The organism is Amycolatopsis sp. lyj-84, assembly GCF_046549075.1.
Classification (GTDB): domain Bacteria; phylum Actinomycetota; class Actinomycetes; order Mycobacteriales; family Pseudonocardiaceae; genus Amycolatopsis.
Map to the genome: position 1 here is coordinate 172,039 of NZ_JAJPWO010000012.1, position 57,671 is coordinate 229,709.

General features: G+C 69.5%; 44 protein-coding genes and 1 pseudogene (2 of these 45 only partly in view). 21 read left to right on the top strand and 24 right to left on the bottom strand.

The features are described from left to right. Nucleotides 1-2,164, bottom strand: partial view of an MMPL family transporter gene (locus ACLJRM_RS31915; RefSeq protein WP_410665168.1) — the 5' portion only. Its footprint begins 530 nt before the window's first position; only the first 2,164 of its 2,694 coding nucleotides appear in the window; its start codon is at nucleotides 2,162-2,164; the stop codon falls past the left edge of the window. 116 nt (nucleotides 2,165-2,280) lie between these two features. Between ACLJRM_RS31915 and ACLJRM_RS31920 the strand changes: the two genes are divergently transcribed. Then, nucleotides 2,281-2,934, top strand: coding sequence for a TetR/AcrR family transcriptional regulator (locus tag ACLJRM_RS31920; protein WP_101608667.1), 654 nt, complete (start codon nucleotides 2,281-2,283; stop codon nucleotides 2,932-2,934). Between the two features lie 4 nt (nucleotides 2,935-2,938). On the opposite strand, the gene ACLJRM_RS31925 is transcribed toward ACLJRM_RS31920, so the two are convergent. Next, entirely contained in the window at nucleotides 2,939-3,430 is a 492-nt protein-coding gene (locus tag ACLJRM_RS31925) for a hypothetical protein (protein WP_410665169.1), read from the bottom strand. 241 nt (nucleotides 3,431-3,671) lie between these two features. On the opposite strand from ACLJRM_RS31925, the gene ACLJRM_RS31930 reads away from it, so the two are divergent. Next, nucleotides 3,672-4,409: a carbonic anhydrase family protein gene (locus ACLJRM_RS31930; protein ID WP_101608669.1), complete on the top strand. Its 738-nt coding sequence runs from the start codon at nucleotides 3,672-3,674 to the stop codon at nucleotides 4,407-4,409. A gap of 96 nt (nucleotides 4,410-4,505) precedes the next feature. After that, entirely contained in the window at nucleotides 4,506-4,946 is a 441-nt protein-coding gene (locus tag ACLJRM_RS31935) for a hypothetical protein (RefSeq protein WP_410665170.1), read from the top strand. Here the strand turns inward: ACLJRM_RS31935 and ACLJRM_RS31940 are convergent. From ACLJRM_RS31940 to ACLJRM_RS31955, 4 genes are all read right to left on the bottom strand, one after another. Next, nucleotides 4,918-7,824: an AfsR/SARP family transcriptional regulator gene (locus ACLJRM_RS31940; protein ID WP_101608671.1), complete on the bottom strand. Its 2,907-nt coding sequence runs from the start codon at nucleotides 7,822-7,824 to the stop codon at nucleotides 4,918-4,920. The two genes, ACLJRM_RS31935 and ACLJRM_RS31940, sit on opposite strands and share 29 nt — an antisense overlap. Before the next feature lie 2 nt (nucleotides 7,825-7,826). After that, the gene (locus tag ACLJRM_RS31945) at nucleotides 7,827-8,489 is read right to left on the bottom strand and encodes a response regulator (RefSeq protein ID WP_101608672.1); all 663 of its coding nucleotides are present in this window, start codon (nucleotides 8,487-8,489) and stop codon (nucleotides 7,827-7,829) included. Then, nucleotides 8,486-9,652 carry a sensor histidine kinase gene (locus tag ACLJRM_RS31950; RefSeq protein WP_410665171.1) on the bottom strand — a complete coding sequence of 389 codons (1,167 nt, stop codon included), beginning with the start codon at nucleotides 9,650-9,652 and terminating at the stop codon, nucleotides 8,486-8,488. The genes ACLJRM_RS31945 and ACLJRM_RS31950 overlap by 4 nt, the downstream gene beginning before the upstream one ends. Nucleotides 9,653-9,772: 120 nt before the next feature. Continuing rightward, a complete protein-coding gene (locus ACLJRM_RS31955; protein WP_101608673.1) occupies nucleotides 9,773-10,144 on the bottom strand; it encodes an MmcQ/YjbR family DNA-binding protein in 372 nt (123 codons plus the stop codon). 113 nt (nucleotides 10,145-10,257) lie between these two features. On the opposite strand from ACLJRM_RS31955, the gene ACLJRM_RS31960 reads away from it, so the two are divergent. Genes ACLJRM_RS31960 through ACLJRM_RS31970 form a run of 3 tightly spaced genes read left to right on the top strand, consistent with a single transcriptional unit; the run spans nucleotide 10,258 to nucleotide 14,225 of the window. Continuing rightward, complete coding sequence (locus ACLJRM_RS31960; RefSeq protein WP_410665215.1) at nucleotides 10,258-11,490, top strand: SGNH/GDSL hydrolase family protein; 1,233 nt, start codon at nucleotides 10,258-10,260, stop codon at nucleotides 11,488-11,490. 59 nt (nucleotides 11,491-11,549) lie between these two features. Continuing rightward, nucleotides 11,550-12,935 carry an FAD-binding oxidoreductase gene (locus ACLJRM_RS31965; RefSeq protein WP_101608674.1) on the top strand — a complete coding sequence of 462 codons (1,386 nt, stop codon included), beginning with the start codon at nucleotides 11,550-11,552 and terminating at the stop codon, nucleotides 12,933-12,935. A gap of 27 nt (nucleotides 12,936-12,962) precedes the next feature. Beyond that, nucleotides 12,963-14,225 carry a class I SAM-dependent methyltransferase gene (locus ACLJRM_RS31970; protein ID WP_101608675.1) on the top strand — a complete coding sequence of 421 codons (1,263 nt, stop codon included), beginning with the start codon at nucleotides 12,963-12,965 and terminating at the stop codon, nucleotides 14,223-14,225. A 3-nt stretch (nucleotides 14,226-14,228) separates the two neighbouring features. On the opposite strand, the gene ACLJRM_RS31975 is transcribed toward ACLJRM_RS31970, so the two are convergent. Together ACLJRM_RS31975 and ACLJRM_RS31980 are read right to left on the bottom strand one after the other, a co-directional pair. After that, nucleotides 14,229-15,839, bottom strand: coding sequence for a thiamine pyrophosphate-binding protein (locus ACLJRM_RS31975; RefSeq protein ID WP_410665172.1), 1,611 nt, complete (start codon nucleotides 15,837-15,839; stop codon nucleotides 14,229-14,231). Next, nucleotides 15,836-16,612 carry a cyclase family protein gene (locus ACLJRM_RS31980; protein WP_101608677.1) on the bottom strand — a complete coding sequence of 259 codons (777 nt, stop codon included), beginning with the start codon at nucleotides 16,610-16,612 and terminating at the stop codon, nucleotides 15,836-15,838. Before ACLJRM_RS31980 ends, ACLJRM_RS31975 begins: the two co-directional genes overlap by 4 nt. Nucleotides 16,613-16,845: 233 nt before the next feature. Between ACLJRM_RS31980 and ACLJRM_RS31985 the strand changes: the two genes are divergently transcribed. Next, nucleotides 16,846-18,072: a DUF222 domain-containing protein gene (locus ACLJRM_RS31985; RefSeq protein ID WP_410665173.1), complete on the top strand. Its 1,227-nt coding sequence runs from the start codon at nucleotides 16,846-16,848 to the stop codon at nucleotides 18,070-18,072. A 54-nt stretch (nucleotides 18,073-18,126) separates the two neighbouring features. Here ACLJRM_RS31985 and ACLJRM_RS31990 read toward each other — a convergent pair whose 3' ends face one another. The 3 genes and pseudogenes from ACLJRM_RS31990 to ACLJRM_RS32000 form a co-directional block, all read right to left on the bottom strand. Beyond that, a complete protein-coding gene (locus tag ACLJRM_RS31990; RefSeq protein ID WP_410665174.1) occupies nucleotides 18,127-19,482 on the bottom strand; it encodes a deoxyguanosinetriphosphate triphosphohydrolase family protein in 1,356 nt (451 codons plus the stop codon). Nucleotides 19,483-19,594: 112 nt separating this feature from the next. Next, nucleotides 19,595-20,206 (bottom strand): annotated as a pseudogene (locus tag ACLJRM_RS31995) (sigma factor-like helix-turn-helix DNA-binding protein); the annotation flags it as partial. A 37-nt stretch (nucleotides 20,207-20,243) separates the two neighbouring features. Then, nucleotides 20,244-21,164: a glycoside hydrolase family 16 protein gene (locus tag ACLJRM_RS32000; protein ID WP_410665175.1), complete on the bottom strand. Its 921-nt coding sequence runs from the start codon at nucleotides 21,162-21,164 to the stop codon at nucleotides 20,244-20,246. Between the two features lie 121 nt (nucleotides 21,165-21,285). Between ACLJRM_RS32000 and ACLJRM_RS32005 the strand changes: the two genes are divergently transcribed. The 3 genes from ACLJRM_RS32005 to ACLJRM_RS32015 are packed head-to-tail and all read left to right on the top strand — an operon-like array spanning nucleotide 21,286 to nucleotide 25,736. Then, the gene (locus ACLJRM_RS32005; RefSeq protein ID WP_101608679.1) at nucleotides 21,286-21,996 is read left to right on the top strand and encodes a GntR family transcriptional regulator; all 711 of its coding nucleotides are present in this window, start codon (nucleotides 21,286-21,288) and stop codon (nucleotides 21,994-21,996) included. Nucleotides 21,997-22,048: 52 nt separating this feature from the next. After that, a complete protein-coding gene (locus ACLJRM_RS32010; protein ID WP_410665216.1) occupies nucleotides 22,049-25,447 on the top strand; it encodes a TM0106 family RecB-like putative nuclease in 3,399 nt (1,132 codons plus the stop codon). Further along, a complete protein-coding gene (locus tag ACLJRM_RS32015; RefSeq protein ID WP_101608681.1) occupies nucleotides 25,440-25,736 on the top strand; it encodes a hypothetical protein in 297 nt (98 codons plus the stop codon). Before ACLJRM_RS32010 ends, ACLJRM_RS32015 begins: the two co-directional genes overlap by 8 nt. 1 nt (nucleotide 25,737) lies before the next feature. On the opposite strand, the gene ACLJRM_RS32020 is transcribed toward ACLJRM_RS32015, so the two are convergent. Further along, nucleotides 25,738-28,821 (bottom strand): BTAD domain-containing putative transcriptional regulator, encoded by a 3,084-nt coding sequence (locus tag ACLJRM_RS32020; RefSeq protein WP_410665217.1) that lies wholly within the window; start codon nucleotides 28,819-28,821, stop codon nucleotides 25,738-25,740. A 119-nt stretch (nucleotides 28,822-28,940) separates the two neighbouring features. Between ACLJRM_RS32020 and ACLJRM_RS32025 the strand changes: the two genes are divergently transcribed. Beyond that, nucleotides 28,941-29,810 (top strand): alpha/beta fold hydrolase, encoded by an 870-nt coding sequence (locus ACLJRM_RS32025; RefSeq protein WP_410665176.1) that lies wholly within the window; start codon nucleotides 28,941-28,943, stop codon nucleotides 29,808-29,810. Here the strand turns inward: ACLJRM_RS32025 and ACLJRM_RS32030 are convergent. Further along, nucleotides 29,807-30,838 carry a hypothetical protein gene (locus tag ACLJRM_RS32030; protein ID WP_101608685.1) on the bottom strand — a complete coding sequence of 344 codons (1,032 nt, stop codon included), beginning with the start codon at nucleotides 30,836-30,838 and terminating at the stop codon, nucleotides 29,807-29,809. The two genes, ACLJRM_RS32025 and ACLJRM_RS32030, sit on opposite strands and share 4 nt — an antisense overlap. A 199-nt stretch (nucleotides 30,839-31,037) precedes the next feature. Between ACLJRM_RS32030 and ACLJRM_RS32035 the strand changes: the two genes are divergently transcribed. The 4 genes from ACLJRM_RS32035 (at nucleotide 31,038) to ACLJRM_RS32050 (ending at nucleotide 34,558) form a co-directional block, all read left to right on the top strand. Then, nucleotides 31,038-31,535, top strand: a complete 498-nt coding sequence (locus ACLJRM_RS32035; RefSeq protein ID WP_410665177.1) for a hypothetical protein — start codon at nucleotides 31,038-31,040, stop codon at nucleotides 31,533-31,535. Nucleotides 31,536-31,679: 144 nt separating this feature from the next. Beyond that, entirely contained in the window at nucleotides 31,680-32,369 is a 690-nt protein-coding gene (locus ACLJRM_RS32040; protein ID WP_101608687.1) for a sigma-70 family RNA polymerase sigma factor, read from the top strand. A gap of 94 nt (nucleotides 32,370-32,463) precedes the next feature. After that, nucleotides 32,464-33,234, top strand: a complete 771-nt coding sequence (locus tag ACLJRM_RS32045) for a hypothetical protein (RefSeq protein ID WP_101608688.1) — start codon at nucleotides 32,464-32,466, stop codon at nucleotides 33,232-33,234. Between the two features lie 145 nt (nucleotides 33,235-33,379). Continuing rightward, the gene (locus ACLJRM_RS32050) at nucleotides 33,380-34,558 is read left to right on the top strand and encodes a PucR family transcriptional regulator (protein ID WP_101608689.1); all 1,179 of its coding nucleotides are present in this window, start codon (nucleotides 33,380-33,382) and stop codon (nucleotides 34,556-34,558) included. On the opposite strand, the gene ACLJRM_RS32055 is transcribed toward ACLJRM_RS32050, so the two are convergent. Continuing rightward, nucleotides 34,555-34,935, bottom strand: a complete 381-nt coding sequence (locus tag ACLJRM_RS32055) for a hypothetical protein (protein ID WP_101608690.1) — start codon at nucleotides 34,933-34,935, stop codon at nucleotides 34,555-34,557. The genes ACLJRM_RS32050 and ACLJRM_RS32055 overlap by 4 nt on opposite strands. A 236-nt stretch (nucleotides 34,936-35,171) precedes the next feature. Between ACLJRM_RS32055 and ACLJRM_RS32060 the strand changes: the two genes are divergently transcribed. Next, nucleotides 35,172-36,206 carry a DUF3068 domain-containing protein gene (locus tag ACLJRM_RS32060; RefSeq protein ID WP_158255821.1) on the top strand — a complete coding sequence of 345 codons (1,035 nt, stop codon included), beginning with the start codon at nucleotides 35,172-35,174 and terminating at the stop codon, nucleotides 36,204-36,206. 12 nt (nucleotides 36,207-36,218) lie between these two features. Here ACLJRM_RS32060 and ACLJRM_RS32065 read toward each other — a convergent pair whose 3' ends face one another. After that, nucleotides 36,219-36,914, bottom strand: a complete 696-nt coding sequence (locus ACLJRM_RS32065; protein WP_101608692.1) for a class I SAM-dependent methyltransferase — start codon at nucleotides 36,912-36,914, stop codon at nucleotides 36,219-36,221. Between the two features lie 163 nt (nucleotides 36,915-37,077). Between ACLJRM_RS32065 and ACLJRM_RS32070 the strand changes: the two genes are divergently transcribed. Next, entirely contained in the window at nucleotides 37,078-38,310 is a 1,233-nt protein-coding gene (locus ACLJRM_RS32070; protein WP_101613281.1) for a glycosyltransferase family 4 protein, read from the top strand. A gap of 925 nt (nucleotides 38,311-39,235) precedes the next feature. On the opposite strand, the gene ACLJRM_RS32075 is transcribed toward ACLJRM_RS32070, so the two are convergent. Both ACLJRM_RS32075 and ACLJRM_RS32080 read right to left on the bottom strand, forming a co-directional pair. Continuing rightward, nucleotides 39,236-39,415, bottom strand: a complete 180-nt coding sequence (locus tag ACLJRM_RS32075) for a hypothetical protein (RefSeq protein ID WP_101608693.1) — start codon at nucleotides 39,413-39,415, stop codon at nucleotides 39,236-39,238. Nucleotides 39,416-39,418: 3 nt separating this feature from the next. Then, entirely contained in the window at nucleotides 39,419-41,110 is a 1,692-nt protein-coding gene (locus tag ACLJRM_RS32080) for a hypothetical protein (protein WP_410665178.1), read from the bottom strand. Between the two features lie 69 nt (nucleotides 41,111-41,179). Here ACLJRM_RS32080 and ACLJRM_RS32085 point away from each other — a divergent pair, with 69 nt between their 5' ends. Continuing rightward, on the top strand, nucleotides 41,180-42,388 hold the full coding sequence (locus ACLJRM_RS32085) for a lipopolysaccharide biosynthesis protein (RefSeq protein ID WP_410665179.1): 1,209 nt from the start codon (nucleotides 41,180-41,182) through the stop codon (nucleotides 42,386-42,388). Nucleotides 42,389-42,502: 114 nt separating this feature from the next. Continuing rightward, nucleotides 42,503-43,441, top strand: a complete 939-nt coding sequence (locus ACLJRM_RS32090) for a hypothetical protein (protein WP_410665180.1) — start codon at nucleotides 42,503-42,505, stop codon at nucleotides 43,439-43,441. On the opposite strand, the gene ACLJRM_RS32095 is transcribed toward ACLJRM_RS32090, so the two are convergent. Further along, the gene (locus ACLJRM_RS32095) at nucleotides 43,406-47,356 is read right to left on the bottom strand and encodes an alpha-(1->3)-arabinofuranosyltransferase (protein ID WP_410665181.1); all 3,951 of its coding nucleotides are present in this window, start codon (nucleotides 47,354-47,356) and stop codon (nucleotides 43,406-43,408) included. The genes ACLJRM_RS32090 and ACLJRM_RS32095 overlap by 36 nt on opposite strands. Nucleotides 47,357-47,395: 39 nt before the next feature. On the opposite strand from ACLJRM_RS32095, the gene ACLJRM_RS32100 reads away from it, so the two are divergent. Continuing rightward, a complete protein-coding gene (locus ACLJRM_RS32100) occupies nucleotides 47,396-48,100 on the top strand; it encodes a class I SAM-dependent methyltransferase (RefSeq protein ID WP_410665182.1) in 705 nt (234 codons plus the stop codon). Here the strand turns inward: ACLJRM_RS32100 and ACLJRM_RS32105 are convergent. The 5 genes from ACLJRM_RS32105 to ACLJRM_RS32125 form a co-directional block, all read right to left on the bottom strand. After that, nucleotides 48,094-49,839 carry a hypothetical protein gene (locus ACLJRM_RS32105; protein WP_410665183.1) on the bottom strand — a complete coding sequence of 582 codons (1,746 nt, stop codon included), beginning with the start codon at nucleotides 49,837-49,839 and terminating at the stop codon, nucleotides 48,094-48,096. The genes ACLJRM_RS32100 and ACLJRM_RS32105 overlap by 7 nt on opposite strands. An 8-nt stretch (nucleotides 49,840-49,847) precedes the next feature. Then, nucleotides 49,848-51,431: a substrate-binding and VWA domain-containing protein gene (locus ACLJRM_RS32110; RefSeq protein WP_410665184.1), complete on the bottom strand. Its 1,584-nt coding sequence runs from the start codon at nucleotides 51,429-51,431 to the stop codon at nucleotides 49,848-49,850. A 104-nt stretch (nucleotides 51,432-51,535) separates the two neighbouring features. Next, on the bottom strand, nucleotides 51,536-53,650 hold the full coding sequence (locus ACLJRM_RS32115) for a putative bifunctional diguanylate cyclase/phosphodiesterase (protein WP_410665185.1): 2,115 nt from the start codon (nucleotides 53,648-53,650) through the stop codon (nucleotides 51,536-51,538). 105 nt (nucleotides 53,651-53,755) lie between these two features. Then, nucleotides 53,756-54,805: an alpha/beta hydrolase gene (locus ACLJRM_RS32120; protein WP_410665186.1), complete on the bottom strand. Its 1,050-nt coding sequence runs from the start codon at nucleotides 54,803-54,805 to the stop codon at nucleotides 53,756-53,758. 76 nt (nucleotides 54,806-54,881) lie between these two features. Beyond that, on the bottom strand, nucleotides 54,882-56,225 hold the full coding sequence (locus ACLJRM_RS32125; RefSeq protein WP_410665187.1) for a cytochrome P450: 1,344 nt from the start codon (nucleotides 56,223-56,225) through the stop codon (nucleotides 54,882-54,884). 173 nt (nucleotides 56,226-56,398) lie between these two features. Here ACLJRM_RS32125 and ACLJRM_RS32130 point away from each other — a divergent pair, with 173 nt between their 5' ends. Then, the gene (locus ACLJRM_RS32130) at nucleotides 56,399-57,211 is read left to right on the top strand and encodes an SAM-dependent methyltransferase (RefSeq protein WP_410665188.1); all 813 of its coding nucleotides are present in this window, start codon (nucleotides 56,399-56,401) and stop codon (nucleotides 57,209-57,211) included. 35 nt (nucleotides 57,212-57,246) lie between these two features. Here the strand turns inward: ACLJRM_RS32130 and ACLJRM_RS32135 are convergent, their stop codons facing one another. Further along, nucleotides 57,247-57,671, bottom strand: partial view of a hypothetical protein gene (locus ACLJRM_RS32135; protein ID WP_101608705.1) — the 3' portion only. The gene runs 64 nt beyond the window's last position; only the last 425 of its 489 coding nucleotides appear in the window; the start codon falls outside the window, past its right edge; the stop codon is at nucleotides 57,247-57,249.

Consider the following 57,671-nt stretch of genomic DNA (forward strand, 5'->3'; position numbering starts at 1 on the left):
GCCGGAGTTCGTGGACGAGGCCGTCGCCCTCGGCGTCGAACACCGGGAGTTTGCGGTCCAGCCACGGCGGCAGGCCCCAGGCGCGCGGCCCCAGCAGCGCGAGGATCGCCGGGACGAGGGTCATCCGCACGAGGAAGGCGTCCACGAACACGCCGACCGCCAGGCTGAACGCGATCGGTTTGATCGTGGCGCTGCCGTCGGGCACGAACGCGGCGAACACGCCCAGCATGATCACCGCCGCCGCGGTCACGACCCTCGACGCGGACACGAAACCCGTCTCGATCGCCGTGTGCGCGTCCCCGTGATGGACGTAGTCCTCCCGGATCCGGGAGACGAGGAACACCTCGTAGTCCATGGCGAGTCCGAAAAGGACACCCATCAGGATGATCGGCAGGAAGCTGATCACGCTGCCGGTGCGGGTCACGCCCAGCGCCTCGGCCAGATGCCCCTGCCCGAACACGAACGACGTGGCACCGAACGCGGCGCCGATCGAGAGCAGATAGCCGAAGGTGGCCTTGAGCGGCACCAGCACCGAACGGAACACCATCGCCAGCAGTACCAGCGAAAGCCCGACGACCAGGATGCCGAACGGCAGCAGCGCGCTGCCGAGCTGCGTGGACACGTCGATGCCGACGGCGGTGAATCCGGTGACCGCGGTCTGGACGCCGTACCGGTCTTTGAACTGCCCTTCCATCGACCGCAGCCGCTCGACGAGGTCGCCGGTCGCCTCGTCGGAGGCACCGGTCGTGGGCACGACCTGGATGATCGCGGTGTCGCCCTTGGGGTTCGGCGTGGCGAGCGGGACGACGGCGACGCCGCGCACCCGGCGGATGTCGTCGGCGATGCCGTTCGTGATCCCGACCGGGTCGGTGGTCGACAGGATGTCCGCGGTGACGATCAGCGGGCCGTTGAACCCAGGTCCGAAATGCTCGGCGACGACGTCGTAGGCGACGCGGGCCGGGGTGCCGTCCTCGTCGGTCCCGTTGTCCGGCAAGGCGAGCCGGAGATCCAGCGCGGGCGCCGACGCCACCGCGAGCACCCCGACGATCAGCGCGATCGTCACCCACGGCGACTTCGTGGCGAGCCGGACCCACCGCAGGCTGAACCGGGCCTTCTTCTTGCGCTTGCTCTTCTTCGGCTTCTTGGGCCGTAGCCGCTCACCGGCGAAACCCAGCAGCGCGGGGATGAGGGTGATGGCCACGATCACCGCGACGGCGACCCCGCCCGCCGCGGCGACGCCCATCGTGGTCAGGAACGGGATCCCGGCGACGAACAGGCCCAGCAGGGCGATCACCACGGTGAGGCCGGCGAAGATGACGGCGGATCCCGCGGTCGCGGTCGCCCTGGCGATGGACTCCTCGACTTCGAGTCCCTCGGCGAGCTGATCGCGGTGCCGGGAAAGCAGGAAGAGCGCGTAGTCGATGCCGACGGCCAGCCCGAGCATGACCGCGAGCATCGGTGCCGTCGAGGACACGGTCGCCACCGACGTCGCCGCGTAGACCAGCGCCACCGACACTCCGACGCCGAGGATCGCCGTCAGCAACGGCATTCCCGCCGCGATGAACGAACCGAACACCATCAGCAGCACCACGAGCGCGATGACGAGGCCGATCCCCTCGGTGGGGCTGAGCTTCGGCACCTTGTCCGAGAACGCGTCGCCGCCGGTGAGCACCTCGGTGCCCTGGCCGATCCGGTTCTCCAGATCTTGCGCGACCCCGGCGAGCGCGGTCCGCGTCGACGGCTGGATGTCCGCCAGCCCGACGTCGAGTTGCACGGTGACCAAGGCGGCACGGCCGTCCTTCGACACCGCGTCGTGCACTGCCGCGTCGAAGGGATTCACCACCGTCGAGACCTGCGGCGCCTTGGTCAGTTCGGGTACCAGGGCGCCGACCGCGTCGCGAACGGCGGCGGCGTCGGCCCGCTGTCCCTCGGGGACTAGCACCACCAGCTGCGCCGAAGTCCCGCTCACCTGCGGGAAAACCCGGCCGAGATGGTCGAGCGCCTCCTGGGATTCGGAGCCGGGGATCGCGAACGTGTCGTCGGTGCCCTGGCCGAACAGCAGCGCCGCCCCGCCCGCGACGCACAGCACCACCAGCCACAACGCGGTGACCAGCACGCGTCCGCGGGCGGCCAGCCTGCCGAGGCGGTAGAGGAATGACGACACGATCGGCTCCCGGCACTCGTTGGATACAGGGCGTATCGTAATACACTCTGTATCCGATTCACGATGTATCCTGTCCCACAGCCGGGTGAACCGGGCGCATACGGGAGAATGGCGAGATGACCGAGGAGCGGGGCGCCACCATGACCAGGCGCCGGGCGGACACCCGCCGACGGCTGATCGACGCGGCGTACGAGGCTTTCTCCGAACGCGGCATCCGGGACACCCCGGTCGAACTGATCTGCGAGCGCGCCGGCTTCACCCGCGGCGCCTTCTACTCGAACTTCAGCTCGAAGGAAGATCTCTTCCTGACCCTGTTCCAGGAAGAGACCGCGGTCCGGCTCGAGCGTTTCCACGACGCCACGGAAAGCGTGCTCGGCGAGACCGTCGTCCACGCGCACGACGACCTCTCCCCCGCGCTCGGGCGGATCGCCGAGCTGTTCATGGTCGCGCTCAGCGCGGACAAGAACTGGTACCTGCTGTGCGCGGAATTCCGCACCCAGGGCCTGCGGCAACCGGAGATCCGCGATCGGATCGGCGCCGCGTTCCGGTACTTCCACACCGAACTGGCCAAGGTGCTGGTCGGCGCGCTCGACCGGATCGAGCGGAAACTGACGATCTCACCGGACGACGCGGTCCTCGTCCTGGTCGCGCTTTACGAGCAAGGGCTGCAGAACTACCTGCTGGAAGGCACCGAACTGCCCGGTGACGGGCGGTTCGTGAGCGAACTGATCCCGAAGGTGATGGCCTCCCTCATCGTCCCGGCGACCTGAGTCGTCAGCACGGCGGCGGGAGCCAGCCGGGCGCGGTGACGATCCGCTCGGGCGCCACGGTCATCTGCGAAGTCTTCGGCCCGAAGCTGAACCCCACGAGCCCGCCCGCGCAGACCCGGACAGCGCCGGGCCCGCCCTGCGTCCGGGATTCCCGCCAGGCGACGGGATCCAGCCCGACCCGCCATATCTTCCAGAACGGCGCGCCGTCCCGATGACCGGTACAGGGATCGTTGGCGGGTAAGCCTTCGACGCGGCAGACGTAACGGGAATCCCCGTACGGCCCGGTTCCGCTCCCCTGTCGCACCGCGAGCCCGGAGCGCTCGAGCGCGGTCCGCGCGTCACCGGGTGAGCCGGGCACGCAGCGCACGAGCGCCCCGGCCTCCATGTCCACCGCGACGGTCACGCCCTCCGTTCCGGCGCAGGCACCGGTTCGCGGAACCGGGTCCACGACGGGAAAGAGGGCCACCAGGCTGAGGAGCACGGACAAGATCGGCACGCCCGGATACTACGGGTGCCCTCCTGGCTGCGCACAGTGAACCTTTCGCGGAGGTCCGGTACAAATCACGCTCCCTTTCGCACGAAAGGAGGGAATATGTCGGAAATCGCCCTACTCAGGGGACTTGCGCATTATTCGGCACAGGAAAAAGATATGTGCTTCTCGCGCGCACCACTCATGAGGTGCGGCCGGCTTTTGTCCGGATGATCACAGTTCATCCGGTCCACGAAAGGTTCAAAGCGTGACACGCAGGCGCCTTGTCGCATTCGTCGTTCCCCTCGCCCTCGCCGGATTCCTGCTCACCGCGGGCGGAACCGCCCAGTCTCGGCAGCCTTCACAGAGCCCGGTCGACATCTCACCCGGCGCGATCCGGTTCGACCCCGCCTCGCCGAGACTGAACGTCTTCTACGGCCATTCGGATCTGGACCTGGAATACGTCCGAAAGGACGCATCGGACACCAACGGATGCAGTACGAGAAATCACGAAGAAACCGAGGAGGCCGTGGTCAGGCCCGGCACCGGGCACGTCACCCTCGCCGGGGTCCGGTACGAGCTCGAACAGTTCCATTTCCACACCCCGTCCGAACACCGCTTCCAGGGCAGGACGGATCCGCTGGAAATGCATTTCGTGCACCGCAGCGCCGCCGGAAAGCTGCTGGTGATCGGCGTGCCCCTGCGCGCGGGTGCCGCGTCGCCGGTGGACCGTGTCCTGGCGAACCTCGCGCCGGAGTGCGGCGAAACGGTGGCGCTCGCGGACTTCGACCTCGACACGCTCCTCCCCCGCAACCGCGGCACGCTCCGGTACACGGGCTCCCTCACCACGGCCCCGTTCACCGAAGGCGTGCAGTGGTTCCTGATGTCCGAGCGGACCGTCTCCCCGGCGACCATCGCGCGGTTCCAGGGCCTGTTCGGTGACGGCAACGCCCGCGCGCCCCAGCCGCTCAACGGACGGCACCTGACCGCGGTACCGCACATTTAGGCCGACACAAGCGTTTCATCCGGATTTCATGGCGCCGCCTTACGGTTCCGGGCACGGATCCGCACCGGCGGACCGGAGGTCCTCGAGGAGACGTGCATGAGCCCGGCGAGCCGGACCCCGTACAACATGGTGATGCCCCGGGACGACCGGCCGAGCCCCGGGGAACGGGAAGGCGTCTTCGGACCGGGCTGGAGCTGGGCGGCGTTCTTCACGCCGTGGGCCGACGGACGCCCGTCGCCCCGGTACCGGTGGACGCTGTTCGAGACCGCCGCCCAGGCCGTCGACGACCTCGGCCGCTGTCTCGACGACGGCAACGTCGGAAGACGCGGCGCCCTGTGCTCGTCCGTGCTCCGGAAGCGCGGGGCGCCGCGGGAACTGGTGCTGTGCGACGCCGCGGACTGGGCGTGCGTCGTCCACGAGGTCCGTGCCGGGATCCACGTGACCGAGGCCGCCGACGCCTACTTCACCCGGTGGCGGACGAGCATGGCGGGACACCGCTTCACGATCATCAACGCCGGTGTACCGACTGTCTGGTGAGGTCCAGACCTTCCAGGGCGAGCGCCCGTTGCTCGGAATCACCGTCGGGTCCGATGGTGGTGAGCACCCATTCGAAATGCTCGCGGGCGGCCGCCGGGTCGCCCGCGGCGAGATGGGTGCGGCCGAGCCGGTTGCGGATCTCGGACTCCATCCCGACGATGGTCTCCTCGGTGACCGCCGCCAGCGCCCGCCGCTGCAGTTCGAACGCCTCGCCGAGATTCCCGAGTTCCAGTTCCGCCGCGCCGAGGCGCGCCAGGCTGGTCGCGATCAGCAGGCCGTCCGTCGTCTCCTCGGCGAGCTCGACCGAACGCCGGAGATCCAGCACGGCTTCGGCGAACCTGCCGGTTTCAAGCCGGACGGTGCCGCTGTGGCACAGCACCCTCGCCAGCATCCCGGGGCTGCCGATCTCCTCGCTCAGGTCACGGGCGCGGCCGAGGTGGACGAGCGCTTCTTCGTGCTCCCCCTGCAGGTAGGCGAGATAGCCGAGCGCGGACAACGTCCGTTCGGCCAGCCAGCCGTCCTCCACTTCCTCGGCCAAGATCATCACCCGCCGCATGCCGGGGATCGCGAGATCGTGCCGCCCCGCGATCAGATCCGCCATGGTGAGTCCGCCCAGCGCCCGCGCCTCCACCCCGCGGTCGCCGGAGGCCTGGCCCGCCCGCAGCGCGTCGTCGAACCAGCCGCGCGCCCGGTCGAGCTGCCCCTGCATGGCGTACGCGTAGCCGAGGCAGAACCGCAGCGACGAGACCAGGCGCCCGTCCTCCGCGCGTTCGGCCAGGGGCAGCGCGATCTGCAGTGCCGTCCGGGATTCGTGGTATCGCTGCTGGCGCGCGAGATAGTCGACCAGCCCCTCGGCGATCGAGCACGCGAGGCCGTCCAGCCCGGCCTCCGCCGCTTGGGTGACCACTTCGGGCAGGTCGCCGGCGGCGTCCAGCCAGGCGGAAGCGTCGCGTTGCCCGGTGAACGGTCCGCCGCCGGATTCCACCGGGAATCGTGCGACACCCCATTCGCTCGCCCGGCGGGCGGCGCCGAGGTACAGGCCGTACACCCGTTTCCGGGCTTCTTCGACGACGTCGCCGGGCAGTTCCCCGGCGAGCCGCCGTGCGTAGACGGCCACCAGATCGTGCAGCCGGTAGCGGCCGCTCGCCGGTTCCTGCAGGAGGCTCGCGTCGACGAGACTTTCCAGCCGTCGCTCGGCTTCCGCCGGTGAGCAGTCCAGCAGGGCGGCGACCGAAAGCCGGTCGAATTCGGGGGTCGGGGTCAGGCCGAGCACGCCGAAAGCCCGTTGCTCGACGGGCCGCAGTTGTTCGTACGACAGGCGCAGCGCCACCTCGACGCTGCGGTCTTCCGCGGTCAGCTCGCCGAGCCGCCGCTCGTCGTCCGACATCCGGTCCACCAGGTCCTTGAACGTCCACATCGGACGGTTCTGCAGCCGGGCGCCCGCGATCCGCAACGCGAGCGGCAGCCGCCCGCACAGTCCGGCGAGCGCGCGCACGGCGAACCGCTCGCCCTCGGCCCTCGGCGCCCCCACGATGCGGCCGAGCAGCCGTTCCGCGGCTTCGAGGCCCAGCGCGCCGAGGGAGACGCGGCGATCCGCGTCCAAACCGGACAGACGACGGCGGCTGGTCACCAGCACCCGGCTGCCCGGGCCGGACGGCAGCAAGGGCCGCACCTGCCCGGCGGATTCGGCGTTGTCGAGTACCAGCAGCAACCGCAGTTGCGCGGTCGCCGCCCGCCACGACGCGGCCAGTTCGTCGAGATCGTCCGGCATGACGCGGTCTTCGACACCGACGGCGCGCAGCAACCGCCGCAGGGCGCGCTCCGGCGTCACCGGCTCGCGGCCTTCGGTGTACCCGTGCAGATCCACGAACAACGCACCGTCCGGATAGGACTCGCGAAGCCGGTGTGCCGCGCACACCGCGAGCGTGGTCTTCCCCGCGCCGGGGACGCCGTCGACGGCGTCGACCGAGACGGACTCCGGATCGCCGTCTTCGACGAGCAGCGCGAGTTCCCGGTCCCTGCCGACGAGTTCCCCGTTGGTGGCGGGCAGTTCGTTGCGGATCCGGCGCGGCGTCTCCCGGCGTTGGGAGACCCCGAGCAGCGCGTCGTCCCCGCGCAGCACCGCCTCCTGCACCTGCCGCAGTTCCTCGCCCGGCTCGACGCCGAGTTGTTCCACCAGCCGCTCGCGGACGTCGGTGAACACCTCCAGCGCCTCCGCCTGGCGCCCGCCGCCGTAGAGCGCGCGCATCAGCAGCGCGGCCAGCGGCTCGCTCGGCGGGTCGGCGGACACCAGCGCCGACAGTTCGCCGATCACCTCGTCGAACCGGCCGAGTTTCAGCTGTGCCCGCAGTTTCCGGCGCAGCAAAAGGAGTCTGCGTTCCTCCAGTCGTCGCCGCTCACCCTGGACGAACGCGCCGGGCAGTCCCGTCAGCGGCTCGCCGTGGAACAACCGGAGCGCTTCGGCGAAGGTGTCCACCGCGGTGATGAAGTCGCCCGTCTCCTCGGCTGCGGCCGCGACGACCGCGATCTCCTCCAGCCTCGTCACGTCCAGCCGCACCCCGCCGCTGGCGAACCGGTAGCCGCCGCGGTCGGACACGATCACCGAGTCCCGCGGCTTCTGCCCGGAGGTGTCCAGGCATTGCCGCAGCCGCCGGACGTACACCGGCAGCACGTTCGACTCCGGTGGCCGCTCCCAGAGCCCGTCGGTGAGTTCGTAATGGCTGACGGTCACGTCCGGGCGCAGCAGCAGCGCGGCCAGCACGGCCTGCTGCCGGACCGGACCGAGGTCCAGCCGCGTCTCCCCCTGCCAGGCCCGCAACGGGCCGAGCACCTCGAACCGAAGCCGCGAGTCCGGCATGTTCCCCCCTTCGTTTCGCATGGCTAGCCCGGCACCACGATCCCGTGGTCGAACGCGTAGACGATCGCCGCCGCCCGGTCCCGCAGCTGGAGCTTGGTGAAGATCCGGCCGATGTGGCTTTTCACGGTCACCTCCGAAATCACGAGTGTCGCGGCGATCTCCGCGTTGGTCAGCCCGCGGCCGATCGCCCGGAGCACGTCTTGTTCCCTCGGCGTCAGCAGTTCGGGCGAACGCCCGCCGCTGCCGTTCCCGGCGGCCTGCCGGTAGGCGGCGAGCACGCGGCCGGTGACCCCGGGGTCGAGCCAGGCGTCGCCCGCGGCGACCGCGCGCACGGCCCGGATCAGGTCTTCGGCGGGGGAATCCTTGAGGACGTACCCCGCGGCACCGGCCCGCAGCGCGTCCGCCAGGAGGTTGTCGTCGTCGAAGGTGGTCAGCGCGAGCACCGGCGGATGGCCACCGGAGCGCCGCAGCCTGCTGGTCGCCTCGACCCCGCCGACGTTCTTCATCCGCAGGTCCATCACGATGGCGTCGACCTCGTTCGCGGCCAGCGCCGCGGGCACTTCCGAGCCGTCGCCGCACTCCCCCGCGATGACGAACCCGTCGCGGCGCCGCAGGATGCGCCGCAGCCCGGAGCGGACCAGCTCCTGGTCGTCGACCAGGAGCACCCGGATCTCGGCGGCGGTCACGGCTTGGCCCCCGGCACGGTGACCTCCACGACCCACTGCTTGCCGCTGGGCCCGGCACTGAGCCGGGCGCCGAGCTGGGCCGCGCGGACGGCCATCCCCGCCAGTCCCGAACCGTCCTCGGACGTGCGCCGGGCGGCGGCGGGGAGAGGGTTGCTGACGACGAGCTTCGCGCCCGACCGGCCGGCGTTCAGCCGGACCTCCGCGGTCGCGCCGGGGGCGTGTTTGACAACGTTGACGAGTGATTCCTGCACGATCCGGTAGAGGCCCAATCCTTCCGAGGCGCCTACCCGGCCGAGGTCGCCTTCCTGTGTATAGCGCACCGCCAGTCCGGCGACCCGGGTGCGTTCCACCAGCGTCGCGATGTCCTCCACCCCGGGCAGCGGGGTGGAGCCCGACGGGGTGTCGGCGAGCAGCCCGACCGTGCGGCGGATGTCGGCCATCGCGGCCCGTCCCACCTGCTCGGCTTCGGTGAGCGCCTCGATCGCCTCGTCGACGTCGCGATCCTGCTGCAGCGCGCGCCGGGCCCCGGTCAGGTGAAGGAGCGTGATGCTGAGCGAATGGCCGACGACGTCGTGCACCTCCCGCGCGATCCGCTGCCTTTCGGCCAGCAAGGCCTTGTCACGGGACGCGTCACGATTGACGCGTTCGGCGTCCAGCACCCTGGTGTACCAGCGGACCATGAGCCCGCCGCTGAGGCCGAGCAGGATCGAGACCATGTACACCGGCACGCCGACCAGCCCGCCCCAGATCCCCGCGACGACCAGCACCGCCTCGCCCGCGCCGGTGACGAGGACGATCCCCCAGGTCGTCCGCAGGACACTGCCCGCTTCGGTGGCCGCGACCAGCAGCAGCAACGGCGCGAAATCCGGGAGGACCGGCTGGAGGAGCAGGATCGAGGCCGCGGCGATCAGCGCGGTCATCCGCACCCACGGCATGATCCAGTCGGTGATCGTCCAGATCAGCGACGGCGCGATCACGACCAGTCCGGCCAGCGCGATCGGCTGCGGCGGCAGGAGAGCGTCCCGTTGCACCAGCGCGACCGTCGTGAACACGAAGCTCACCGCGCTCGCGCACAACGCCCCCCACCAGGGCAGGCTCAGTCCGGCACGGGTGAGGCTGACCTGCACCCGTGCCCGGAACCGATCCACCAAGATCTCCAGCACGGGCATCAGCCTAGGAAGTACCGGGAAGCGCGTCATCGTGCGGCGGGCGGCACCCGTCTCCGCCCACGGTAGGAGGCCGGGGTGGCACGGGCCGATGAAATCCGGATGAAACCCTGGCGCTCACTCCTGGCTGAGCGCGACCCACTTCAGCTTCTCCTGTTCCCGCTTCGGCAGGCCCGCGACCACGAGGTCGTAGGAGTCCTCGACCATCTCCCGGACGAAGCCGTCGGTCAGCGAACCGTCCAGCTCGACGGTGTTCCAGTGCTGTTTGTTCAGGTGGTAGCCGGGGATGATCGCCGGATGTTCGGCGCGCAGCCGGACGGCCACGTCGGGCTCGCATTTGAGGCTGACGCGCAGTGGCTTCGCCTTGAGCGCGCTGAGCGCGAACATCTTGCCCGCGACCTTGAACACGCTCGAATGCTCGTCGAACGGGAACTCCGCGCGGGCACCGGGGAAGCCGAGACAGAGCTTCTCGAGAGCGGCAGGCGTCATACGGGAACCCTAGCCCGGCCCACCGACAGAAACCTGTCCTCTCCGGCGCATTGACCGGCTGTCGGTGATTCCCTGACGATGAAGGGAGTCGACTGGGTGGAGGCGTGACCGACATGCGACTGGACCGCGGAAGAAACCTGCTGGTGGCGGCGATCCTGCTGCTGGGCGTCGTACCGGGAGCCGCCGCGGCGGCTCCGGCCGTCCCGGTGGAAAACGGGGAAAGCACCGCCACGAGCGGCTGGGTGGGCACCTGGGCGGCCGCACCGGCGGCCGGGGTGGCGGGCACCGACAACGGCTACCCGAACTTCTCGATCCGCAACATCGTGCACACCAGCGCCGGCGGGCGCGAGGTGCGCGTGCGGCTGTCCAACGCCTTCGGCCGGACGCCGGTGCTGTTCGGCCGGGTGACCGTCGCGGTCGCCGCGGGCCCGGACACGCCGCAGGCGGTCCCCGGCACGATGCGCACGCTGACCTTCGGCGGCGACGGCGCGGTCACCGTGCCGCCGGGCGCGGACATCGTCAGCGACGGCGCGGCACTGACCGTGCCGAGGGACGGCGACCTCCTGGTGACCACGTACACCCCGACGCCGTCCGGTCCGGTCACCTACCACCCGCTGGCCATGCAGAACTCCTACTTCACCCGCAACGGCGACAAGGCCGCCGACGAGTCGGCCGCGGCGTTCCCGGAGAAGACCGCGGTCTGGCACTACGTGTCCGGAGTGGACGTCCGGGGTCCCGGCCTGCGGGGCAGCGTCGTGGCGATCGGCGACTCGATCACCGACGGGGCGAACTCGACGTGGGGCGCGAACCTGCGCTGGCCCGATCAGCTCGCCGACAAGATCAGCCGGGACACCGGCGTGCTCAACGCCGGGATCAGCGGGAACCGGCTGCTGCTCGACGGCGGCAACTACGGCGTCAACGCGCTGGCCCGGCTGGACCGGGACGTGCTGGCCCAGTCCGGCGCGCGGACGGCGATCGTGTTCGAGGGCATCAACGACATCCAGCAGACACCGCACCAGGCCGATCCGGACAAGATCATCTCGGCGCTGAAGCAGATCGCGACGAGGGCGCACGACCGCGGCCTGCGGGTGCTCGGCGCGACGATCACGCCGTGGAAGGGCTGGGGCTCGTACACGCCGCAGCTGGAGGAGACCCGGCAGGCGGTCAACCGGTTCATCCGGACCAGCAGGCTCTTCGACGGCCACATCGACTTCGACGCGGTGATCCGCGATCCCGCCGACCCGCAGCGGATGAAACCCGAGTACGACTCCGGCGATCACCTCCACCCTGGGGACAAGGGCTTCACCGCCATGGCGAACGCCGTCCCGCTGTCGCGGCTGAGGTAGCGAAATAAGAGCTGCGCCGCGCGGTTCCGTGGGGCACGATGAGCTGATGGCGATCAGGAATGGCTAGCGGCGACGGCGGAACCCGAGCGACGGCCCGCCTGGTCCGGTTCGCCGAACACGAAGCGCGCGCCGACGCGCTCCGGGCTCAGCTCGCGGGCTTGCACGGCACGATCCGGCTGGCGAAGCGGACGTCGAACCTGTTCCGGGCGCGGACGGCGACCAGCACCCCGGGGCTGGACGTCTCCGGGTTCACGCACGTACTCGACGTCGATCCCTTGGCTCGCACGGCCGACGTCGAAGGAATGGTCACCTACGAGCAACTGGTGGACGCGACCCTGCCCCACGGGCTGATGCCGCTGGTCGTGCCGCAGCTCAAGACGATCACGCTCGGCGGCGCGGTCACCGGCCTCGGCATCGAGTCCTCCTCGTTCCGCAACGGCCTCGTGCACGAGTCGGTGCTGGAGATGGAGTTGCTCACCGGCGACGGCCGGATCGTCGTCGCGCGGGCCGACAACGAGCACAGCGCACTGTTCCACGGCTTCCCGAACTCGTACGGCACGCTCGGTTACGCGCTGCGGCTGAAGATCGAACTGGAGCCGGTCAAACCGTACGTGCGGCTCGACCACGTCCGGTACGACGACACCGAGGAGTACTTCGCGGCACTCGGCGAGGCCTGCCGCAACGGGTCCGCCGACTTCGTGGACGGGACCGTCTTCGGCCCGGGCGAGCAGTACTTGACGCTGGGCACGTTCACCACCTCGGCGCCCGCGACCAGCGACTACACCTGGCTCGACATCTACTACAAGTCGATCCGCGAACGCGAGACCGACCACCTGAGCGTCCGGGACTACCTGTGGCGCTGGGACACGGACTGGTTCTGGTGTTCCCGCGCGTTCGGTGTCCAGAGCCGGCTCCCCCGGCTGCTGCTGGGCAGGAAACTGCTGCGATCGTCGGTCTACTGGAAGCTGGTGGCGCTCGACCGCCGGTTCGGGATCGCCGCGAAACTCCTCAAGCTTCGACGGCTTCCCCCGGAGGAGACCGTCGTCCAGGACATCGAGGTGCCGCTGTCACGGGCCGCGGAGTTCCTGGACTTCTTCCGCCGCGAAATTCCGATCAGCCCGGTGTGGATCTGCCCGCTGAAGCAGCGGCCGGGCGGCGTGAACTCGCCGCTGTACGAAATGGACCCCGAAACGCTGTACGTCAACTTCGGCTTCTGGTCCGCGGTCCCGCTGGACCCCGGCGAGGAGCCGGATACGCACAATCGGCTGATCGAGGCCGAAGTGACGCGACTCGGCGGGCGGAAATCGCTGTACTCCGACAGTTTCTATACCGAAGACGAGTTTTGGCGGCTGTACAACGGCGACGCCTACCGGAAACTGAAGACGGCCTACGACCCGGACGGCCGCCTCCTCGACCTGTACGCGAAATGCGTGCGGCGGCGGTGACCCGGGACGGGAAGAAGAGAGACGAACATGGCTGAGACGACGACCGTCGGGAAGATCTTCGAGCGGTTGCTCGGCCCGAGCGCCGCGGTGTCCATCACCGGCTACGACGGCAGCGCGAGCGGCCCGGCGGACGCGCCGGTGTCGATCCACGTGCGGTCGCCGCTGGCGCTGACGTATCTGATGTCGTCCCCGGGAGACCTCGGGCTCGCGCGCGCCTATGTCGCGGGCGCGCTCGATGTGGACGGTGACCTCTACACGGCACTGCGCGCGCTCGTGGCCCAGGTCGACCAGCTCAGCCCCGCCGACCGGGTGTGGCTGCTGCGCAAACTCGGCCCCACGCATCTGCGCCGCGTCGCCCCGCCCGCCGAGGAACTGCCGAGCAGGCTCAAGCGCGGCCTCGACGGATTGCGGCACTCCAAGACGCGCGACAGCAACGCGATCTCGAACCACTACGACGTCTCGAACCGGTTCTACGAACTGGTGCTGGGTCCGTCGATGGCCTACACGTGCGCCGCGTATCCCTCCGCCGAATCCTCGCTGGAAGAGGCGCAGGCGCACAAATTCGACCTGGTGTGCCGGAAACTCGGCCTCCGGCCGGGGATGCGGCTGCTGGACGTCGGCTGCGGCTGGGGCGGGATGGTCGAACACGCCGTCGAGCACTACGGCGTCGAGGCGCTCGGCGTCACCCTTTCGCGCGAGCAGGCGCAGTGGGCGCAGAAGGACATCGTGACCAAGGGGCTCGCGGACCGGGCCGAGGTCCGGCACCTCGACTACCGCGACGTCACCGAAACGGGCTTCGACGCGGTGTCGTCGATCGGGCTCACCGAACACATCGGCGCGCGGAACCTCCCGTCGTACTTCCGTTTCCTCGCCGGGAAACTGAAGCCGCAGGGCCGCCTGCTGAACCACTGCATCACCAATCCGGACACCTCCGTCGCGCACAGTTCGCGCGGCTTCATCGACCGGTACGTCTTCCCCGACGGCGAACTGGAGTCCGTCGGGGAGATCGCCACCGCGATGCACGACAGCGGCCTCGAGGTGCGGCACTCGGAGAACCTGCGCGAGCACTACGCCACCACCCTCGGCGCGTGGTGCGCCAACCTCGACGCGAACTGGGACGAGGCCGTCGCCGAAGCGGGCGCCGGGCGGAGCCGGGTCTGGGCGCTGTACATGGCCGCGTGCCGCCTCGCCTTCGAGCGGCGGGAGATCGAACTGCACCAGGTTCTCGGCGTGAAGGTCGGCCCGGACGGGGACTCGGGGATGCCGTTGCGGCCGGACTGGGGCGTTTAGCCGTCAGTGGCGGAAGGCTTCGGCCAGCCACCACGAGCCGCCGTCGTCGGCGATCTTCGCGTCGATGACGAGCGGCGCGTCCCGTGGCCCGCCGAGCCAGTCCGTGACGGCGGCCAGATCCCCGGCCGACCGCACGGTGACGCCGTCGCAGCCGAAGCCCCGGCCGATCGCCGCGATGTCGGTGTCGGGGAACCGGACCGTGGTCATGTCCGCGGCGCCGAAGTGGTGGATCTCGGCGCCGTACGCGGCGTCGTTGTAGACGACGACCACAAGCGGGATCCGCAGCCGTACCGCGGTTTCCAGTTCGGAAATGGCCATGTGGAACCCGCCGTCGCCGACACCGAGCACCGGGAGCCTGTCCGGCCTCGCCAGTGCCGCGCCGATCGCCGTCCCCAGGCCGAGCCCGACGCACTGGAACGCTTGGGTGAAACAGAAACCGTTCTCGTCGGGGACGGACAGGTACGCACTCGGGTAACCCATGAAGTTGCCGGAGTCGATCGAGACCACGCGTTCTTCCGGGAGGATCTCGTCGAGCCGGCGGCTGAGGGTGCGCGGATCGATCCTCCCGTTGCCGGACAGGTCGTCATACGGCACGTCGTTCCAGCTCGTCGCGGGAATTCGCGGTCTCTCGGCGCCGTGGCCACGCGTGCCGAGTTCCGCGTGGACGTCGGCGGCGGTGCTGGTGACGTCGCCGACCACGCCGAGGTCGATCGGCCGGTGCGCGCCGAGCGCGGCCTGGTCGACGTCGACCTGGACCAACCGGGCGTTCGGGCCGAGGAGCGTGCCGTGCCGCGTGGTCCACCTGTTCAGCGCGCACCCCCAGCCGATCACGAGGTCCGCGTTTCCGATGAGGTCCGCCGCCGCGGGCGACGAAAAGCCGCCCGAGATCCCGAGGGAGAAGGGGTCGCCTTGGAAGAGGCCGTGTGCCACGGCCGAAGTCGCCAGCAGCGCGCCGGAGACTTCCGCGAGTTCGCGGAGTGGCGCCGAACTCTCCCGTGCGCCGCGGCCGGCGATGAACACCGGCCGCCGCGCCCCGGCGAGGAGGTCGGCCAGTTTCGCGACCGCCTGACGGTCCGGCCGGATCGGCGCCGGACCGGGGATTTCCGGAACCGGGATCGCTTCGGGCGCTTCGTGGGCTTGGACGTCGAGCGGGAGGTTGAGCAGGACGGTCCGGCGTTGCTGCCAGGCCGTCCGGTACGCGCGGACGGTGTCGGCGATCGCGGTCGCCGGGCCGTGGACGCGTTCCGGCACCGCGCCGACGGCCGTCGCGAGCGCGTCCTGGTCGATCCGGAAGTTCGACAGCACCGCCGACGCCGCGGTGTCGGCGGTCAGGACGATCATCGGGGTCCGGCTCTTGGCCGCCTCGGTGATCCCGGTGAGCGCGTTGGTCAGCCCGACACCCTGGTGGAGACTCAGCACCGACACGCGGCCGCTCATCCGCGCGTACGCGTCGGCCATGCTCGCCGCGCCGCCCTCGTGCCGCACGGCGACGAACCGCACCCCGCCCGCCCGCAATCCGTTGGTGGCCTCGAAGTTGCCGCTGCCGACGACCCCGAACGCGGTCCCCACCCCGAGTTCCGCGAGGGTGCGGCCGACCAGCTCCGCGACCTTCATGCCCGCTCGACCAGCGCGTAGACCCGGGCCGGGCTGCCGGAACCGCCGACGATCGGGAGCGGGCTGACGACCAGCAGGGCTCCGGTGGGTGGCAGGCTCGCCAGGTTCCGCAGCTGGGTCAGGCCGTGCTTTCCCGCGCCCAGAAGGAGTTCATGGCAGGGGAAAGCCGGTTCGAGGGCCATCGCCTGCCCCGCGTCGGTGCCGACGGTCTCCACGCCGAACCCGGTGATCGGCGCCTCCTCCGCGAGCCAGCGAGCGCACTCCCCCGAGATTCCCGGCGTATGCGGGCCGTTCTCGTCGTTGTTGAGGAAGGTCTCCTGGTCGTGCGACCGGGCGTCCCACCCCGTGCGGTAAAGCAGCCAGCCGCCGTCGGGCAAGGGCCCGTTCTCGCGCTCCCACTCGCGGATGTCGTCGATGGAGAGCAGGAAGTCCGGATCCTCCGCCGCGCGGGCGGAGGCGTCGAGTACCACCGCCGGGGCGACCAGCGAGCGCAACGGCACCTCGGAGACGTCGTGACCGTCCTTGCCCGACAGCCAATGCACCGGGACGTCGAGATGGGTCCCGGTGTGCTCGCCGGTGTGGATGTTGTTCCAGTACCAGCGCGGCCCGCGTTCGTCGTACCGGCTGATCTCCTCCAGCCCGAACGGGATCGTGTTCGCGAACGGCGGCGGCAACTGGAGGATCGGCGTGCTCGCGCTCAACGGGGCGGTGAGGTCGACGACCTCGATCGCGCCCTTGGTGAGGGCGGTGGTCAACTGGGCCAACAACGACATGCGTGCCTCCCGGACGTGACTGCGGCGTCCGGATCACCTTAAGCGGTTCCGGGGTCGGGTGGGGCTGGTCCGGTGGTCCGTGAAGGCCTCCTTCCCTACTTTGAGGGTAGGGAAGGAGGCCTTCACGTCCTTTCACTTTGGGCTTATCGGGAATGCGAACTGCTTTCATTACACCTTTAGGTAGTACTCTTTTCCGCTCGAATATGTGTTCGATTCTTTGGTATCATGGCGGGGTGTCCAGCCCACGAATCCTCGAACCGCCACAGGAGCTGTGGCGTGCCGGTGCGCGCGAACTCGCGCACGGCGTCGTCGAACGATTGTCGGTGGCACGCCAAGCCCTGGCCGAGATCGGGCACTACCTGGTGGAGATCGAATCCCGCGGCCCGATGGAACTGTACGGACACGGCTCCACCGCGGGCTGGTACGCCGAAACCGCCCGCATCACGCCGAAGGAAGCACGCAAGACAGTGGCGCGGGCGATCGCGGTGAACGACGGCCGCAACCTCGACGGCACCCCCGCCCCCGCATCAGCACCGATCGCAGGTGCCGCCGCAGCCGAAGGCGACCTCGGCCACCAGCAACTCGACCCACTCCTCGCAGTCCTGAAAAAGATCCCCGCCGAAGCCCGGCCAGGCGCGGAACAGATCCTGGTAGACCTCGCCCGCCGCGCCGGACCACAAGAGATCATCACCGCCGGAGCGAACCTCGTGGCCCGCTTGGATCCCGACGGGAACGAACCCAAAGACGAAGACCTCAAACCACCCTCACGCGAACTGTTCCTCCGCAAACGCGACGACGGCTGGTGGCGACTCAACGGCCTGCTCGACCCCGAATTCGGAGCACGAGCGAACGCCCTGTTCGAAACCTGGGGACAACGAAGACCCGTCGACGACGACGGGAACCACGACCAGCGCACCCCCGCCCAGCGCCACGGCGACGCCCTCTTCGACGCCATCCACTACGCCATGACCAACGACAAAGCCCCCACCCTGTCCGGAGACCGCACCACCGTGGTCGTCACCATCCCGCTCGAGACCCTGACCTCAGGCTTGGGAGCCGCATGCGTGGACGGCGTCACCCAGATCACCGCCCGCCACGCCCGCATGCTCGCCTGCGACGCCAAAATCATCCCCGCCGTCCTCGGCTCCGAAAGCGAACCCCTCGACATCGGCCGCGCCACCCGCACCGTCACCCCCGGACAACGACGCGCACTGAACCTCCGCGACCACGGCTGCGCCTTCCCCGGCTGCCACCGGCGCCCCAAACACTGCGAAGCCCACCACATCCAGCCCTGGAGCCAACTCGGCGACACCGACCTCGACAACCTCTGCCTGCTCTGCCGCTACCACCACATGGTCATCCACGGACAATCCGGCTGGGCAGTCAGGATGGCCACCGACAGCCGACCCGAATTCATCCCACCCCAATACCTCGACCCACTACAAACACCACGCCGCTGAACCCCGAGAAACCCGCCACCACCACCGGCGACGGGCCCCTCGGCATGCCCTCGTTCAGTTGAACCAGGTACCGAACATCGAACTCTGCGACCGACCCTCCAGCCTCTGCCCGAGATCGACCGCCTGCGCCTCGGTGAGCAGGCATATGTAGTCGGTGACGGCGCGGGCACACCGAGCTTCCTCGTTCCTCTCGGATATCCCCTCAGCCGTGTCATCGCGCTTGATATCGCGATAGATTCCGCGGAGCTGGATAGGGATCTTCGGGCTGCTCGGAGAGTTCCCCAAGCACATCATCAACCGGTCGAAGAGTGAGCCGATGATCTGCTTCTGACCTTCCTGCTGGATGGCCAGCGGCGGCCTGTCGATCACGTAGAACCACGTGAGCTCCTTCAGCGCGGCAACCCTGTACTGACTGCTTTGTTCGATCTCCACATACGGAGGTTCGTCGAGGAGCCGAACCGCCTTCACGAACCGGGTGAGATGGCCGCTGCCGATCTTGTTCATCTGTACACGATTCTTACGTGTCTCCCAGCACTGGGAGTGCAAGCGTCCACCGAACTCGGAAATGATCGTGTCGAGTTCGTTCCGAAATCGGAACTCGTCGAAGCCATTGTGGTCCCTCAATCGGCCGAGGCCATGCTTGACTATTCGCTCCTTGTCCACGGACAGGCTATGCAAAGGGATCAGACCAGCACGGAAGTAGTCCTCGAGGTCATGGGTCGCGTAGCTGATGTCATCGGCCCAGTCCATCAAGACCGCGTTCGCAGATCTCAAGTCCTCGCGACTGTCTTCCCTCGCCCACTCGAAATCCACCTTCTCGGTCTGATACGCACCCCACTTGTCGCCGTAGCCCCGGTCGGTCCACAGGGCCGTTGGCTTGGCCGAATCACGCGGCTTGAGACGTGGGTACTTGAGGATCGCGTTCAGCGTCGCCTGGGTCAGGTTGAGACCCGCATGCTCCGTCTTCCGCCGGGCGAGTTTCGTCACCACACGGAAGGACTGCGCGTTTCCCTCGAAGCCTTCCAGCTCGTCGACCTTGGCCAACCGCTGGTCGAGGACCTCTTCGGCGATATGGCCGAACGGCGGATGCCCGATGTCATGCACGAGTCCCGCCGTCTCGACGACATCTTCGTTCAGATCAGAGCCCGCCGGGAACTCCGGATCTCTCGATTGATAGCGCAGATGCTGCACGAGTCTTCGGCCCATCTGCGCGACCTTCAAACTGTGCGTGAGCCGGTTGTGCAGCACCAGTTGCTCATTGACCGCGGCGACCTGTGCCACCCCGGCCAGCCGCCGGAACGCGGATGAATACAGCACCCGGTCCCGGTCGCGCTGATAATCGTCCCGATACGCCGTGTCCTGTTCCTTCACCGGATGGCGCCGCGCAGTTCCGAACGTCCCCTCCGACATGGTCGCCTCCTCGTCGTAGCTCCATGAGCTTTGAAAAGAAGGCGGACCAAGTCTGAAGTCTGTTAACGACTTCGGCGAAGGGGTATTGGTTCGCGACCAAACCGCAACCCGATCAGTCCACTATCGCCAGGTCCAGGCCCTGCAGCCGTTCCCGGTCCGCGATGACGTCGATCTCGGCGATCTTCCCGTCCTTGAACGTGAACGCGAGCACCACCGAAGGACGTCCTTCGTCGGCCATCACGAGACCGATGCCGCCGTTCACCAGCGCGAGCTGAGTGACGGCCGCCCGCACCGAAGCGGCCTTGCCGGCCCGGAGGACGACGTCGGGGTGAAGCAGTTCGAGGAGCGCCTCGAAGTCCCCGCCTCAGGCGGCGGCCAGGTAGGCGTCGACGACCTGGCGCCGTCGCGCGAGGTCCGGTTCCGCGGCGGCGGGGCGGCCCTGGACGCGGCGCCGGGCGCGGCTCGCGAGTTGCCTCGCGGCGGCCGGGGTGCGGTCGATCAGCGGGGCGATTTCGTCGAAGGGCACCGCGAACATGTCGTACAGGACGAACGCGAGCCGCTCGGCGGGCGCCAGCGTGTCCAGGACCACCGGCATCGCCAGGCCGATCGAGTCGGTGAGCACCGCGTCGGCGGCGGGATCGGCCGCGGAGTCGGCGGGCTCGGAGTATGCGGCGTCCAGCGGATCTTCGCGCCGGTGATCGCGCGAGCGCAGCACGTTCAGGCACTCGTCCACCGCACTCCTCGTTCCCGCAGAACCCCGCTCACATTTGACAACCCCCGAGATCGTCGGCGAACCGCACGCCCGAAGACCGGTACGAAGCGGCGCGTTCGGCGGCCACGGCCGGCGTCAGGACCTCGTTCTTCGCGTAGTAGACCCAATCCACCTGCTCGAGGTAGGTACTCGCGCCGCCGGTGTGCTGGGTGAGGTCGATGAACCACTGGTTGAAGTTCAGCGACATGTTCTGCCGCGGGTACACGTCGAACGGCCCGCCGCGATCGTGGTCGGCCACCAGGGCACCGTCGATGTAGTACCGCACATGGCCGCCGGACACGGTCGCGGCCACGGAGTGCCAGCCGTCGATACTGCGGCGCTGGCTGTTGCTCTTGTTCTCGGCGTACCAGGGATCCGGCGTGTAGGTGTGCCAGCTGGTCTGGAAATTGACCGGCCCCGCCTCGCCCCAGCCGCCGTTCGGCAGGTACTCCGAGAAGTCCAGCTCGCTGTAGATCGGGTCGTTGGCGTAGCGCAGCGGGCTGATCGTGAAGAACGTCTGGTTGATCCGGTCGCCGTCGGGGCCGGACGACGGCGCGTCGGAGAAGCGGATCCGTGCCGCGTAGGTCCCTTCGAAGAACCGCCGGTCGGGCTGCATGATCTCGGTCTGCGTCGTCCCCGCGGACGTGCCGTCGGTGGCGGAGGCGAGTTGCAGCACCTTGTCGCCGCCCGACGTCGGGAACGTGATGCCTTCCGGTGCCCACCGCGCGCCGGGGACACCGGGCCCACCGCCTCCGGAGCGCACTTGCCAGCCGTGCCGCGAGAGCAGACCGTCGGTGTGCGAGGAGTAGTGGAAGTCGTCGAACAGCGCCCCGCACGCGGCCGCGCCGCTCGCCGTCCCCGGCGCCAGCCCGAGCGCGGCGACCGACAACGCGGCCGAAGCGGCGAAACGGAACTTCTTCGAGTTCGACATCGCTCTCTCCTTTACCACTGGTCAGCTTCTTTCAAGGTCTCCCCGGGAAGTGGTAAAGTCAATAGGTCTAGACAACTTGTCCACCAGTCAATTCCCGGTGACCACTGGGTAGGCTGAGGTCATGCGGCGGACAGAGGTCAAGGAACGGCTTCGCAAGCTCATCGAGCGGCGGCTGCCGGGCGAGGTCCTGCCGTCGGAACGCGCGCTGAGCACCGAAATCGGCGTCTCGCGCCCCACCTTGCGAGCCGCGATCGACGAACTGGCGCGAGACGGCCTCGTCGTCCGCGAACACGGCAGGGGCACGTTCACCGCGCCGCGCAAGATCTCCCAGGACCTCGTGCCCGCCACCGGCGGCGAGCAGTTCGCCCCGCCCGCCGAAGGACACTGGACCAGCCGGGTGATCGACTTCGCCGTCACCCCGGCGGGTGCCCGGCTCGGCAAACGGCTCGAGGTCTCCCCCAGCCGTCCGCTGGTGGCCGTCACCCGGGTCCGGGTCGTCGAGGAGGCGCCGATGGCGATCGAACGGATCCTGGTCCCCCGGGACGTCGTGCCGGACATCACGGCCGCCGACTTCGAGTCCGGCTCGTTCTACGAACTGCTCCGCGGGCGGTACGAGGTCGTCCCGGCGACGGCCGTGCAGGTCATCGAGCCCACCGTCACCGACGCCGACGAGTCCGGCCTGCTCGGTGTCCCGCAGCACTCCCCCGCGCTGCTGTTCGAGCGCACCACCCGCGACGCCGGTGGCCGCGTGATCGAGTACACCCGCTCGATCTACCGTGGCGACCGCTACCGGATCACCTCGCACCTGAAGTTCGACCACACCTCCGGCTGACTCCGGCGTGCCGGGGCGGCCGGCCGGAGAGTCCATGCCAGACTCCCGGGCGATGTACACCCCGTCCGATCTCGCCGACCTGCTCGAATGCGAGCACCGCAGCGTCCTGAACCAGGCGCTGTCCGCCGGGCTCCCGGGAGCGCCGCGGCGGGGCTCCGGCCCGGATCAGCTGGCGGTCACCCACGGGCGCGCCCACGAAGCCGCGACGCTGGACAAGCTGCGCGGCGAGAAGAATGCCGTCGTCGAGATCGACGAACGGGACCCGGTCGTCGCCGCGAAGGCCACCGAAGAGGCGCTGCGGGCGGGCGCCCCGGTGATCTACCAGGCGGTCTTCCACGACGGCGAGTTCTCCGGCCGCGCCGACTTCCTGATGCGGGACGACGAGGGCCGCTACGAGGTGTACGACACGAAGCTGGCCCGGCACGCGAAGCCCGCCGCCGTGGTCCAGCTGACCGCGTACGCCGATGCCCTGCGCCGGGCGGGCTGGCCCGCCGGACCGCGGATGCACCTGCTGCTCGGCGACCACAGCACCCGTTCGTTCCGCGTCGACGACTTCCTCCCGCTGGTGGACAGGCTCCGCGCCCGGCTGCGGAACCGGCCGCCCACCCTGCCGGTCCCGCTGTGGGCCGACGAACGGCCCGCCTGCGGCGGCTGCTCCTACGCCGCTCACTGCGCGAGCGCCCGCGAAGCCGATCGCGATCTTTCGCTGGTGGCGGGGATGCGTGGTGACCAGCGGCGCAAACTCGTCGCGGCGGGACTCGGCACCATCGACGCGCTCGCGGAGGCCGCTCCGGAGGACCGGCCGCGCGACATCTCGACGACGTCGTTCACCACCTTGCGCGCCCAGGCCGCGATCCAGGTCCGGCAGGACGCCACCGGGCAGATCGCCTACGAGATCATCGATCCGGACGCGCTGGCCACTCTGCCGCCGCCCGCGCCCGGCGACGTCTTCTTCGACATGGAAGGCGATCCCTACGCCCTTGCGGGTGAAGGACTCGAATACCTCTTCGGCGCGGTGACGGACGAGGACGGCACGCCGTTCACGCCGTTCTGGGCGCACAACCGGTCGCAGGAGAAGCGGGCCTTCGAGGAGTTCGTCGACTTCGCCACCGCGAGGCTCGCGGAACATCCCGGTTCGCACGTCTACCACTACGCCCCGTACGAGGTCACCGCGATCAAGCGGCTCGCCGCCGTGCACGGGACCCGTGAGGACGCCGTCGACCACCTGCTGCGCAGCGGTGGGCTCGTCGATCTGTACTCCGTGGTGCGCAAGGCACTCCGGGTCTCGCAGCGGTCGTACTCCATCAAGTACCTCGAACCGCTGTACATGCCGGAGGCGCGCGACGGCGACGTGAAGACGGCGGTTTCGAGCATCGAGGCCTACGAGGAATACCTGACGCTCACCGCCTCCGGCGAGACAGCGCACGCGGCCGAAGTCTTGCGCGGCATCAGCGACTACAACGAATACGACTGCGTCTCCACGCTCCGGCTGTTCGAGTTCCTCCACAAGATCCGCGTGAAGGAAGGGATCGCGCTCGCCGAGCCACCCGCAGAGTCCGATGTGGACGCTCTGCTCCGCCAGACCGAAGAGGACGTCGCCGCTCAGAAACGCGCCGAACGCGCCGCTCAGCTCGCCGCGCTGGTCGATCCGCTGCTGGACGGACTGCCCGACGATCCGGCCGAGTTCACCGGTGAGGACCGCGCTCGCGCCTTGCTGGCCGCGTCCGTCGGCTACCACCGCCGCGAGACGAATCCGGCGTGGTGGGAGTACTTCCGCCAGCTGGCCGCCCCGCTCGGCGATCTGGAGACCGACAACGCCTGCGCCGTCCCGGTGACCATGGAGGCCGGGGAATGGGTGCCGCCTTCGGGCCGCGTCCGCAAGGCGAAGCGGTCGCTGACGCTTCGCTGCGACCCGGACCGGCCGCATCCCTTCGCTCCCGGCGACGACGTCCGCCTGCGCTACGGAGCCGCCGCGCGGGACGCCAAGGTCGTCTCGGCCACCGCCGTCGAACTGACCCTCGAGGAAAGCTGCCAGCCCGACGAGACCAGCGCCGACCGGCCCGTCGCGGTGCTGCCCGGGAGCCCGGTGCGGCCCTCCCCCAAGGACGACGCGGTCGCGGACCTCGCCCGGCTGGTCGTCGACGCGCTGCCGACGCTGCCCGCTCACCCCGGTGTCGACCTGCTCCGGCGCACGACGCCCCGGCTGCGTGACGACGCGACCCTGCCGGAACCGGGTCCCGACCTGGTCAACACGGTGATCGACGCGGTCGAGAAGCTGGACGGCTCCGCGCTCGCGGTCCAGGGCCCGCCCGGCGCGGGCAAGACCTATCTCGCGGGCAGGCTGATCGCGAAGCTCGTCCGCGCGGGCAAGACGATCGCCGTCACCTCGACCAGTCACAAGGCCGTGGAGAACGTGCTGTCCGCCGCGCTGAAGAACGCGCCGGATCTGCCGTGCGCCAAACGCGCCAAGCGGACCCCGGATCCGGCCGCGCCGTGGGAGCAGCCGAAGACCAATCCCGCGCTGGTGAAATGGCGCGAGGAACACGACACCGGCCATCTGGTCGGCGGCACCGCGTGGACGTTCGCGAACGCCGCGATCCGGGAAGAGCCGTTCGACCTGCTGATCATCGACGAGGCGGGCCAGTTCGCCCTCGCCGACGCGCTCGCGGTGTCGATGTGCGCCAAGAACCTCCTGCTGCTGGGCGATCCGCAGCAGTTGCCACAGGTCGTGCAGGGCACGCATCCCGCGGGCGCCGAGGCCTCCGCGCTGGGGCATCTGATCGGCGAGGCCGACATCATCCCGGCCGAACTCGGTTATTTCCTCGACGAGACCCGCCGGATGCACCCGGCCGTCTGTTCACCGGTGTCACGGCTGTCCTACGCGGGCCGCCTGCACTCGCATCCCTCGGCGGCCGAGCGGGCGATCGACGGGGTCGACGCGGGCCTGTACCTCGCCGAGGTCGACCACCACGGCAACACGACGCGATCGGTCGAGGAGACCGAGGCGGTCACCGCACTCGTCGCCGAACTCCACGGCCGCACCTGGACCGATCACGGCGAGCCCCGGCCGCTCGGCGACGAGGACATCCTGGTCGTGGCCCCCTACAACCTGCAGGCCCGCGTCGTGGCCCGCGCACTGGAGCAGGCCGGGCACCCCGGCGTGCGGGTCGGCACCGTGGACCGGTTCCAAGGGCAGGAGGCGCCGGTGGTGATCACCACCATGACCTCGTCGTCGGCGGTCGACCTGCCGCGCGGCCTGGACTTCCTGCTCTCCCGCAACCGGCTCAACGTGGCGCTCTCGCGGGCGCAGGCGCTCGCCGTCGTGGTCTGCTCGCCGCGGCTGGTCGAGGCCGACATCCGCACGGTCGAGCAGATGCGCCTCGTCTCGGGCATGCTCGGTTTGATGACGGAAGCCGTACCCTGGCGGCAAGGACGGAGCGACCATGAGTGAGAACAGTCCGGAGAAGAAGCCGGAAATCCTCGACGCCGAAATCGTCGAAGAGTCCCCGGCCCCGCCGGTCGAGGTTCCGGACCCGGACTACAGCGAGTCGGGGGTGCCCTCGTTCGACCACGTGCGTGACCGGATCGAGCAGCGGTACACGACCTCGCTGGGCTCGACCGAACTCGCGGGCTTGGGCGGCAAGGAAGACGTGGCGTCGCTGGACAAGAAGATCGCCGACCGGGACAAGGCGGCCAAGGACAAACTGGCCGAGATCCGCCGCGCCATGCGGGAGCAGTGAGCTAGCCCCAGTGCGGTGAACCGGCTTCGACCGCGATGGCGTGCGCCTGCCGGTAGTGCGCGGCGGCCGCGTCGTGGCGGCCCAGAGCGGTGGCGAGGTCACCGAGGTAGCGGGCGACCGGGCGGAGGGTGAGCATCCCGCTCCCAGCTCCGGCGATCTCTTCGGCGGCGGGCAGGAGTTCGGCGTACAGGCGGTCCATCAGCGTCCGGTCACCGGTTTCGATCGCGACGACGGCGTGGAGGCAGGTGCGGGCCTCGTACAACAGGTCCCGGGGCGAATCCGGGATCGGGTGCACCGGGCGGCACCAGCTTTCGTAGGCGCCGTAGCTCTCTTCGGTCGCTTTTCGCGGCAAGCCTCGCTGAATCCGGTCGCAGAACAGGGCGAGGGCGAGGATCCCGTTGTCCACTCCGGACATGGCCGTTCCGGCGAGCCCGGCGGCCGCGGCGCGATAGGCGGCTTCCCCGCCGGGACCGGTCGTCGCGGTCCGCATCGCGCGATACCACCGGGTGAACACGGCGACGAGCGGAAGGCCGTACTTCTCCCCGAGTTCGTCCGCTGACTCGGCATGCCGGTCCGCGGCCGCGAAATCCGCGAGCGCGCTCTTCGCCTGGACCAGCACGAGATGTCCGAGCACCTCGAACGTCACCAGCCGGTGCCGCGAGGCGAGATCGACCAGTTCCGTGCCGATCCCGGCCCGCCGGGACGCGAGCCCGGCGCGATCGAAGGACTGCAGGAACCGGGCGTTGAGCGCGAAGGCCAGCAGCGCCGGGTCGTCGAGCCGCCGTGCGAGCGTCTCGGCTTCTCGCGCGGCCTCGCGAGCTCGTCGCCCGCCCGCGTTCCGCAGTTCGACGGCGAGCGTGGCCAGCAGACGGCAACGCTCCGCCGTCCGTTCCTCGGGCAACGCGGCGAGGGTCCGTTCGACGGCGGCCGCGATCCGGGATGCCAGTGCGGGATCGTCGCTTTCGGTCCAGATGGCGGGGATGTCGAAGGCGCCGATCACGCGCGCGGTCAGGAGCGGATCGTCGAGCTTTTCCGCCAGTTCCAGCGCTTCGGCCCGATGCCGCCGGGACTGGCCGAGGCCGCCGGACACGGCCGACGCGCGGGCCTTGCCCATGATCAGCTCCAGGCGCTCCGCCGCGTCGGTGGCACCGGAGCGGTCGTACGCGGTGAGCGCGGCGTCCCAGAGTCTCGCCGCTTCCGCCTGCGCGAAACGGCTTTCAGCGTTCTCCGCGGCGGCTTTCGCGTAGTGCGCGGCGCGTCCCGCGTGTTCCTCGGACAGCACGTAATGGTGCGCCAAGGCATCGACGTCGTCCGGGCGAAGGCTCTCCAGCGCTTCGGCGATCTTGCCGTGCTCGCGGGCACAGCGGGACCGGGAAAGATCGTGGTAGAGCGTGTCCCGGACGAGAGCGTGCGAGAACCGGAACCGATGCGGCCCCGTTTCGGTCAGGAATCCGTGCTGGACCGCGATTTCGGTCGCGTCGAGCGCGGTTTTCCCCGACAGGGCTTCGAGCAGGCGGAGATCGACGTCCGTGCCGATCACCGCGGCCCGGCGCACCACCTCACGGGCGGTGTCCGGCAACACCTCCACCCGGTGCCGGACGACGTCGCGTACTCCCGGTGGAACAGCGTCCAGGGCGGCTGGACCTTCGGAGGACAGCAGGCGGGCGAGTTCGCGGACGAAGAAGGCGTTCCCGCCGCTGCGCCGGTGGATCACCGCGGCGGTTTCCGGATCGATCTCCTCCCCGGTCGTGACGCGGACCAGGCCAGCGACGTCGGTCTCGGGCAGGCCACCGAGGTAGATCCGCGTCGGCTCCACACGCGCTGCCCTGCCGAGGAATTCCGTCAAGGGGGCGGACGGATCGGTCCCGCGGTAGGTCGCGACGATCAGCACCGGCTCGGCGAGTACCGACGTCAGCAACGCCAGTGTCTCCTCACCCGCCCAGTGCAGGTCGTCGAGGACGAGCAGCAGAGGCGCGGCGCCGGCCAGAGAGGACGCGACCGCGCGATGCCATCGCCGTCGCGCGGTCATGGGATCCCCGGTCACCGGACCCGCCGTCGGCGCGGCGCCGTACCCGGCGTCGGCGAGCGTGGTCAGGATCCGGCTCCACGCGTAGGCGGGTGGCAGGCCCTCGTCGTCGGGATTGCTCCCCCAGGCCGTGGCCCAGCCCTGCGCGGCCAGGCGAGCGGAGAACGCTTCGGCGAGCGCGGTCTTCCCGACGCCTGCGTCCCCGGAGATGAGCACCAGCCTCGACCGTGTCGCGGCTTCGTCGAGCCTCGCCAGCTCCGTGGCGCGGCCGATCAGCGGCCGTTCGGCGATCTTGGGCACGGGCGGCGCCAGCCGGGGCGCCTGCGCCAGGATGCCGGCTTCCAGGTCACGCAGGCCCGCGCCCGGGTCGAGGCCGAGTTCGTTGGCGAGCAGCGCGCGCGTGGTGCGCAGCACGGCCAGCGCGTCACTCTGCCGCCCGGATCGGTAGAGCGCCAGCGCGAGCAACCGGGAACCGTTTTCCCGCAACGGGTTTTCGCGAACCCGTGACTCCAGCTCGGGGATCGCCTCGGCGGCCCTCCCGAGCGCGAGGAGGGCCTCGGCGCGGAGTTCCTCCGCCAGCAGCCGGAGTTCGGTCAGCCGGGAGACCTCGCCGCGGGCCCAGCCCTCGTCGGCGAACCCGGCATACGCGGGCCCGCGCCAAAGCGCGAGCGCGGTGTCCACTTGCGACAGTGCGGCGTCCGCGCGATGGGCATCGACCAGTTCACGGACCGTGGTGACAGCGGCCTCGAAATCCCAGGCGTCGACGGAGTCCGCGCGCAGGGCGTAGCCGCGGCCGACCGTGACGAGCAGCCGCGCCGGCTCGCGGGGCGCACGATCCGGTTCCAGTGCGCGGCGCAGGGCACCGACGAACGTCTGGACAGCGCCGACGGCGCCTTCGGGCGGACGCTCCCACAGGTCGTCGACCAGGCGTTCCACCGGCACGACCCGGCCGCGGGCGATCAGCAGCCTCGCCAGCACCGCCCGGTGCCGCGGGCCGTTGAGCCCGACGTCGCCCCGCTCGTCCTCGGCCACGAGCGGGCCGAGCACCCCGAACCGCATCGCCACCTCCTCGTTCACCGACGGTGATCATCGTGCCCCGGACGCTCGGCCGTCGCTGACCGGGTGCTGATTCGGGCCCGGGACGCTCGTGGTCGACGGAAACGACCAGGAAGGCACCCATGCGCATCACCGGATTCGACTACCAGCGCGTCCCCGTGGCCGAGGACGTGACACTCGACGTCGCCGTCGCCGGGACAGGCAGCCCGATCGTGCTGCTGCACGGTTTCCCCCAGACCCACCTCATGTGGCGGCACGTGGCGGCGGATCTGGCGGCGGACCACACCGTCATCTGCCCTGACCTGCGGGGATACGGCGAAAGCGACAAGCCGGCCGACACCGGCGAGACCTACTCGAAGCGCTCGATGGCGGCTGACGTCGTCGCCGTCGCGAAGGCCTTCGGCCACGACCGGTTCGCCCTCGCCGGGCACGACCGGGGCGCGCTGGTGGCCCTGCGGGCCGGGCTCGACCACCCGGACGAGGTGAGCCACCTCGCGATCCTCGACGTGCTGCCGACCCTGGACATGTGGGACGTGCTGCACGGCACCCGCGCCGCGGTCGGCTTTCACCTCTACCTGATGGCTCAGCCGCCCGGCCTGCCGGAACAGCTGATCAGCGCCGCGCCCGACGCGTTCTTCGGCCACTTCCTCGACGCGTGGACGCGGCCGGGCGACGCGATCCCGGCCGACGTCCGGGCCGCGTATCTGGAGGCGTCACGGAACGCGGTGACCTCGATCGTCGCCGACTATCGCGCGTCGGCGACGATCGACGTCGAGCACGACACCGCCGATCGCGAAGCGGGCAACCGGCTCGCCATGCCGCTCACCGTGCTCCAGCAGGACTGGGGCGCCGCGCTCGGCTACGACGCCGTCGCGCTCTGGGAGGCGTGGGCGACGGACCTGGACCACCGGACGGTCACCACGGGCCACTTCATGGCCGAGGAATCACCGTCGGAGGTGGTGAAGGCACTGCGGGAACTGCTGACGCGCTAGAACTTGGGTTTCGGCATGGACTTGCTCGGTGCGACGGTCGCGATGCGTCCTTGCGTTTCCCTGGGCGCGCGGGCGTTCGGGTAACCGGCGGAATAACCCGGCACCACCCGCCCCAGCACCAGCAACTCGAAGGGAACGAACTCGACGTCGGCCGACTTGAGCAGTTCCAGCGTCGGGCTTTCGACCCGTTCCGCGGCGAGCGCCACGGCAAGGTTCTGCTCGGCCGCCGCCCACGACGACGAGCCGAGGTAGAGCAATGTCACGGGCACGATCAGGGCGGGCAGGCACCAGGGGCTCACTCGCAGGGCGAGGACGGCGACGAGGAACGCGAGCGGCAGGAAAAGACCGATGCGCAACGATCCTTCGGCGTTCTGCCGATCGTATTCGCCGTAGAGCTGGTCCTCTCTTCCGAGCAGCCGCGGCCCGACGTAGTCCAGATCCTCTTTGGCCGATTCGACGTAGGCGTCGAGCCGGACGACGGTGCCGAGGAGGTGCCAGCGGTGGAGGTAGTCGTCCATGGCCCGTCGCCGGTGGTCGCCACCGCGCACCCCGGCGACGATCTCCGGCAGTTCCTGTCCTGCCCGCCGCGCGAAATCCTGAAGCCCGCTGACGTGGGACAGCACCTTGTCGCGGAAGGCCTCGTCGGTGAGGAACCGGTCCGACAGCTTGTTGAGCACGGCGTCCCGCAGCGCGCGCAGGATCAGCCGCCTGCCCCGGTATTTCGGCTCCAGCCAGGCGATTCCCTGGAGTTTCGACCGGCGGAACAACGGGGTCACGATCGTGTCGAGCCAATGGGTGATAGCAAGGGACATCGTCCCGAGGAGATACGCGGCGAAGGTGGCGGCCGCGAAGACCGCGGCCTTGCCCGACCAGGAACCCAGATCCAGCAGGTCCCGGTAGACGCCGGACGCCTGACCGGGCGGGGGCAGGCCGGGCCGGAAGACGAGCCAGAGCCCGAGAAGCCAGACGTAGCCCGCGGCGAGCGGCGCCCGGAGTTCCCGCAGTCCCGGGAGAAGACTCGACAGCATGCCCCTCCGCCCGTCCGACGACCGGTCCTACCAGGCGTCGTCCCCCGGTCGCTCGCCGTTACAGAACCGTCCGATCGCCCCCGGACTGGGCCGAACGGCGCAATCCGCGCCCCCGGCCGCCCCAATCCGACATACCTTCATGTTTAGCCTCCTTCCCGCGGGGTATCGGTTGTCGGCAGGACAAACGAGGGGCCCCGACATGAAACCCAGTCCCAGACGCGCGCACACCGTCGCCCGCGATCTCCTTTCCCTCACCAGATCCGGCGAGGCAGACCGGCTCGCCGCCGCCCTGATGTCCACCGCCTCGCCCACCCGGGAAGGACCGGCGCTCGGAGACGTCGTCGGGCGGCTGGTCGACACCTTCTCCCTGGCCGCCAAGGATCGCCGTCGTTCGCTGCGGATCCGTGAACCGTTCACCTTGCGCTTGCGGGATCCCGCGGGCCTGACCGTCCGGCCCGACAAACTGGACCCGGGCGTGGCCGCGATCGTCCGCGCCATCGCCGCCAGCGTCCGCGACGATCGGGACACCTGCGCCGACCAGATCGGGGCGGCCTGCGCAAACGCCGACCTCGACCGCCGGATCCGGGTGCTCGCGCACTGCCTGGTCTGGACATCGGACTTCCTCAGCACCGACACCACGGCCTATCCCCCGGTGCTTTCCTGCCTCAAGGGATCGCAGCCCCAGCGTCCACAGTAGACATTGCGCGGTTCGGATGACTTCCCGCCGAACATGTGGACAACCCCAGCGCGGCGCGGCAGGCTGGACAACCGCGCACGAAGTCCCAGTCCCCGATGACGGGCGCACCTTGGTGACCAGTTCCCCTGAACCAGGAGTGCAGACTTGGACGAGGTAGCGCCCTCGACGATACCCGCGGACTCCCGAGCGGCCGCCACGGCGGGGCTGCTGCCCAACCCGGAGAGCAGGCTGGTCCGGGCGGCCGTCGCGGGTGATCCGGACGCGGTCCGGGAGTTGGCCCGTTTCCTTTCCCCGCACGTGTTCCACTACTGCGCCCGGAGACTCGGGAGCACCGGAACGGGCGCCTGCGACGCACAGGACTGCGCGCAGGAGGTGCTTCAGGCCGTCTTGATCGCTTTGCCCCGCTACCGGTACCGCCCGGACGGGTTCCTCGCCTTCGCCTTCGGGATCGCCGGGCACAAGGTGGCCGATTTCCACCGGCGCCGCGCTCGCGAACCGGTCGCCGCCGTCGCGGAGATCGACGACGGCTTGACCCGGTGGATCCGCCGTGACCCGGACGAGATCGAACGGCTGGAGCACCGGATGCAGGCCGGCGTCCTGCTGGCCAGGTTGCCGATGCCGCACCGGCAGGTCCTCGCCCTCCGGTTCGTGTTCGGCCTTTCGGCCGAGGAGACGGCCGAACGCCTCGGCCTGCCGAGCGCCGGCGCGGTCCGCGCGGCCCAGTACCGGGCGCTGACCAGGTTGCGCGCCCTGCTCACCGAGCGGAATGCCCGTTACGCGCCAGCTGTCCCGGAACTCGAAGAGGTGGCAGTACCGGAGCTCGTCCCGGTATAGAACCGTCCACTTCGGACCGTCGTTTCTTGTACGCCACTTGTACGGGGATCTTGCATCCTGTCCACCTATCTGGGGAAACCACTGGAGGACAGCAATGAAGATCCGATCGAGGATCGTCGGCGGCGCCATGAGCGCGATCGCGATGGCCGGGGCGATCATGCTCGGCGGAGCGGGCGAGGCGCTGGCGGCGACGGGCACGGTGAACACCGACTCCGGCGTCGCCGTGACCGTCCGGTCGACCCCGAGCACGGGCGGGAGCGCGGTCGGCACGGTCGCGAGCGGCACCGCCGTCACCATCGACTGCCAGACGAACGGCTCGACGGTGACCGGGAAGTACGGCACCACCGACATCTGGGACTACGTGCCGTCCAAGGGCGGTTACATCAGCGACGCCTACGTCTACACCGGTTCGGACGGCCGGGTCGCCCCGAACTGCGCGGGCAGCACCCTCTCCTGCTCGACCGCGGGCACCGGCAACCCGAGGACCTGCGCGCAAGCCGTCGCGTGGGCCAAGGCACACGTGCACACCAACAACGACCCGGACTACTACCGCTGGTGCGACCGGATCAACTCGTGGGCCTACGGCTGGACCGCGAGCGGCTCGGAGACGGCCTACGTCCACTGGACCCAGCTCCCGGGTTCGTACAAGCACCCGGGTGACACCCAGGTCCCCGCGGGCGGGCTCGCCTTCTTCAGCAACGGCGGCACCGGGCACACGATGATCTCCATCGGCGACGGCAAGTTCCTGTCGAACGACATCAACGGCCCCGGCAGCTTCACCGAGACCACGATCGCGCAGATCAAGAGCAAGTGGAACTACACCTATCTCGGCTGGTCGCAGCCCTGGTTCAAGATCAACCACTGATCACCCGGGCCACCTGGGGGCGCCGCCGGACGAAGAGGTCTTCGTCCGGCGGCGTTCCTTCTTGTCAGGCGCGCCCAGCACCGGAAACAGCCCTTTCGTCGCATCGTGATAAAAATCGGCCACTCCGTCGGGTTAGAGTTGACGGATGGGCACCGAGGCTCTCGCTACTCCCGCACCCCGGGAGCAGCGTGTGCTCATGCAGGCGATGCTCACCCGGCTGCCCGAGTTCAGCGACCGCCTCGCCCGGCTGCTCAGCGACGAGGACGAGTTCTACCACCAGGTGGACAGCACCGCGCCGGACGAGCTGCGCAAGGTCTGCCGCGCGAATCTCGAGCGGGCGCTGACAGCGCTCGTGGAAGGCCGGGGGCTCCCGCTCGACGCGGCCCGCAAGACCGGTCTGGCGCAGGCCCGGCAGGGTATCCCGCTGCCGTCCGTGCTCCGCGCGTTCCGCATCGGCGGGATCTTCGTCTACGAGCGCCTGCTGGAACTGGCGGGCCCTGGCTTCATCAACCCCGCCCGCACGGTGGAGATCAACTCCAACGTATGGAAGACCATCGACCTCTACTCCGACGCGCTGACCACCGCGTACAGCGAGGTCGCCGCCGAACTTTCCCACGAGAAGCTCGCCCTGCTCGACGGGCTGCTGCAGGGCCGGTTCGCCACCCAGGCCGAGCTCGAGAACGCCGCGAAGGAACTCGATCTCCCGGCCGCGGGCACGTTCGTCGCCGTCGTGACCGAAGCCGTCGAACCGAAGGAGCGCCCCGGCGTCGAGGCACTGCTGCGGGCGCGGCGCTGGAAGTCGGCGTGGCGGCCGGGTGCGGAAACCGGGCTGGTCGTGATCGACCGCGTCGAGGACGTCCGGCGGCTGCGCGACGTACTGGGCGCCCTGCCGCTGGCGGTGGGGATGAGCAGGCCGTTCAACGGCTTCCTCGAAGTGCCGGACGCGGTGCACCGGGCCCGGATCGCCCGCCGGTCGCTGTCCACCGGCACCACCGGCGTCGCCGTCTTCGGCGACTCGCCGGTCACCACGCTGGTCGCGAGCGCGCCCGCGATGTCGCGGGATGTCGTGCGCTCGGTGCTCACCGGGATCCTGGTGCTCCCCCAGGCCGAACGGCACGTCCTGCTCGACACGCTGGTCGCGTGGTTCGCCGGGCACGGCTCGGCGAAGGAGGCCGCGGACAGGCTGATCGTCCACCCGAACACGGTCCGTTACCGGCTGCGCCGGGTGCAGGAACTGACCAGGCGCGACCTGTCCGACCCGGTCGACGTCGGCGAGCTCTACGTCGCGCTGGAGGCGGTCCGGCTGGCGGACGACGCGCGCTAGCGCCTGTCCGGCGCCATGTCGGCGTCGATGATCCTCGCGAGGTCCAGCAGCGTGTGCCCGAGACCGGGCCGCGCGGTGAGCCGTACCGCGAGCGTGCGGCCGCGCGAGGTCGTGGCGACCGGCAGGGTCACCTCGGGATTCGCGGACCTCGTCCACTGTGGACGGCGCCCGGCCGCGGACAGCACGATGTCCGGATGCGGGGACCGCCGTCCGGGACGCCACCGTGATCTCCTGGCGTCGAGGTCGCGGATCACGTTGCCGTGCAACGAAAGCAACGCGGCGACGTCCGCGACAGCGTCGCGGAGTTCGACGTCGGTGATGGAGTCCGAGTACGCGCCGATGTCCAGCGCGCGGGGATCGTTCGGGTCTTGCGGCACAGAGTTCCTTTCCACGCACCGGAAGTCGTCCGATGGTGGTCCCGCTCACGTTGTTCCCGGGAACAAACATGTTTGGCTGCCTGCGCCGAATGGCGGCACCCGTACCGCCTTCCGGCCCTGCGGCGTACCTATGACCGTCGGTCACACCTTTGACGCTGACCGGTCCACCAGCCACTATCTGGCGACCGATTACCGATGGGTAATGTGGATTTTCCGTGGTCTCACCAGGAGGACCGTTGCGACGTGCGTTGAGCCTGATCTTCTTGGCACTAGGGGTGTTCGCCATCGCCGGCGCGGTGTTGCTGCCGACCTACGTGAAACCCGAACTCGCCAAAGTGCCACTGAACCAGGAATCGACGTCGGTCCTCGAAGGCACCGCGTCCAAGGTGCTCGCAGTGAAGACCGAGGACGGCAAGACCGTCACCGAGATCCGTGACGACGCCAAGCTGAAGGCGACCGCCCGGGTGATCGCGAACTTCGCGCCGCCGGAGATGCGGGAGGGCACGGACGTCGCGGTGTGGCTGCTGGCCGTCTCGGTCGTAGACACCAGCGACCAGACCGTGGTCAGCGCGAGCAAACGGCAGGTCTGCTTCGACCGCCGCACCGCGGAGGGCTACGTGCCACCGGGCGGCGACCAGGAGTCGAAGTGCTCCCGCAACTCAAGCTTCGTCACGAAGCTCAAGGAGAAGGCCGCGAAGGAGAACGAGAAGCCCGAGGAGATCCAGGAGTACAAGCCGCAGCCCGGCCTGAACTTCAAGTTCCCCTTCGACACCGAGCAGAAGGACTACCAGGTCTACGACGACAACACCGGCCGCGCCGTCCAGGCCCGGTTCAAGGGCGTCGAAGACATCAAGGGCGTCGAGGTCTACAAGTTCGTCCAGGAGATCCCCGACACGAAGATCTCGACGAAGAAGGTGCCCGGCTCACTCATCGGCGCCACCGGGGACTCCGTCGAGGCGGGGCAGTTCTACCAGGGCACCGTCACCAGCTGGATCGAGCCGGTGACCGGGATCCAGGTGAAGCAGGAGCAGCGGTCGCACCAGGAACTCCGGTCGGCCGCGAATCCCACGCCCACGGTGGTCTTCGACGGCAAGCTGACCTTCACCGAGGCGACCGTCGAGGCGATGGTCAAGCAGGTCGGCGAGAACAAGGGCAAGCTGGACTTCATCGGGAGCACCGGGCCGATCGTGCTCGGGATCGGCGGGGCGGCCTTCCTCGCACTCGGGGTCTTCCTTCTGGTGAAGCGCCGCCCCGCACCTTCGCGCCACTAGCACTGGCAACAACTAGCGCTTGCGCAGCACCATCACCAAGTTCCACGACGCGACTTCCCGGACGCCGGGAACCCGCACGATCCACTGGGCCCAGGAGGGGTGGTAACGCGGATAGACCTCCTGGAGATCGGCGAGCGGCGTGGCCTTCCCCCACCGGATGGCCGCGCCGGCCGAAAAGGCGAAAAGGCTCTCCCCGAATTTGTTCTTCGGCTCCTTCCCGTTCTTTTCGAGATAACGCCGCCGGGCGTAGGAGCCACCCAGAAAATGCCACGGCGCCGTCTCGTGACCGCCCCACGGTGAATACCACGGCGTGAACGAGGCGAAAACCGTCCCGCCGGGCTTGGTCACCCGGCACATCTCGGCGAGCATGACCTCGGGTTCGGAAACGTGTTCGAGCACGTTCGAGGAATAGCAGATGTCCACGGATCCGGTGCGCACCGGCAGTTCCGTCCCGCTGCCCCGGACCATGTTCTCACCGGCCTCTCCCCGCGCCGTCAGCTCGCCGACGTCGGGATCTATCCCGAGATACGTGGCGCCGGCGGCACGGAAGGCGTCCGAGAAATAGCCTGGTCCGCCGCCGACGTCGGCGATGGTGCGGCCGTTCAACGGAGTGTGCTGGGCCAATTGCCTGACGGAGTCCTCGGCGAGCACCGAGTAGAAACCGTCCGGATCGGTCTGCTCGGTGAGAAAAGTACGGAACAAGGTCACGGATCTGCGCAAAGTGGCGCGATGCGGCATCACCGAGAGTGTCACTGACCGATTACCGACCATCGAACCATCGCTTTCCGAGAATGATTCATCTACCGTGTACGCACCGGTAACCTAGCATTGTCGCTAACAGGTTGGGAGAACCACGATGGAACGGCCACGTGTGCTGCTCGTCAACTGGCGCGACACCGGCCATCCGGAAGGCGGCGGCTCCGAAAGGTACGTCGAGCGGATGGCCGAGGGACTCGCCAAGGCCGGGTACCGGGTGGAGATCCAGTGCGCGGCCTATCCGGGCGCGAACGCCGGGGAGTGGCGCGACGGCGTCCGCTATCGCCGCCGTGGCAACAAGTTCGGCGTCTACCTCCACGCGCTGCGGGCGATCCGGAAGGCGCACGCGGACCTCGTGGTCGACGTCCAGAACGGGATGCCGTTCTTCGCCAGGCTGGTGGCGGGCTGCCCGGTCCTCGTGCTCGTGCACCACGTCCACAAGGAACAGTGGATCAGCGCGCTCGGCGAGACAGTGGGCCGGATCGGCTGGTGGATCGAGTCCCGGCTCGCGCCGTGGCTGTTCCGGCACTGCCGCTACGTCACGGTTTCCGAGATCACCAAGGGCGAACTCGCGGGCCTCGGCATCGAAGGATCCCGGGTCACCGTGGTGCCCAACGGTTTGGACGCTCCCCCGCGCGGCAAGGCCGTCCGGGAGAAGGAACCGACGCTGGTCGCGGTCAGCAGGCTGGTGCCGCACAAGCGGATCGAGCACGCGATCGACGTCGTCGCGGAACTGGCGAGGCGCTGGCCGACGCTGCGACTCGAAGTCGTCGGACAGGGGCCGTGGGAAGAGGTCCTGCGCGAGCACGCCCGTGACCGCGGTGTCGAGGATCGCGTGCGGTTGCACGGCTGGGTGGACGAGGCCGCGAAACACGAGATCCTGGAACGGTCCTGGCTGCACCTGTGCCCGTCGGTCAAGGAGGGCTGGGGCATCGTCATCATGGAGGCCGCCGCGCACGGCGTGCCGTCGGTGGCCTACCGGGCGGCGGGCGGGGTGGCCGAATCCATCGTGGAGGGCAAGACCGGGCTGCTGGCCGACGACTTCGGCGATTTCACCGCGAAGGTGGACGGACTGCTCGCCGACCGGGCACGCCGGAACGAGATGGGCAAGGCGGGCGTCACCTGGGCCGGCCTGTTCGACTGGGAACACAGCGTGAACCGCTTCGAATCACTCGTGCGCGACGTGGCCGGGGTGGCCATCCCCCATCCCAGGGTCCTGACGCCGCAAGGCTTCGACGATCCCGTCGGCCAGCCCGGCCGTGGCGGCGTCGTCGAAGTCCTTGCGGCGTGCGCGCACGGTGACGGTGCTCGTGTCCCCGACGGTCGCCGCGCCGAACGCCACGCCTGAGCGGCCGCTGGCCGCCGGGTAGAACGCGATCGAGGTGACCGCGTCGGCCGCCGAAACGATGCCGAGGTTGGAAACCAGGTAGGTCGAGCCGAGCCTGCTCGCCAGCAGCCGGGTGCCCAGCCGGGCGATCCTGCTGCTGCGGGCGGGAAAATCGGGTTCCGGCGGCTGGGCGGCCAGCAGCGCGCCCACTTCGGCCGCGACCGGCTTCTTGCCGAGCCGCAAGCGGAAGAAGGCACTGTCGTGCTCGGGTTCGGGCGCGGCGCCGCCTCGCCATGACGCTCCGACCGCGGCCACCACCCTGGCGGTTTTCTCGCCGTGCCGGGTATTCCACGTCTCGGTCAGGTCGGCGGCCGCCGCCGCGAAAGCCGAGGACCCGAGCCGTGAGCGAGGGAGGATCCTGGCGCTGAACACGTCCCCTGGGCCACTTTCGGCCCTTTCCGGGGTAATCCTCGCCGGAGGCGCGAAAACCGCTTCAGCGACTCTCTGGACGGCCGAGGTGAGGAATGACCGATCCGCCGTCCGCGCGCCGATTCCCTTGGCGGCGGACGAGATCGGGACGTCGAGGGCGAGTCCGAGGACGGCGAGCAGGCCGAGGCCGTCGAGCGCGCCGTGATGCGCGGCGATCAGCACTACGGGTTCGTCGGTGCCGACAGCGACGCGGAGCAGCGGCGCACCGCGTTCGTACGGCGCCTCGGCGAAACGATCCCGAATCACCGGGAGTTCTTCGCCGGGAACGGCGTCGATGTCGGGAGCGGCCCCGAGCCAGGGCCGCTCCTCGACCGCGACCGCCAGCCGCATCCGCGCTTTTTCCGGCGTCAGTACCGAAGACAGCTTCGCTTCCAGGAGGATGCTCCAGGAAACGGTGGGGTCGCCGTAGAGCCCGACGACGCGCTGCGCGTGGTCGGAGGCGAACTGGGACACCGGCTCAGCGGTTGCCGTAAATGACGTTCTCGGGGCCCGTGTTCGGGTTGAACTGCTCCTTGATCTTCGCCTGCACCTGGGGTGCGGCGTCCGGATCGGCGGAGTTCGTCAGCGCGTAACTCCCGCCCGCGGCCGTTGCGAGCCCGATGATGACGGCGGCGGCCGCGCCGATGAGGGTGCCCAAGACCTACTCCTTCCGCAGCAGGGAATTCCTGCGTCGGCTCAATGTACGCACCGGTAACTTAAGGCACAACAGTGCGGCGGCGATCGAGAGCAGCGCTACTCCGTTTGCCAGCACCACGGGGATCGGTGTTCTCGTCTCGGTCACGACGGGCACACCGGGAGTGCGGTAAAGCGTGAGCCAGTCACCGGACCACACCGGTTCCGCGCCGGTGAGCAACCGCGGGTCGACCCGTCCCGGCGTCCCGTGTTCGACCAGGATCCAGCCGATTCCCGCCGCCGCCAGGTCTTCGGGCGACTTCGCGGCGCGGACACGGTCCATTCTGGAATCCTCGCCGGAGATCTCCTCGCCGCCGACCCGCAACGTGTCGTCGGCGAGGACGGTTTCGGGCAATGCCCTCGGCGCCGGGTCCAGCTGTGTCCGATGGTCGTTCCAAGCGAACCTGCGGAACGTGGACAGCGGCAGCGCGACGACGTCGCCGGGCCTGTCGTCTTCCGCGAGCACCCGGTGGACCGCGTTCCAGTCCTCCGGGTACCGCACCGCTTCGAGCTTCCCCCAGCCGCCCCAAGCGAGATCAGGCATGGTGAGCAGGGGGAAGAGCGCGGCGGCCACGACGAGCGCCACGCGCGCCGCGCCGGTCCGCAGCCGGGAAGCGGCGGCCTCCACCGCGAGCGCGAATCCGAGCGCGACGGGAAGTGCCCACCAGGCCACCCATTTCTGCGCGTCCCGCAGCAGCCCCGCGCCGGGAACGTGTCCCATCGCCCAGGACAGCACGGGTTCGCCGAACGGCAGTGTCGCGAGCGCGGCGAGCACGACACCGAGAACTCCCAGCACCAGCAACGCTCTCGCCGGCGGTGTCCCCCACCTTCGCGCCAGGGGGCGGAGTCCGGCCAGTGCCACGGCGACCATGACGAGGATGAGCACCGGGGCCATCGGCGCGCCCCGGCTCCCGGGGACGACGTCGCCGTTCCAGATGCCGCCGAGCCCGAGCACGCTCAGGATCGCCGGGCCCCAGCTTTCCGCGCGGGCGCTGAACGCGGCCACCCCGGCAGGATCGGACAGCGAGCCGCCTTCATGCAGGAGCGTGGGCACGAGCCACGGAAGATTGAGCACGACGGCGAGACCGATGGTGTGGGCGATTTTTCGAGGTCCCGCCACGACGATCGCGGTGAGCGCGGCCAAGATCCCGCCCGGCGGGGTGAGCACCGCGGGGGCGCAGGCCAGCACCATTCGCGCGAGTGCCCTCGGCTCGCTGTCGCGCAGGGAAAGCGCGGCGCGCACGATCCACGGGAGGCAGGCGTAGGTGAGCAGGAGCGGCCAGTGCCCGATGAACAACCGCTCCGCGAAATAGGCCGTCCACGCATAGCCGGTGGCGGCGACGACCCGCGTACCGAGCTGCTCCGTCGGCACCAGCCGCGCCGCGCCGTATGCCGCTCCGAAGAGTGCGAGGAATAGCACGATCTTCTGGACGATGTCGCCGGGAACCACCGCGGTCGCGAGCGCGATCACGGTGTCGGCGGGCACCGAACGCGGCAGCGCGGAACCGAGCCCGAGCGCGTCCGGGACGAGCGACTGACGCTGGGCGAACACCATGTCGTAGCTCAGGACGAAGCCGCGTCCGAGCACCGGCAGGAACACCAGCAACGCCAGCCCCGCCGACACCGCGGCCAGGACCGAACGTTCGCCACGTGCGCCCAACGGCCTTTCCTTTCCGCCTCGATCGCGGTTATGGTCCCTTGATTACTCGTCGGTAATAGGAGAACGCCTTTGAGCGTAGACGTCGAGGTCGATCAGGCCAGGACCGACAAGCGTGTCGCGGCGATCCTCGTCTCCCTCGCGCTGGCGGCCAACAACGCCGGCGCCTACGCACTGAGCATCGTCGCCGCCCGGCTGCTCGCTCCGAGCGCATTCGGTGAGCTGAGCTCGCTGCTGGCGGTGCTGGTGATCGGCGTCGTCCCCGCGATGGGCCTGCAGACCGTCGTCGCGCTGCGCGTCGCGCGCAAGCCTCAGGACACGGGAACACTCCTGGCACTCGGCCTCACGACGAGCGCGATCGTCGCGGCGATCGGCCTGATCCTGGCGCCGGTACTGGTCTTCGTGCTGCACCTGGATTCCGTGGTGCCCGCGCTGCTGCTCGCCGTCACCCTCGGCCCGCTGACCCTGCTCGGCCTCTTCCACGGTCTGCTGCAGGGCAGCGGCCGGTTCGCACGGCTGGCCGGGCTCATGGCGCTCGAAGGCGCGGGCAAGGTCGGCGGATCGCTGATCGGCCTCGTGATCGGCGGCAACGCCACCGGCGCGCTGGCCGGGACCGCGATCGGCTCGTACCTGGTGATCTTCTGCGGCTGGCTCCTCTGTGGACGGCAGCGACCGAGGAAAGCGGGCTGGCACGCGGGCGACGTCCTGCACGCGGCACAGGCGATGCTGGCGCTGGTCCTGCTGGTGAACCTCGACCTGGTCCTGGCGCGCCACACCCTCCCCGCGAGCGAGGCGGGCGAATACGCGCTCGGCGCGATCGTCACGAAGATCGCCTACTGGCTCCCCCAAGCCGTCGGTGTCCTCGTGCTCCCCCGGTTCGCGAACGGCGACGACCGGCGCCGCATCCTGCCCGCCGCCCTGGCCGTCTGCGCCGCCCTCGACGCCCTCGTCCTCCTTGTCTCCCTCGTCGCAGGCCCGCGCCTGCTGTCCTTCATCGGCGGCCCCGGCTACGCCGCCAGCACCATGCCAGTCTGGCCGTTCGCCCTCGCCGGCTCGATGCTCGCGCTGGTGCAGATCCTCCTGTTCTCCCGCCTCGCCGCCGGCGACCGCCGGGTGACCGTGCTGATGTGGGCGACCGTGCTGGTGGAGACGGTGCTGGTGACGACCTGGCTGCACTCGTCGGCCACTCAGGTGGTGACCGTCGCTGCTTGCTGTGCGGGGGCTCTGGCGCTTTCCGGTGCTGTGCTGGAGTGGCGGTCGCGCCGGTCGGCCGACTCTTGACCGTGTGGATTTTGGGACGTCAGATGTCCCAAAATCCACACGGTCACGCACGAAAGGTCCGGTCACGAAGCCGGGCAACGTGGTTCTGTCGGTGATCGACTCCATGCTGATCAGGTGCGAAGGGGAGACTGGGCACGCCACCCACTGATCACCACCGGTTCGCCGGTGATCACGGCGAAGCAACTCGAAGCCATCGGCATGCCACGCCGGACGATCTCGCGGCGCTGCGAGCCTGGTGGGGCGTGGCGAATGCTGCTGCCCGGCATCGTGCTGCTCCAGAACGGCGAGCCGACCGAAGAGCAGAGGGTCCAGGCCGCCCTCCTGCACGCCGGTACCGGCTCGATCCTCACTGGAGTACGCGCCCTGGAACGCTATGGCCTGCGCAACCTTCCCAATACCGAGACGGTTCACGTTCTCGTCCCGGCGGAGCGGTCGGTCGCGGACAGCGGATTCGTCCACATCGAACGGTCCCGCCGCCTGCCGAATCCCCGCGTCAGATCCGGCGTCCCGACCGCCCCGGTACCGCGCGCGGTGATCGACGCGGCACGCAGGGCACCGGACCAGGACGCGATCACCGCGATGATGGCCGAGGCGGTGCAGCGAGGTTTCTGCCTTCCTCGCTCGCTCGCCGACGAGCTCGACGAAGCTCGTCGGGGAAGCAGCTTGCGCAGCGCGCTCCTGCCGATCTTGGGCGGCGCGCGTTCGGTCGCCGAGGCCGATGCCTGGCACCTCTGGCAACGATCGGACCTGCCCGAGTGCCGGTGGAACGTCAAGATCTTCGACTCGAACGGGATCTACATCGCGCAGCCGGACGGCTGGTGCGACGAGTTCGCCTTCGCCTGGGAAATCGATTCCCTCGGCTACCACGCGGGAGACGCCGGTTTTCGCGACACGCTCGCCCGCAACGCCCGGTACGCGGCCGCGGGGATCGTCGTTCTCCAGACTCTGCCGTCGCGCCTCCGTTCGGAACCGGATCAGGTCGTGGCCGAACTAGGGGCGGCGCTGGAAAGCGCGCGGCTACGACCCCGGCCGGACATCCGCTTCTTCGGATGACCGTCCCGCGAACCAAGGCAAACACATCGCCACCATCGCCGCCGCGGCCAGCAGCAGCGAAGCCTGCGTCACCGGACCGTAGGCCCACTCCTGGCCGTGCCCCAGCAGCCGCCCCACCACCGCGACGAGCGTCCCCACGGCCATCCCGCCGAAAGCGAGATAGCGTGGCGCGCGGTCGGTGAACTGGCGTGCCAGCAGGACGGCGATCAGCAGGACGATCGGCAGCATCCCGCCGAGCACCGCCAGCAGGCCGATGAGCACCACCGGGACCACTCGCCCGGATCCGGCCACTGTGGACACGGGACGCCGCCGGACCGGCCACAGGACGCCGATCAGCACCGCCAGGATCGCGACGGCGCCGATCAGCAGGCCGGAGCGGTATTTCCAGTCCGGGGTGAACTCGAACTGGACGACACCGCCGGACCCGGCCGGCAGGATCCACGCCTGTTGCCAGCCGTCGACGCGCGTCTTCACCAGCGGAGTCCCGTTCAGGGAAGCAATCCAGCCCGCGTTGGCGTTCTCCGGAACGGCCAAAATGGACTCGTCGCCGCCCGCGACGGTCACCGTCCTGGACGTCGCGTCCCACGAGTCCACGGACACGGCACGGTGGACAACGGGCGGGACCGCCTGCCCGGCGGGTTTGAGCCACAGGTCCTGGACCACGAAGGACTCGGACCGGTCGGTCCGGAGTTCGTGTCCGCCCGCCGCCAGGTCGACGCCGCCCTGGGAATCGGGGCAGGCGGAAAGCGTCAGCGGCCGGTGCGCGGCGAAATCGGCGAGTGTGCCGCGCACGGACGTGTCGTAGTCGAAGCCGTTCAGGTGGACGTTCGGGCCCGATCCGCACGGCACGGTGAATTCCGCGGCCGGAGCGGGAAGTTCGGCGCCGGTCAGGGACAGGCTCCCGATTCCCAGCGAGTTCCGGGTCCGCTGGTCGTCGTCGAGACCGGCGAAAGCGATCTTCAGCTGCGAGGTCTCCAGGGGCGGGAACGTCGCCGCGCCGGAAGCGTCGAGTTCGACGGAGCGGCTCGACGTCGGTGTCGTCAGCTCCAGCCGTGCGGGCGCTCTCGCGGTCCCGCCCGGATCGACGGCGACGCGGATTCCGGAGATCGTCTGCGCCTTGGCCCAGTCCAGGGTCAACGTCGGCCGCAGGTCGGTGACGTCGGGCAGCCACGCGGTCGCGGGATTCCCGTCCGCGGCGGCGAAAGCGCCCGCCGACGGGTCCCCGCCCAGTTGCGAGGTCGCCGACACCCGCACGCCCGGCAGGTCCGCCGGGAACCGGCCGCCGCCGGCGGGCAGCACGGTGCCGCCGAACTCGTACGCGCTCTGAGACGTCGTCGAGAACAGCCGTCGGATCCCGTCCGGTTCTTCACCGTCGCGACCTGCGTTGGCATCACAACGGACGTGCCCGTTGTCCGCCACGCACGCGTACCTCGGCTGCTGGCCCCGGGTGAAAGCGAAACCCGGCGCCGTCCCCTCGGGAAGGTCGGCGGGGACCTCGAGCGCGCGTTGCGGTTCCGCGCCGGGGATCTTGAGCTCCGAGATGCCGACGTTGCCGTCCTGCCTGCCGACCACGAGCGACAGCAACGTGATCCGCACCTTGCGCGTCACGCCCGCCGGCGCCGCGTAGGTGTGCGCCCCTTCGCCCCGGATGACCTGGTGATCGACGGAACCGTTGTCCGTGGTGACCCGGATCCTGGTCGGCGGCCAGCCGACGCGGATGTCGTCGACCATCGCGAGATCGACCGTGTTCACCAGCCTCGGCGTGTCCAGTTCGACTTCGAGCCACTGCCCGATCGGGCCGGTGAAGGTCGAGGAATGCCAAGCGGTCCGCGGATCCCCGTCCAGCGCGGCGAACGGCTGGTGACTCGGATCCGAACCGCCGAAGGCGTCCGCGAACGACGCCGCGGTCGACGCGCTGACCGACCGGATCCCCCGGTACGCGGCCACGGTCTGATGCTGCTCCCCCGGGAACGGCAGGACGTCCAGCGCGGCCCGTTGCTGTCTCGGCGATTCCCCGGCGGTCAGCGTCTGGCTCAGGTTGTCCCGCACCCCGCCGACGTTGCGTTCGGCCCGGCGCAGCCCGTCGGTGACCAGCCGCCGCCCGGACGGCGAACCACCGTCCCCGGTCAGCACCGTCGGCGTGCCGGGATCGAGCTGCCCGGAGTTCATCAGCGGCAGCAGGTTCTCCGGGCCGCCGCTCACCGTCGGAACGTCCTTCACGGACGTCGCGGTGACGAGCGGCACCGGCCGTTTCACCTCGTAGATCTCCAGCGGCCCGAACTCGGCCGCTTTCCCGATCCCCGGTGATCCCGCCAGTCCGGAGCGCAGCGTCGCGAAGTCGGGGGCGCCCACCTTGGCGCGGTCGATGTCCCCTCGCAGCAGCAAGAACCGGTAGCCCGACCGCGCGAGCAGGGCGGCGAGCCCGGGATCCCCTCTGCCGTCGGCCAAAGCCGCGTCGATCGAGTCCATCAGCCGGGTGTTGCCCTCCGACCCCAGCGGGACCTGGTTGCGCACGGCCCACGGGCTGTCCGCGATGGCCTGCGCCGGTTCGTCCACGGTGCGGCCCCAGTCGTACTCGCCGAACCCGGTCGCGGGCAGCAGCAGCGTCCGCGCGTTCGGATCGGCCTTGGCGACGTAGCCCATCGCGTCGTACCAATGGCCCGGCACCTCGTCCCAGCCCGGCCCCGGCCGCAGCGTCAGCAGCCACACCGGCGCGGCCATCACCACGACCAGTAACGCACCGAGCGCTGGCCGCAAATTCCGCCGCAGCGAAGGCGCGGCACTCGTGATGCCGTATACGAACGCCAGCATCAGCGGCAGCCGCAGCACCGGTTCGAATTTGTGCACGTTGCGCAGCGGCGCGAGCGGGCCGTCGAGCAGATGCCGCACGGGTTCGGCCAGCGGGCTGTCGAGCGTCCCGACATAGCCGACGGTCAGCAGCGTCAGCCCGGTCAGGACGCCGAGTACCAGGAACCGTCGTTCGGGCAGGCCACGCCGTGCGAGCCCGAACAGGCCGACCGCCGCCACCAGCCCGGTGGCCGCCATCAGCACGGGATTGTCGATCAGCGCCCAGCCCGACGGCCACCACGGCGTGCCCTGCACGACGTAGGCGACCCATTGGTTCGTCCCGCGCAGCACCTCGTACAGCGACATCGGCGCCGTCGTGTTCGTCGCGGATTCGATGTAGTCCAGGAACGGCAGGCTGTACTGGCCGAGCAGGACGAGCGGCAGGATCCACCACAGCGCCACGCCCGCGACGAAGACGAACCACCAGATGACGAGTTCGACGTGCGTGCTCCGCCATTTCCGGGTCAGCAGCCAGAGTCCCGGCAGCACGAGCGCCATCACGACCATCGCGCCGTTGATCCCGCCCATGCACAGCACGGCGAGCGCGGACAGCCCGGCGGCACGGCGTGGCGAACCGATGCGATCGGCGAGGATCAGCGGCAGCAGCACCCACGGCAGCAGGACGGCGGGCAGCATTTCCGACGACAGCGAGCCGATTTCGGTGACCATCCGCGGCGCGAGGGCGTACCCGACTGCTCCGATCAGCCGAGTCCGTTCGTTCCCGATCTTGAGCGCGCGGGCCACCAGGAGCGCGCCCCCGAACGCGACCGAGAGCAGGAGCGCGCACCACAACCGCTGCGCGATCCACACCGGCATCCCGACGGCCTGGCACACCGCGAAGAACGGCCCCATGGGGAACAGGTAGCCGTACGCCTGGTTCTGCAGTTCCCCCGCCGTCGCCTGGGGATTCCACAGGTGCAGCGCCCGGCCGAGGAAGGCCAGCGGATCCACGGCGAGGTCGAGTTTGGTGTCGAACGTCGTCCTGCCCGGACGCTGCACAAAGGACAGCACGGTCAGCGCCAGCACGATCCACGTGCTCGGCTTCTTCACGATCGCGCCGGTTACCATCCGGTAGATACTAGGCGGAAACGTGGCTACTATGCGCCTATGACAGACGGTTTCGAAGAAGCGTGGTCGCTCGCCGAACCCGTCAAAGGCTGGATGACGCGAGATCAGGGCCTTGCCTTGTGGAACGCGGCATGCCGCCTGGACAAGGGCGACCTCATCGTCGAAATCGGCAGCCACCAAGGCCGTTCGACGATCGTCCTCGCCATGGCGGCGCGGACGGCCGGGGCCACGGTGGTCGCTGTCGACCCTTTCGTCGACGGACGGCTCTTCGGCGGATCGCCGACACGCCAACGATTCGAGGCGAACCTGAGGACGGCGGGCGTCGAGGACGTCGTCGAACTCGTGGCCGAGTACAGCACGAAACTGCGGCCACGCTGGGACCGCCCGATCCAGTTGCTCTACATCGACGGCAAGCACGACTACTGGACCTACACCGACGACCTTCGCTGGTCGACGAACTTGATCGACGGTGGGGAAATCCTGGTCCACGACTGCTTTTCCTCGATCGGTGTCACCCTGGGCACGATCGCGAAAGTCCTCTTCGGACGGCGGTACACCTACCTCGACCGCGCGACGTCGCTGGCCCGGTTCCGGCTCACCCCGCCGTCGGCCGAGGACCGGCTGCGCGTACTCGCCCAGTTGCCGTGGTTCGCGCGCAACGTCGGGATCAAGATCCTGCTGCGGCTGCGCTTGAATCCCGTGGCGAAGATCTTCGGCCACGACAGCCCGTACGACCCTTACTGAGTGAGCGGCCTGCCGACGTCGACCTTCGCGAGGCAGACGGGAGCGCCCTTGGCCGACAACTGGAAACCGACCTTGTCGAACAGGCCCTCGATCGGCAGGTACATCGTGTGCAGGCCGGGCTGGAACCACACCGGCACGCGCGCCCCGTCGCGATCGACGACACCTTCACCGCCGTCCGAGGTGAAGTAGTCGATCCGCAGCAGGTAGCGGCCGAGAACGGGCGTGTCCAACGGAACCCGGACCAGGCTTTCGCCGACGGCGTACCCGCAGCCCGCCACCGGGCCGGGAAGGCCGCGGGAAATCGATTCCACGCCGGTGATCGTCCTCGCGGTACCCGAGTCGTCCAAAAGGGACATCCGGCTCGTCGGCTGATCGAACCGGACACCCGGGATCAGGCCCACCACCCGGGACGTGCGGGCGTTCTCGCCGAACCAGCCGTGCAGGACGTCGTTCGGCACCGCCGTGTCGTACAGAACGAGATCGGGGTTCCGTTCGATCGAAGATCGCGCGTTGGCGAGGAAGTCCCGGGAGTGCTCGAACCGCAATCCCGGTGCCAGCCGGGAGAAACCCACGGCCGAACTCGCGATCAAGGCGAGACTCAACACCAGGGCGAGCGGGCGTTTCGCCTGCGATGGCATGGGATCGGAAAGCCGGTCGAACGGTTTCGGCTCCAGGAAGGCGAAAGCGAGGCACAGCACGGCCACGAGCGCGAGATCCGCGACATAGCGGGGGTCGCTGCCCAGTTCGGGGCCGACCTCGGTGAGCCGGGTGGCCGCCGAAAGCCCGATGTCCGCCACGAACACCAGGCCCAGCAGCAGCCACGCCTTCCGCGCCCGGAGCCCGCCCGTGCGGATCCCGGCGACCAGTACGGCGACCGCGACGAGCAGCAGCAGGATCCGCGCCACGACAGGGGAAGCGGCGAACGTCGCACCGGGTCCGGGTCCTGACCACGGCCCGCCCGCCAGCCCCGGCACCAGGGTGTCGCCGAGCATCCGGCCCGTCATGTCCGCGACCGTGCCGACGGTGACCGGACCGCCGCCCTGCCCGACCTGGCTCGTGGTCAGCGTCAAGAAAACGGCCGCGTAGCCGGCTAGCACGGCGGCGAGAACGCCCCAGAGCACGACGTGACGGCGCAGGGAAATCCCGAGCAGCACGGTGATCCCGGCGACCAGCAGCGGGATGAACACCGCCTTTTCGTAGAAGGCGAGCCCGAAGACCGTCCAGGCCACGGTGGCGATCGCCCAGCGTCCGCCGTCGGCGAGATACCGCACGTGCGCGTGCAGGGCGGCCGTGGCGGCCAGCAGCACGGGCGCGATCTGGATGGCGTACGCCCACCACAACGTCGGGACGAGCAGCAGGGTCGACGTCGTGAACATCGTGAACGGGACGAGAATCCCCCAGCGGCGCCCGAAACAGCGCACCAGGACCGTCCACAACAGCACCGAAGCCGCCGCCTGCATCGCCAGGACCGGCGCCATCAGCACGGCGAAGTTCAGCGGCGCCCAGGCGGTCAGCAGATCGGCGAGCAGGAACCCGCCCGGCGCGAGATGGCCGTGGTAGTCCTGGAAGAAGTAGCCGAAGTCGAAGGGGCCTGCCTGCGCGGCGTGATAGGTGATGACGAAGTCGTCTTGCGCGAGACTGCCGCGCAGCGCGGCCCACGCGTGCAGGACGAACGGGATCACGCCGGCGACGATCGCGGCGATCGTGACCGGCGAAGGTCTCTTCCCCCGGACAACCACGTCTTTCCTCAATTCTTGCAGGTCGGCGGCTGGCACATGATCTTGCTCAGCGCCTGGTAGAAGACGTCCGAGATCTTCCGGGGATCGGGGGTGGTGAACGAATCCCCGCCGGTGGCGGTGGACACCTGCCGCAGTTCGGACGCGTCGATGTCGGGTCCGATGCCGATCCCGATGACGGGCAACGGCTTCCGCGGGTCCTGGAGCTTCCCCAGCTCTTCCAGCAACCGCGGCAGCCCGATCGTCTCGCTGTCTTCGTTACGCCCGTCGGTGAGGACGACGACCAGGTTGATCCGGCCGGGTTTCCAGTTCTGCCTGGCGTTCTGGTACGCGGCCAGGATCGAATCGTAGAGGCCGGTCGCCCCGCCGGCTTTCGGCCGCACCGCCTGAAGCTGCCCGACACCGCCCGAAGTCGTCTGTTCCGCGATCGTCCTCATCGGCAACAGGACACGGTAGTCCTTGTCACCGTCCAATTTGGTCGAGAACAGCCACAACCCCAGTTCCGTGGTGGGTTTGAACAGCCCGAGTCCCTGCGTCGCGGCTTGCAGGGTGAGTTCCATCCTGCTCTTCCCCGCGCCCGGCACGGCGGCGGCCATCGAACCGGAGACGTCGAGCAGCACCTGGACCCGGGCACTCAGGTTCGTCCCCGCCCAGGCCTGCAACGCGGCGTACATCTCCGTCACGGGTGGAGCGCCGGGCGGCTGGGGCGCCGGATCGGTCCGGCTGTCCTGCGCCCGGGGGACGGCGAACTGGCCGCCGGGCGCGCGGAATCCCTCGTTGGCGAAGGTCGCGCCCGCCATCGGATCGAGCAGCAGCCGCAGAAAGCGTTCCGCCGCCCCTCTCGACGCCTCCGACGCCTTGGGCAGGACGACGTATGGGTAATCGAACCCCTGCACCGGGACACCGGGGTAGGCCGCCACCAGATTCCGGGCGAGGGCGGCCTGTTCGGTCACCGGGAAGGCTGCCGGGAACTGGCCGGGGGCCGGATTCAGCTTCCGCATGACGGCGGTGAAGGCCGCGGCGGGATCGGGCGCCTGCTCGGTCAGCTTCCGCAGGCCGAGCAGGGTGGCGATGCCCAGCGGATCGCGGGCCGGGTCCGGCATCCCGACCGGGGAACCGTCGAGGATCTCTTGCCAGGCAGGGGTTCTCCCCGGCCAGCCGAACCGCCGAGCGGTCTCGTCGGGAAGTCCCAGCACCACCGGGGAATTCGCCACCGACTGACCGGATTCCGGCAGGTTCCACGCGCCGGCGTCCCTGGCCTGCGACAGCATCGTGCTCGACTCGGGGATCCAGACGTCGGGGCCGCCGGAGGCGGTGGTCCCGAGCAGGTCGGCCGTCGTGGCCGACTCGCTCGCGGTCACGGTGACACTGAAGCATTCTTCCTGTGGCACGGTCGTCGCGAGCCGCGTGAGCACCGGTGCCACGTCGGGCGCGGCGGTGATCGCGACCGGCGTCAGCGCGTCACAACCGTTGCCCGCCAAGCGGGCCCGCAGATAGTCCACTCCCCACCAGGCACCGAGCGCGATCACCAGCAACAGGCTCAAGACGACGACGGGCGCGGTGATACGCCGCCCACGCCTCGGGCCTACCTGCATGCGTATGCCTCCGAGGTGCGGGGTGAGGACCTGGGATGTTGCCCAATCCGCCCGCGTACGTCAACTCTCGGGTAACTTAGCGCCGCGCCACTGCGGCAGATGGCCTAACCGAAGTACCGGCCCGCCCCGATGTGGGCACCGGCGGACTGCCACCAGCCCGCGTCGCCGGTCGAGTCGATCCCGTCCGCGATCACCGTCGCGCCCGCCATGTTCGCGGTCTCGATGAGGTTTCGCAGCGAACGTCCGGCCAGCGGTTCCGTCCGCCGCTCCGCCAGCCGGGGAGCGATCCGGACCGTCCGCACGGGAACGTCCACGAGACAGACGACGTCACCGGCCGCGCCGAAGTCCTGCAGTTCGGGGTCCACTCCGATCTCGGCGAGCAGGTGCAGGTTGTCGACGGTCTCCCCGAGTTCGGCGAGCACGGCACCGGCGGGGAAGCCCAGCCGCAGCCGTGACGGTCCGAGCCCGGTCCCGGCGAGCACGCTCCGCACCGATCCGACGAGATCCGGATCCGCGGCCTGGTGCGGGGTCAGTCCCACGACCATCGGGAGCCTGTCGTCCGACTCCTCGCACGCGGTGCGGATGAGCCATTCGCCGAGTGGCACGATGAGACCGGTCTCGTCGGCGAAGCGGACGCACGTGTCGTGGCCGATCCGGCCGTGGCGAGGATGGTTCCACGCGAGTCTCGCCTCGATACCCGCCGGCCGGTTGTCCGCCAGCCAGGTCAGCGGCCGGAAACCGACCTCGAGCTCGCCGGTCTCCCAGGCACCCGCCATGGAGACGGCCAGGCTGAACTCGTGCCGTTCCCTGGTGTCGAGGGCGGAGTCGGACAACGCCCACTGCCGGTAGCCGTTGGACTGCGCCCGGCGCAGCGTCATGTCGGAGACGCGCAGCAGTTCGGTCGGCGCGATGTCCCTCGGCGGCCGGTGCACGACCCCGACGCACGCCGAGACCGCGACCCCGCTCCCGCCTTCGAGGTAGACCGGTTCGGAGAGTTCCTGGTTGATCATGCCGATGACGGTGGCGACGTCCGGGCTGGAAGCGGTGTTCTGGATGAGGATGCCGAACTCGTCACCGCCGAGCCTGGCGACGAGCGCGTTCTCGCCGCCCACGACGGTCCGCAGCTTCGCGGCGACGTTCTTCAGCAGGTCGTCGCTCTGTTTCTGGCCCAGCCCGCCCGCGATCAGGGAGAATCCGTCGAGGTCGAGGTGGTAGACCGTGACGCCGAAGGCCGGATCGGCATGCCGCAGCGCCTTCTCCAGCCGGGTGCCGAAGAACTGCCGGTTCGGCAGGCCGGTCAGCGGATCGTGCAGGGCCTGGCGGCTCAGCTGCCGCTGGAGCAGCGAGACGTCGGTGTCACCGTCGACCAGCGTGATCAACTGCTGGACCTCGCCGGCCGGGTCGCGGATGACCGCGCCGGTGAAGCCGGCCCAGGTCGGATCTTCGTCGTCGGTCAGGAGTCTTCGTGACAGTTCGAGCCGCTGACTCTCGCCTTCGAGCAGCTTCCGGTAACCCTCGCGCAGGCCACCGGCGTCATCCGGATGGACCAGGTCGTAGAGGTTGAGCCCGATCAGATCCGCGACGGGCCGGTTCAGCATCTCGGCGAACTTCGGGTTCACCCGCTGGACGCGGCCGTCCACCCTGGTGACGGCCACGCCGGTCGCCGAACCGGTGAACAACTGCTCGAAACGCGCCTGCGCGAGCACCAGTTCACGCCGGGTCTCGCGTTCGAGCGTGACCAGCGTGCGACTCAGATCCTCTTGCTGCGTCTGGATGCTCTCGCGCAAGGCCTCGCCGTAGCCGGACGCGAGAGCGCCGAGCACCTGCAACACCCGTTCGGGGAGCGACTTCACGCTCCGCAACTCCGGTTCGTGCAAGAGCCCCTTGCCGAGTATCTCCATCGTGCGGCGCAGGCTGTCCGGCCCGACGCATCTGAGCGCGACGAGCCGCGCGCCGGCCTCGGTGGCCTGCACGGGCTCGGCGTCGTCACTGAGCACCGCCGCGTACACCTCGTCCAGCAGAGCGGTGAAATGCTCTTCGATCTGGGCGTGGGTATACGGAAGGTACGCCGTACTCGTGACCAGGTACGCCCACTTGCGAACGAGGGTCGCCCGGGTCGGCGCGGCATTCTTCCGCTTCGGCGAAGCGGAAGACGAGGTTCTTTTCGAGGCGTCCGGCGATACGGAGAACTCATCGCCGTCCGGAAGTGGGGCAGTCACGTCCGCCGGTCCTGGGGTCGTTTTCGTATTCCGCGGTGGAGAAACATCCTCCACGATTCTCTGGCCATACTCACGGTTTACCGGTCACCCAATCGGGTGGTAACCCTACGGTACTGCAACACCGACCTTGTCCCTCAGCCATCCGCGCGTGGCGTCCCGGTACTCGGACGCGTTGCGATGCAACGCCAACGAATGTCCGGCACCGGGCAGAACATACGTGGAAAGTTCGGCCTCGGGCCGGTAATACGGCGCTTCCGCCGGTCGCAGGGTCGCGCCGCTCGAACAGTTCCGGAGCGCGAACAGGCCGCAGAACAGGATGTCCTTCTGCCCGACCGCCTGCAGAACCGGTACGCGGATCGCCTTTGTCGCGGGCAGCACGATGCCGAACACGGCGACGGTTCCCATTCCCGGGACCGAAACCTGGTCCTTGGTCGCTTCATCGGCCGCGATGACACCCGGGTCGGTATTTTCCGTCGCGTAGAACAGCCCGGCGCGCGCCCCCGGTTTCGTCGTGAAATAGAGCGGATCGCTGCCGAGGGAACCGAGCCTGTCGTCCGCGAACGCGGGCTGCAGGCCGAAGAGCACGCCGAGCGTCAACGCGGGCACCGACGGCAGATGTGTCATCCCGGTGAGGATCACGCCGTCCACGTCCTGATACGTCGACGCCTCGGCCGCGACGATGCCCGAACCGACCGAATGCCCGACGATCACGACCTTCTCGAACGGCGTGCCGCCGACCCGTCCCGCGCGCAGGTGGCCGATCACTTCGTGCATCGATCGCGCCAGCACCGGCAGCAGGAGCGGAAGGCTGAACGGTTTGCTGCTTCCGCCCGAACCGAGCTGATCCGCGGCGAAGGTCGCGTAGCCGTGCTTGGCCATGTCGCGCTGGTACGAGTAGCGATCCGGGTCGTAGGGCAGGTCCCAGTAGGCGCTGTTGTAGGTACCGCCGTGCACCAGGAGCTGGACGGCCTCGGGCACCGGGCCGTCGGGCAGGCAGAACCGGCCGTGCACCGTGGCGGGCGCGCCGAGCGGGCCGGTGACCGGCAGGTCCAGGTCGGAACAACGGATCTCGACGGCCGCGGCCGGGGCGGCGACCAGGAAACCACCGAGGAGCACGCAGCAGGCAGCCACCGCCGTGGCCAGTTTGAGCGGCATTCTCACAGAACCCTCTCCGGAATCGGAACGCTCGGAAGGAGCACGAACCCTACACCTGGTAGTCGGACGCTCACCGTCAGCCCGAGGTTCGCGGCAGCACGGTCATCGGCAACCGGTTCGGCTGCATCGTCGCTTTGATCTTGGGAAAGACCTTCACCCCTGGTACCGGCACCAGCCGCCACCGCGCGCCGATCGTCGCCGCGACCAACGCGATCTCCGTGGGAGCGAACTGGTGGCCGGGGCACAGCCGGGGCCCGGCGCCGAACGGGATGAACGCGCCCTTCGGCAACGAGGCCGCACGATCCGGCTCCCAGCGGTCCGGGTCGAAACGGCCGGGCTCGGGGAACCAGCGCGGATCGCGGTGCAACGTGTGCTGGCTGACCGCGACTTCGGTACCGGCCGGAAGGCGCACGCCACCGAGTTCGACGTCTTCCCGCGCACGCCGCATCAGGATCACCGGCGGGGTCCGGCGCACGACCTCGTTGATGATCCGCTGCGTGTAGACCAGGCGCGGCAGGTGGTCGAACCGCGCGGGTCCGCCCGCGAGCACCTCGTCCACCTCGGCGTGGAAGCGGCGCTCGACGTCCGGCCGCGCGCCGATCTCGTGGAAGAACCACGCCAGCGCGACGGCGGTGGTCTCGGCGCCGGTGGTGAGGATCGTGATGACCTCGTCCTCCACCTGGCGGTCGGTCATCTTCTCGCCGGTCTCGTCGTCCTTGGCCAGCAACAACATCGAGAGCAGGTCACCCTGATCCCCGCCCTGCTCGCGGGCTTTGAGGACGGCGTCGCCGATGACCCGTCTCAGGCGCGCGGCCGCGGCGTCGAACTCGCGGTTCGCCGGGATCGGCAGCCGCTCCACGAACTTCGGCGAGAAGGCCCTGACCATGACGTACTTCAACATGATCGGGATCGACCGCTGGATTTCGGCGAGCGCGTCGTCGCCGAGTTCGGTGGAGAACAGCGTGCGCCCGGAGATGGTCAGCGCGAGATCCTGCATCCGCTGGTCGAATTCCACCACCTCGCCCGGTTTCCACGAGTCGGCAAGCTCTACAGCGATTTTCGTCATCGTCGTCTCGGCGTAGAGCGCGATGCGGCTTCGCTGGAAGGCGGGCAGCATCATCCGCCGTTGCCGCTGGTTGAAGGCACCGTTGGAAGTCGCTAGCCCGTCACCGAAAAGCGGCCGCATTTTGTCGAACACGATGCCTTTGTCGAACTTCGCCGCGTCGACGGCGAGCAGCCGCCAGGCCAGTTCCGGCGTGGTGACCAGGTAGACCGGCATCGGGCCGAAGTCGAGGCGGACGACGTCGCCGTGCGATCGCAGTGACGACAGCAGTTTCAGCGGGTCGCGGAGCATCGGCACGGTGTGCCCCAGCAGCGGCCACCGGCCTGGTGCGACAGCGACGTCCGGAGGTGGTGCCATCGTGCTCGTCTCCCCGGTGCTCGGACGCTGAACCCGGCAACCCTAGGACCGCCGGGTCACGAACGGGGTTCCGCGGCCGCACATCCACACGATCGGACGATGGCAACCCGGCCCCGGCGGCCCGCTAGACTCCTGTGCTCCAACGGATTCCCCATGGAACGGCGGCGACGACGGTGACTTCCAACCTGAGCTGGGTCCCTCCCGAGGTCGACACGACCGTGCCGAATCCCGCCCGGGTCTACGACTACTGGCTCAACGGCGACCACAACTTCCAGGCCGACCGGGTGCTGGGCGAACAGATCCTGCAGATCATGCCGGGGATCCGCGACGCGGCCCGGCTCAACCGCGCCTTCCTGCGCCGCGCCGCGCTGCACATGGTGGACGCGGGCGTGCGGCAGTTCCTCGACATCGGCTCCGGGATCCCGACCGTCGGGAACCTCCACGAGATCGTGCAGCAGATCGACCCGTCCTGCCGGGTGGTCTACGTCGACCGCGAATCGGTCGCCGTGGCGCACGCCAAACTGCTGCTGCGCGGCAACGACCGGTGCGCGGCGATCCAGGCCGACCTGCGCGACGCCAACGACATCCTCGACGCGCCCGAAACGCGGGAGCTGCTGGACCTCGACCAGCCGATCGGCCTGTTCATGTTGCTGCTGCTGCATTTCGTGCCGGACTCCTGGGAGCCGAACGTGATCCTGGCCCGCTACCGGGACCGCCTCGCCCCCGGCAGCTTCCTCGCCATCTCGCACGTCGCCGCCGACGCGGACTCGAGCGGCCTCGACGAGGCCATCGAGGCGTACAAGAGCACCCAGAACGACCCCATCCCCCGGACCCACGACCAGGTGGAGGCGTTCTTCGCCGGTTTCGACCTCATCGAGCCCGGCGTCGTCGGCTGCGCGATGTGGAACCCCCAAGGTGCGGGCGACATGTCCGACGACCCGGAGATCAACTCGCTCCCGTACGCCGGCGTGGGCCGGAAGCCGTAAGACGCACTCCCCCCACCCGCTCCCCACTCCCCCGATCAGGGCAGTACGTCGGTCACGGTGTCCTTGATGACCTGCCACTTGCCGTGCTCGCGCACCAGCGTCAGGCTGATCGTGTAGTGCCGGTCGATGTTCTGCGACGGCACCTTGTAGTACGCGTCGAGGATCGCGAAGCCCATCGTGCAGTTCTCGACGACGGTGTGGGTCACCGTCCACGGCATGCTGTACTCGTACGGCAGCTTGAACTGCACGTCGACCACGGGCTGCACGTTGGCGTCGTAGCCGATGAACAGCTGCCCCTTGCGCCCGACGGTGACCATGTTCTGGTGGATGATCGCCCGATAGCGGGCCTCGTCGCGTTTGTTGTAGCTGTCCATGTCCTCCCAGACGGCGCGGTCGAACGAGCGCTGGCAGGACCGCCGCTCGCTCTCCGCCTGCTGCTCGCCCGCGGTCGCCGCGGCGG

Excerpts from the sequence above, each read along its gene's own strand:
- ACLJRM_RS32005 (WP_101608679.1), top strand. The coding sequence starts at position 21,286 with ATGCGGCGGACAGAGGTCAAGGAACGGCTTCGCAAGCTCATCGAGCGG.
- ACLJRM_RS32010 (WP_410665216.1), top strand. The coding sequence starts at position 22,049 with ATGTACACCCCGTCCGATCTCGCCGACCTGCTCGAATGCGAGCACCGC.
- ACLJRM_RS32050 (WP_101608689.1), top strand. The coding sequence starts at position 33,380 with ATGGGCACCGAGGCTCTCGCTACTCCCGCACCCCGGGAGCAGCGTGTG.
- ACLJRM_RS32045 (WP_101608688.1), top strand. The coding sequence starts at position 32,464 with ATGAAGATCCGATCGAGGATCGTCGGCGGCGCCATGAGCGCGATCGCG.
- ACLJRM_RS31970 (WP_101608675.1), top strand. The coding sequence starts at position 12,963 with ATGGCTGAGACGACGACCGTCGGGAAGATCTTCGAGCGGTTGCTCGGC.
- ACLJRM_RS32095 (WP_410665181.1), bottom strand. The coding sequence starts at position 47,356 with ATGGTAACCGGCGCGATCGTGAAGAAGCCGAGCACGTGGATCGTGCTG.
- ACLJRM_RS32000 (WP_410665175.1), bottom strand. The coding sequence starts at position 21,164 with ATGTCGAACTCGAAGAAGTTCCGTTTCGCCGCTTCGGCCGCGTTGTCG.
- ACLJRM_RS32125 (WP_410665187.1), bottom strand. The coding sequence starts at position 56,225 with ATGGCACCACCTCCGGACGTCGCTGTCGCACCAGGCCGGTGGCCGCTG.
- ACLJRM_RS31960 (WP_410665215.1), top strand. The coding sequence starts at position 10,258 with ATGCGACTGGACCGCGGAAGAAACCTGCTGGTGGCGGCGATCCTGCTG.
- ACLJRM_RS32100 (WP_410665182.1), top strand. The coding sequence starts at position 47,396 with ATGACAGACGGTTTCGAAGAAGCGTGGTCGCTCGCCGAACCCGTCAAA.
- ACLJRM_RS32020 (WP_410665217.1), bottom strand. The coding sequence starts at position 28,821 with ATGCGGTTCGGGGTGCTCGGCCCGCTCGTGGCCGAGGACGAGCGGGGC.
- ACLJRM_RS31980 (WP_101608677.1), bottom strand. The coding sequence starts at position 16,612 with ATGTCGTTGTTGGCCCAGTTGACCACCGCCCTCACCAAGGGCGCGATC.
- ACLJRM_RS31965 (WP_101608674.1), top strand. The coding sequence starts at position 11,550 with ATGGCTAGCGGCGACGGCGGAACCCGAGCGACGGCCCGCCTGGTCCGG.
- ACLJRM_RS32025 (WP_410665176.1), top strand. The coding sequence starts at position 28,941 with ATGCGCATCACCGGATTCGACTACCAGCGCGTCCCCGTGGCCGAGGAC.
- ACLJRM_RS31920 (WP_101608667.1), top strand. The coding sequence starts at position 2,281 with ATGACCGAGGAGCGGGGCGCCACCATGACCAGGCGCCGGGCGGACACC.
- ACLJRM_RS31935 (WP_410665170.1), top strand. The coding sequence starts at position 4,506 with ATGAGCCCGGCGAGCCGGACCCCGTACAACATGGTGATGCCCCGGGAC.
- ACLJRM_RS31990 (WP_410665174.1), bottom strand. The coding sequence starts at position 19,482 with ATGTCGGAGGGGACGTTCGGAACTGCGCGGCGCCATCCGGTGAAGGAA.
- ACLJRM_RS32110 (WP_410665184.1), bottom strand. The coding sequence starts at position 51,431 with ATGCAGGTAGGCCCGAGGCGTGGGCGGCGTATCACCGCGCCCGTCGTC.
- ACLJRM_RS31955 (WP_101608673.1), bottom strand. The coding sequence starts at position 10,144 with ATGACGCCTGCCGCTCTCGAGAAGCTCTGTCTCGGCTTCCCCGGTGCC.
- ACLJRM_RS31940 (WP_101608671.1), bottom strand. The coding sequence starts at position 7,824 with ATGCGAAACGAAGGGGGGAACATGCCGGACTCGCGGCTTCGGTTCGAG.
- ACLJRM_RS32120 (WP_410665186.1), bottom strand. The coding sequence starts at position 54,805 with ATGCCGCTCAAACTGGCCACGGCGGTGGCTGCCTGCTGCGTGCTCCTC.
- ACLJRM_RS32015 (WP_101608681.1), top strand. The coding sequence starts at position 25,440 with ATGAGTGAGAACAGTCCGGAGAAGAAGCCGGAAATCCTCGACGCCGAA.
- ACLJRM_RS31975 (WP_410665172.1), bottom strand. The coding sequence starts at position 15,839 with ATGAAGGTCGCGGAGCTGGTCGGCCGCACCCTCGCGGAACTCGGGGTG.
- ACLJRM_RS32035 (WP_410665177.1), top strand. The coding sequence starts at position 31,038 with ATGAAACCCAGTCCCAGACGCGCGCACACCGTCGCCCGCGATCTCCTT.
- ACLJRM_RS32030 (WP_101608685.1), bottom strand. The coding sequence starts at position 30,838 with ATGCTGTCGAGTCTTCTCCCGGGACTGCGGGAACTCCGGGCGCCGCTC.